This is a genomic window from Flammeovirga pacifica, from assembly GCF_000807855.2.
GTDB lineage: Bacteria > Bacteroidota > Bacteroidia > Cytophagales > Flammeovirgaceae > Flammeovirga > Flammeovirga pacifica.
In genome coordinates, this window is record NZ_JRYR02000001.1 from 2,943,642 (window position 1) to 3,001,312 (window position 57,671).

At 32.6% G+C, this 57,671-nt stretch carries 45 protein-coding genes, 3 tRNA genes, 1 other RNA gene and 1 riboswitch (2 of these 50 cut by a window edge); of the genes, 28 read left to right on the forward strand and 21 right to left on the reverse strand.

The window, feature by feature from the left end; all coding sequences use genetic code 11:
* The 3 genes from NH26_RS11480 to NH26_RS11490 form a co-directional block, all read right to left on the reverse strand.
* Nucleotides 1–672 carry the 5' portion of a TolC family protein gene (locus tag NH26_RS11480; RefSeq protein WP_044224234.1) on the reverse strand. The gene continues 750 nt to the left of window position 1, outside the view, so the window shows 672 of its 1,422 coding nt (coding positions 1–672); the start codon lies at nucleotides 670–672; the stop codon falls past the left edge of the window.
* Nucleotides 669–1,313 carry a TetR/AcrR family transcriptional regulator gene (locus tag NH26_RS11485; RefSeq protein WP_044224232.1) on the reverse strand — a complete coding sequence of 215 codons (645 nt, stop codon included), beginning with the start codon at nucleotides 1,311–1,313 and terminating at the stop codon, nucleotides 669–671. Before NH26_RS11485 ends, NH26_RS11480 begins: the two co-directional genes overlap by 4 nt.
* A 299-nt stretch (nucleotides 1,314–1,612) precedes the next feature.
* Nucleotides 1,613–2,563 carry a peptidylprolyl isomerase gene (locus tag NH26_RS11490; protein WP_084812146.1) on the reverse strand — a complete coding sequence of 317 codons (951 nt, stop codon included), beginning with the start codon at nucleotides 2,561–2,563 and terminating at the stop codon, nucleotides 1,613–1,615.
* Between the two features lie 77 nt (nucleotides 2,564–2,640).
* Here NH26_RS11490 and NH26_RS11495 point away from each other — a divergent pair, with 77 nt between their 5' ends.
* Nucleotides 2,641–3,036 (forward strand): response regulator, encoded by a 396-nt coding sequence (locus NH26_RS11495; protein ID WP_158021932.1) that lies wholly within the window; start codon nucleotides 2,641–2,643, stop codon nucleotides 3,034–3,036.
* A gap of 66 nt (nucleotides 3,037–3,102) precedes the next feature.
* On the opposite strand, the gene fabD is transcribed toward NH26_RS11495, so the two are convergent.
* Nucleotides 3,103–3,972: an ACP S-malonyltransferase gene (fabD, locus tag NH26_RS11500; RefSeq protein WP_044224227.1), complete on the reverse strand. Its 870-nt coding sequence runs from the start codon at nucleotides 3,970–3,972 to the stop codon at nucleotides 3,103–3,105.
* 286 nt (nucleotides 3,973–4,258) lie between these two features.
* Here fabD and yihA point away from each other — a divergent pair, with 286 nt between their 5' ends.
* From yihA to NH26_RS11530, 6 genes are all read left to right on the forward strand, one after another.
* On the forward strand, nucleotides 4,259–4,864 hold the full coding sequence (yihA, locus tag NH26_RS11505; protein WP_044224226.1) for a ribosome biogenesis GTP-binding protein YihA/YsxC: 606 nt from the start codon (nucleotides 4,259–4,261) through the stop codon (nucleotides 4,862–4,864).
* A gap of 148 nt (nucleotides 4,865–5,012) precedes the next feature.
* A tRNA-Asn gene (locus NH26_RS11510) sits at nucleotides 5,013–5,086 on the forward strand.
* Nucleotides 5,087–5,109: 23 nt separating this feature from the next.
* Nucleotides 5,110–5,183 (forward strand) — tRNA-Asn (locus NH26_RS11515).
* Nucleotides 5,184–5,214: 31 nt separating this feature from the next.
* Nucleotides 5,215–5,288: transfer RNA gene (locus NH26_RS11520), tRNA-Asn, on the forward strand.
* A gap of 298 nt (nucleotides 5,289–5,586) precedes the next feature.
* Nucleotides 5,587–5,979, forward strand: an RNA gene (rnpB, locus tag NH26_RS11525) — RNase P RNA component class A.
* A gap of 38 nt (nucleotides 5,980–6,017) precedes the next feature.
* Nucleotides 6,018–6,881 carry a glycerophosphodiester phosphodiesterase family protein gene (locus tag NH26_RS11530; protein ID WP_139263018.1) on the forward strand — a complete coding sequence of 288 codons (864 nt, stop codon included), beginning with the start codon at nucleotides 6,018–6,020 and terminating at the stop codon, nucleotides 6,879–6,881.
* 150 nt (nucleotides 6,882–7,031) lie between these two features.
* Here NH26_RS11530 and NH26_RS11535 read toward each other — a convergent pair whose 3' ends face one another.
* Nucleotides 7,032–9,083, reverse strand: coding sequence for a T9SS type A sorting domain-containing protein (locus NH26_RS11535; RefSeq protein WP_052432051.1), 2,052 nt, complete (start codon nucleotides 9,081–9,083; stop codon nucleotides 7,032–7,034).
* A 521-nt stretch (nucleotides 9,084–9,604) separates the two neighbouring features.
* Between NH26_RS11535 and NH26_RS11540 the strand changes: the two genes are divergently transcribed.
* Nucleotides 9,605–11,908, forward strand: coding sequence for a hypothetical protein (locus tag NH26_RS11540; protein WP_052432050.1), 2,304 nt, complete (start codon nucleotides 9,605–9,607; stop codon nucleotides 11,906–11,908).
* Nucleotides 11,909–12,094: 186 nt separating this feature from the next.
* Here the strand turns inward: NH26_RS11540 and NH26_RS11545 are convergent, their stop codons facing one another.
* From NH26_RS11545 to NH26_RS11570, 6 genes are all read right to left on the reverse strand, one after another.
* On the reverse strand, nucleotides 12,095–13,267 hold the full coding sequence (locus NH26_RS11545) for a T9SS type A sorting domain-containing protein (protein ID WP_044224221.1): 1,173 nt from the start codon (nucleotides 13,265–13,267) through the stop codon (nucleotides 12,095–12,097).
* 272 nt (nucleotides 13,268–13,539) lie between these two features.
* Nucleotides 13,540–14,940 carry a T9SS type A sorting domain-containing protein gene (locus tag NH26_RS11550; RefSeq protein WP_084812147.1) on the reverse strand — a complete coding sequence of 467 codons (1,401 nt, stop codon included), beginning with the start codon at nucleotides 14,938–14,940 and terminating at the stop codon, nucleotides 13,540–13,542.
* 216 nt (nucleotides 14,941–15,156) lie between these two features.
* Nucleotides 15,157–16,392: a T9SS type A sorting domain-containing protein gene (locus NH26_RS11555; RefSeq protein ID WP_084812148.1), complete on the reverse strand. Its 1,236-nt coding sequence runs from the start codon at nucleotides 16,390–16,392 to the stop codon at nucleotides 15,157–15,159.
* A 183-nt stretch (nucleotides 16,393–16,575) separates the two neighbouring features.
* A complete protein-coding gene (locus NH26_RS11560; RefSeq protein WP_139263020.1) occupies nucleotides 16,576–16,956 on the reverse strand; it encodes a hypothetical protein in 381 nt (126 codons plus the stop codon).
* A 157-nt stretch (nucleotides 16,957–17,113) separates the two neighbouring features.
* On the reverse strand, nucleotides 17,114–18,148 hold the full coding sequence (locus NH26_RS11565) for a threonine aldolase family protein (protein WP_044224303.1): 1,035 nt from the start codon (nucleotides 18,146–18,148) through the stop codon (nucleotides 17,114–17,116).
* A gap of 133 nt (nucleotides 18,149–18,281) precedes the next feature.
* Nucleotides 18,282–21,407, reverse strand: a complete 3,126-nt coding sequence (locus tag NH26_RS11570; RefSeq protein WP_044224217.1) for a PAS domain S-box protein — start codon at nucleotides 21,405–21,407, stop codon at nucleotides 18,282–18,284.
* A 174-nt stretch (nucleotides 21,408–21,581) separates the two neighbouring features.
* Here NH26_RS11570 and NH26_RS11575 point away from each other — a divergent pair, with 174 nt between their 5' ends.
* Complete coding sequence (locus tag NH26_RS11575; protein ID WP_044224215.1) at nucleotides 21,582–23,387, forward strand: SLC13 family permease; 1,806 nt, start codon at nucleotides 21,582–21,584, stop codon at nucleotides 23,385–23,387.
* Between the two features lie 6 nt (nucleotides 23,388–23,393).
* Nucleotides 23,394–24,164 carry a sulfite exporter TauE/SafE family protein gene (locus NH26_RS11580; RefSeq protein WP_044224213.1) on the forward strand — a complete coding sequence of 257 codons (771 nt, stop codon included), beginning with the start codon at nucleotides 23,394–23,396 and terminating at the stop codon, nucleotides 24,162–24,164.
* Here the strand turns inward: NH26_RS11580 and NH26_RS11585 are convergent.
* The 6 genes from NH26_RS11585 to miaE form a co-directional block, all read right to left on the reverse strand.
* Entirely contained in the window at nucleotides 24,161–24,943 is a 783-nt protein-coding gene (locus NH26_RS11585) for a hypothetical protein (protein ID WP_139263022.1), read from the reverse strand. The genes NH26_RS11580 and NH26_RS11585 overlap by 4 nt on opposite strands.
* Before the next feature lie 281 nt (nucleotides 24,944–25,224).
* Entirely contained in the window at nucleotides 25,225–26,247 is a 1,023-nt protein-coding gene (locus tag NH26_RS11590) for a hypothetical protein (protein WP_044224209.1), read from the reverse strand.
* 153 nt (nucleotides 26,248–26,400) lie between these two features.
* Nucleotides 26,401–27,837: a T9SS type A sorting domain-containing protein gene (locus tag NH26_RS11595; RefSeq protein ID WP_084812150.1), complete on the reverse strand. Its 1,437-nt coding sequence runs from the start codon at nucleotides 27,835–27,837 to the stop codon at nucleotides 26,401–26,403.
* Between the two features lie 154 nt (nucleotides 27,838–27,991).
* Nucleotides 27,992–29,656, reverse strand: a complete 1,665-nt coding sequence (locus tag NH26_RS11600) for a hypothetical protein (RefSeq protein ID WP_044224205.1) — start codon at nucleotides 29,654–29,656, stop codon at nucleotides 27,992–27,994.
* Nucleotides 29,657–29,735: 79 nt separating this feature from the next.
* A complete protein-coding gene (locus NH26_RS11605; RefSeq protein WP_044224203.1) occupies nucleotides 29,736–31,052 on the reverse strand; it encodes an anthranilate synthase component I family protein in 1,317 nt (438 codons plus the stop codon).
* A 29-nt stretch (nucleotides 31,053–31,081) separates the two neighbouring features.
* Nucleotides 31,082–31,696 carry a tRNA-(ms[2]io[6]A)-hydroxylase gene (gene miaE / locus NH26_RS11610; protein WP_242427322.1) on the reverse strand — a complete coding sequence of 205 codons (615 nt, stop codon included), beginning with the start codon at nucleotides 31,694–31,696 and terminating at the stop codon, nucleotides 31,082–31,084.
* Between the two features lie 286 nt (nucleotides 31,697–31,982).
* On the opposite strand from miaE, the gene NH26_RS11615 reads away from it, so the two are divergent.
* On the forward strand, nucleotides 31,983–35,546 hold the full coding sequence (locus NH26_RS11615; RefSeq protein WP_044224201.1) for an FG-GAP-like repeat-containing protein: 3,564 nt from the start codon (nucleotides 31,983–31,985) through the stop codon (nucleotides 35,544–35,546).
* An 80-nt stretch (nucleotides 35,547–35,626) separates the two neighbouring features.
* Complete coding sequence (locus tag NH26_RS11620) at nucleotides 35,627–36,700, forward strand: TIGR03032 family protein (protein WP_044224199.1); 1,074 nt, start codon at nucleotides 35,627–35,629, stop codon at nucleotides 36,698–36,700.
* On the opposite strand, the gene NH26_RS11625 is transcribed toward NH26_RS11620, so the two are convergent.
* Complete coding sequence (locus NH26_RS11625; RefSeq protein ID WP_044224197.1) at nucleotides 36,684–37,736, reverse strand: LuxR C-terminal-related transcriptional regulator; 1,053 nt, start codon at nucleotides 37,734–37,736, stop codon at nucleotides 36,684–36,686. The two genes, NH26_RS11620 and NH26_RS11625, sit on opposite strands and share 17 nt — an antisense overlap.
* A gap of 143 nt (nucleotides 37,737–37,879) precedes the next feature.
* Nucleotides 37,880–37,974: riboswitch (TPP riboswitch) on the forward strand.
* 101 nt (nucleotides 37,975–38,075) lie between these two features.
* Here NH26_RS11625 and thiS point away from each other — a divergent pair.
* From thiS to NH26_RS11700, 15 genes are all read left to right on the forward strand, one after another.
* On the forward strand, nucleotides 38,076–38,282 hold the full coding sequence (gene thiS / locus NH26_RS11630; RefSeq protein ID WP_044224195.1) for a sulfur carrier protein ThiS: 207 nt from the start codon (nucleotides 38,076–38,078) through the stop codon (nucleotides 38,280–38,282).
* 304 nt (nucleotides 38,283–38,586) lie between these two features.
* Nucleotides 38,587–40,431: a phosphomethylpyrimidine synthase ThiC gene (thiC, locus tag NH26_RS11635; RefSeq protein WP_044224193.1), complete on the forward strand. Its 1,845-nt coding sequence runs from the start codon at nucleotides 38,587–38,589 to the stop codon at nucleotides 40,429–40,431.
* 8 nt (nucleotides 40,432–40,439) lie between these two features.
* On the forward strand, nucleotides 40,440–41,057 hold the full coding sequence (locus NH26_RS11640) for a thiamine phosphate synthase (protein WP_044224192.1): 618 nt from the start codon (nucleotides 40,440–40,442) through the stop codon (nucleotides 41,055–41,057).
* Entirely contained in the window at nucleotides 41,030–41,797 is a 768-nt protein-coding gene (locus tag NH26_RS11645) for a hydroxymethylpyrimidine/phosphomethylpyrimidine kinase (protein ID WP_044224190.1), read from the forward strand. Before NH26_RS11640 ends, NH26_RS11645 begins: the two co-directional genes overlap by 28 nt.
* On the forward strand, nucleotides 41,790–42,416 hold the full coding sequence (locus NH26_RS11650; RefSeq protein WP_044224188.1) for a thiamine phosphate synthase: 627 nt from the start codon (nucleotides 41,790–41,792) through the stop codon (nucleotides 42,414–42,416). Before NH26_RS11645 ends, NH26_RS11650 begins: the two co-directional genes overlap by 8 nt.
* 11 nt (nucleotides 42,417–42,427) lie before the next feature.
* On the forward strand, nucleotides 42,428–43,201 hold the full coding sequence (locus NH26_RS11655) for a thiazole synthase (protein ID WP_044224186.1): 774 nt from the start codon (nucleotides 42,428–42,430) through the stop codon (nucleotides 43,199–43,201).
* Between the two features lie 192 nt (nucleotides 43,202–43,393).
* Entirely contained in the window at nucleotides 43,394–44,503 is a 1,110-nt protein-coding gene (gene thiH / locus NH26_RS11660; RefSeq protein ID WP_044224184.1) for a 2-iminoacetate synthase ThiH, read from the forward strand.
* A gap of 34 nt (nucleotides 44,504–44,537) precedes the next feature.
* Nucleotides 44,538–45,608, forward strand: a complete 1,071-nt coding sequence (moeB, locus tag NH26_RS11665; protein WP_044224182.1) for a HesA/MoeB/ThiF family protein — start codon at nucleotides 44,538–44,540, stop codon at nucleotides 45,606–45,608.
* Between the two features lie 52 nt (nucleotides 45,609–45,660).
* Nucleotides 45,661–46,665, forward strand: a complete 1,005-nt coding sequence (locus tag NH26_RS11670; protein ID WP_052432047.1) for a glycosyl transferase family 90 — start codon at nucleotides 45,661–45,663, stop codon at nucleotides 46,663–46,665.
* A gap of 2 nt (nucleotides 46,666–46,667) precedes the next feature.
* Nucleotides 46,668–47,528: a glycosyltransferase family protein gene (locus tag NH26_RS11675; protein ID WP_044224180.1), complete on the forward strand. Its 861-nt coding sequence runs from the start codon at nucleotides 46,668–46,670 to the stop codon at nucleotides 47,526–47,528.
* A gap of 60 nt (nucleotides 47,529–47,588) precedes the next feature.
* Nucleotides 47,589–48,323 (forward strand): polyprenol monophosphomannose synthase, encoded by a 735-nt coding sequence (locus tag NH26_RS11680; protein ID WP_044224178.1) that lies wholly within the window; start codon nucleotides 47,589–47,591, stop codon nucleotides 48,321–48,323.
* Nucleotides 48,323–49,432 (forward strand): UDP-galactopyranose mutase, encoded by a 1,110-nt coding sequence (gene glf / locus NH26_RS11685; RefSeq protein ID WP_044224176.1) that lies wholly within the window; start codon nucleotides 48,323–48,325, stop codon nucleotides 49,430–49,432. Before NH26_RS11680 ends, glf begins: the two co-directional genes overlap by 1 nt.
* Nucleotides 49,429–50,199 carry a DUF4422 domain-containing protein gene (locus tag NH26_RS11690; protein WP_044224174.1) on the forward strand — a complete coding sequence of 257 codons (771 nt, stop codon included), beginning with the start codon at nucleotides 49,429–49,431 and terminating at the stop codon, nucleotides 50,197–50,199. Before glf ends, NH26_RS11690 begins: the two co-directional genes overlap by 4 nt.
* Nucleotides 50,199–51,248, forward strand: coding sequence for a glycosyltransferase family 4 protein (locus NH26_RS11695; RefSeq protein ID WP_044224173.1), 1,050 nt, complete (start codon nucleotides 50,199–50,201; stop codon nucleotides 51,246–51,248). The genes NH26_RS11690 and NH26_RS11695 overlap by 1 nt, the downstream gene beginning before the upstream one ends.
* A 26-nt stretch (nucleotides 51,249–51,274) precedes the next feature.
* The gene (locus NH26_RS11700) at nucleotides 51,275–52,066 is read left to right on the forward strand and encodes a DUF5672 family protein (protein ID WP_044224170.1); all 792 of its coding nucleotides are present in this window, start codon (nucleotides 51,275–51,277) and stop codon (nucleotides 52,064–52,066) included.
* Here the strand turns inward: NH26_RS11700 and NH26_RS11705 are convergent.
* Genes NH26_RS11705 through NH26_RS11715 form a run of 3 tightly spaced genes read right to left on the reverse strand, consistent with a single transcriptional unit; the run spans nucleotide 52,063 to nucleotide 56,833 of the window.
* Nucleotides 52,063–53,142: a glycosyltransferase family 4 protein gene (locus NH26_RS11705; RefSeq protein ID WP_044224168.1), complete on the reverse strand. Its 1,080-nt coding sequence runs from the start codon at nucleotides 53,140–53,142 to the stop codon at nucleotides 52,063–52,065. The genes NH26_RS11700 and NH26_RS11705 overlap by 4 nt on opposite strands.
* A gap of 1 nt (nucleotide 53,143) precedes the next feature.
* The gene (locus tag NH26_RS25050) at nucleotides 53,144–54,994 is read right to left on the reverse strand and encodes a glycosyltransferase (RefSeq protein ID WP_052432046.1); all 1,851 of its coding nucleotides are present in this window, start codon (nucleotides 54,992–54,994) and stop codon (nucleotides 53,144–53,146) included.
* The gene (locus tag NH26_RS11715) at nucleotides 54,995–56,833 is read right to left on the reverse strand and encodes an ABC transporter ATP-binding protein (protein WP_044224166.1); all 1,839 of its coding nucleotides are present in this window, start codon (nucleotides 56,831–56,833) and stop codon (nucleotides 54,995–54,997) included.
* A 199-nt stretch (nucleotides 56,834–57,032) separates the two neighbouring features.
* Between NH26_RS11715 and NH26_RS11720 the strand changes: the two genes are divergently transcribed.
* A protein-coding gene (locus NH26_RS11720; protein ID WP_044224164.1) for a Rossmann-fold NAD(P)-binding domain-containing protein crosses the window boundary here: on the forward strand, nucleotides 57,033–57,671 show its 5' portion. Its footprint extends 15 nt past the window's final position; the window shows 639 of its 654 coding nt (coding positions 1–639); it begins with the start codon at nucleotides 57,033–57,035; its stop codon lies off the right edge, out of view.

Here is a 57,671-nt window from a genome sequence, read left to right on the forward strand (position 1 = left end):
CTGCTCTAGTTGCGTCTGTTGAATTAGTATACTATTGTAGGTTACTTCAATTCTATTGAATTCAATTTCTTCTACCATACCAGCTTCATAAGTCGCTTTAGTTTCATTGTATAAGCTCTCAAGAATTTCTTTATTTCTATTGATTAATTCTAGATATTCTTTTTGAACAAGTACATAATAATACGCTTGAGTTACCGCTTCAACTACATCAATTTTAGAACGAATTAATTCTTTTGCAGATAGTTCGTTGTACACTTTTGCTGCTTTCACTCCAATAAAGAATGTTCCATCAAAAATTAACTGAGAAGCTGCTGCTTGAATATTACCGTTGAACTGAGTACCAAATGCAACTGGAACTACCTCATTCGGATTAGGATTGTCTCCAAAAATGTTAGGTAAATAAGCTTGTTGGATTTTTAAATTATCAATAAATTGACCTTCAATATCAATTTGAGGAAGACCCATTGAGATAATTTCTCCCACTTTAGCTTGTGAAATTCCTTGCTCGATAACAGCATTCTTGATGGTTCCTGTATTGGCAAAAGCATAGTCAATACAATCTTGCAGATCCATCACATCTCCTCCCTCTGAAGAGTTTGTTTGTGCAAATATTTGAGATGTACTTAAGAACAGACTTAGTACAGTGACCCATTTTAAGGCCGTTGTTTTCATATTTTAGTTGATTGAGATTCTTTAATGAAATTTTTTAGGTATTTATCCAATAAAACAATTCCTTCTGCTGTGGCTATACCCCGTATAAAGTGCTTAAACATTTCCAATTGGATCGTTTCTATACTGTATTTAGAATGGTCATATACATTTGTATCTAGAGCCGATTCCAATTGCCACATTCTCATTGAGACCAGAAGAGGAACATTAATGTCATCAAGAAAAAGCTTTTCTTTAATGCCTTGACTCACAATTTTTTCCATCGAATTAAAGAAACATCCCTTTTTGTGACACTCAAATTTGTTATACATTTTCGGGTAAAACTTTTTGAGGTCCATAAATGTCAGTGGATTGATATCTTTGATTCTGGTAAAGAAGAAAAAGAATATACTAGCTAGCTTAAAAACTCCATCCAACTTATCGTCGTCGGTAACTTCATCTACATATTCAATATCCTCATTGATATGGTGTTCTATAGAAGAACTTATCATTTCAGCTTTGTCTTTGAATACGTTGTAAAGTGTTTTTTTCGAGACTCCCAATTCATTAGAAATCTCAGCCATAGTTACTCTTTTTATCCCGTAGGCTTTAAACTGTTTTCGTGCTTCTTCAATGATCCTGATTTTAAGTTGATCAGTGCTCATTGTATTTTAATTATGAATTTGAAGTTATAGTGAAAAATTGAGATAATGTAATAGAAATAAAGTATTCCTTTCAAATGAATAAAAAAGATAGATAAATAGGAAGGGTGTTTTTATTTCAGTGCAAATGTATGGAAACCAAAAATAATAAAAAAGTTTCCATAGTTTAATTTGTAATATTTTATCCAATAAACTGAAAAATTGATCTTATGTTTTTATCAACAAAAAAAAAGAATCATTTGTTATTCCATTTAACCTGAGTTTAAGGAAAATAGTACTCAGGTTAAATGAGATTTTTTTGATTATTTTAAATTATTATGCTCTAAGTATTCTTGAATTTTAGCGTTGGGTATTTCTTCTATTTTAATAGACATTCTGATATTATCCAAAGGTCTATTTCTTCTATTTACTTTTTCTTTAGCAATGGCATCAATCACTTCTAATCCTTCTACTACTTGTCCGAAAACGGTATATTTTTGATCTAAAAAAGGGGCTCCTCCAATGGTTGTATAAGCTTCTAATTGATTGGGAGACAAACGACTCATTAGCGTGACATCATATTTCTTCTCTACCATTGGAATACATTTCCTCATCAATCTTTTCTGTCCTTGTTGGTCTCCATCATTTCCCATGGTATAATATGCAGTGGCTATTTTTTTATATTCTGATTCTTTGACCATCATCTCAAAATATTTGTACAACTTAATATGATCTATTCTTGAATCGATAAGATCTGATTTATTCCAAGTTCTACCATCAACAATATAAAATTGGCAACCACTTGAATTTCTTTCTGGATTTGTATCATCTCCTTTTCTAGCCATGGCTAATGCTCCTTTTCGATGATCATGCGATTTCGTGATTTCAGAAGGTAAAGTATAACCAATTTCCCCTCTCCCTAAATCATCATCATCGTCTGCAAATCTTGATTCTGGGTCTCCACCTTGGATCATAAAGTTTTTCATCACTCGATGAAACATTAAACTATCGTAATAATGTTGTTTGACTAATTTCACGAAATTCTCACGATGAAGGGGAGTATCTTTGTATAAAATAGCTTTCATATCGCCAAAATCCGTAGAGATTGTCACTAGAAAATCATGGTCTATTTGGCTTACTTTTACATCGACTTCTTTGTCTTTTTCCCAAAGGCCATTCGAGCTATTTCTACAACCACTCATCAATACCGTTAATGTGCTTATTATCAATAAATAGCTTATATATTTTTTATTTGATTTTTTTATGTTTTTCATATACCAAAAAGTATTATTTGTCGTTATAATTTTGAAGCATTGATTTTTTTTAAAACCAAGATAAATAATTTATGACAATGGCGTTAGCAAACGGCCTCAATAAACCAACTACTCTTAAAGCAATTGTGGTCGATGATAATATCATCAATGCACATTACTTAAAAAAAATGTTAGTTGATGAGGGAATGAATATTACTGTTGTATCAGATGTTACAAATCTAATTCAATTGATTTCAGAAAATGAGATTAAGATGATTTTTCTTAATTCTGAAACTTTAGGTCCTAAATTTCAAGAGATCATCAGTACAATTAGAGTATCGGTTAATCACGCATTAGTGATTATTGGAACGACTCCTTATAGTTTGGAAGGAGCAAGAAAAAGATTGATAGGTATGGGAGCTGAGTATGCACTTAGTACACCAATCTATAAAAATCACTTACATGATATTTTAAAAACTGTGACTATAGCATAAATCCTCATCACTTAAAGATACAAGTGATAAGGATTTATATATATTATTCTACCGTTAAATCATTTCTTATAAAGATGATACAGGCATTTTACGGTCTACTTTTTTCACTAAGCCTGATAATACTTTACCTGGCCCACATTCGATAAATTCAGCAGCTCCATCAGTAATCATTGCTTGAACCGTTTGCGTCCATTTTACAGGAGCTGTTAATTGAGCAATCAAATTCTCTTTAATAACCGAAGGATCAGTTTGAGGCTGAGCATTTACATTTTGATAAATTGGACACTTTGGTGTATTCAATGTAGTCTCTACAATTGCTTTTTGTAATTCTTCTCTTGCTGGTTCCATTAATGGAGAATGGAAAGCACCACCTACTGGCAATGGTAAAGCACGTTTTGCTCCAGCTTCTTTTGCTGCTTCACACGCCGCTTCAATACCTTCTTTAGAACCTGAAATTACTAATTGACCAGGGCAGTTATAATTTGCTGCAACTACTCCTTCAACACCTTCACATACTTTTTCTACGTCTTCGTCAGAAAGACCTAAAATAGCAGCCATTGTTGATGGATTCATTTCACATGCCTTTTGCATTGCTGCAGCTCTTTTAGCCACTAAGTTAAGAGCGTCTTCAAAATTTAATGCTCCACAAGCAACTAATGCAGAAAACTCTCCTAATGAGTGACCTGCAACCATATCAGGTGTAAATTCTTCAGCACACAACGCTGTAACTACTGAATGTAAGAATACAGCCGGTTGCGTTACGTTTGTTTGCTTAAGTTCATCAGCAGTACCTTCGAACATTACATCTGTGATACGGAAACCTAATATTTCATTTGCTCTCTCAAAAAGCTCTTTTGCCTTAGGATTAGCATCATAAAGATCTTTACCCATACCAGTAAACTGAGCTCCCTGCCCAGGGAAAACATATGCTTTCATAATTTATATTGATAACGTTGTTGTTGTTTTTCTATTTAAATCGTCGGCAAAGATAAGTAATAAAGTAAGGAGTAAGAAGTATGCAGTAAAGAGATTTAATTTTGATTTTGTAATATTAATTAGAATCACTCTCTTTCATTATTCTTATCATTAAAATGATATATTTTGAGTCATTTTCTTAATGATTCTAAGGCATTAACGATCCTTATCTTAGGATTACCTATCAACTTATATATACTTATCAAGTACTTCATTACCTTTGTGTTTCAATTATTAAGGAATTATCATGAAAATTAAAGAAGCCGTTTTTATCATTAGTAACACTGATGTGGAGAAGTGTCCTGCACCGGATAGACCTGAATATGCATTTATTGGTCGCTCAAATGTGGGTAAATCATCTTTGATTAATGCTTTGACCAAACAGAACAAGCTAGCAAAAACCTCTTCTACACCAGGTAAAACTCAACTTATCAATCACTTTTTGATTAATGATGAGTGGTACCTTTGCGATTTACCTGGCTACGGTTATGCACAAGTGAGTAAAACTGAGCGTGAAAAGTTCATGAAAATGGTAAAAAAATACATTGCCTCTCGCGAAAACTTAATGAACACGTTCCTTTTAGTGGATATCCGTCATGAGCCTTTAAAAAATGATTTGGACTTTATGCAATGGATGGGAGAAAGAGGTCTTCCTTTCTGTATTGTCTTTACTAAATCTGATAAATTAGGTCAAGGTAAAGCCTCTAAACACATTGCACAATATAAAAGAAAGTTAAAAGAAACTTGGGAGGAGTTTCCTCCGATGATTATTACCTCTTCAGAAACTAGAGAAGGGTGTAAAGATATCTTGAATTATATCGATCAAGTCAATGAATACTTTGAAAAGCAATAGATTTTAAAACTTTTTCAATCTGATTTTCAAGGAAATTAAATTTAGTTTGCAATTTATTTTGAAAATGATTTTGCAAATTCAATTTCACACATTACTTTTGCATCGCTTTAAAGGAAAACGTTCCCGAAAAGCAGAATTTGAAAAACCTTCCTCTTTAGCTCAGTTGGTTAGAGCATCTGACTGTTAATCAGAGGGTCCTTGGTTCGAGTCCAAGAAGAGGAGCAAAATATTATTTTCAAATTCATTCTCCTTTAGCTCAGTTGGTTAGAGCATCTGACTGTTAATCAGAGGGTCCTTGGTTCGAGTCCAAGAAGGAGAGCAACAAATTTTCATTATTTGGAAGAATATCTTCCTCTTTAGCTCAGTTGGTTAGAGCATCTGACTGTTAATCAGAGGGTCCTTGGTTCGAGTCCAAGAAGAGGAGCAATAAGCCTCAGCAGAAATGTTGAGGTTTTTTTGTGTTTATACTTTTTTGGTAGTGAATACTTCTTTATATACAACGATTGAAATCGTAGGTTGGTTAATATATACCTTGCCCGAATGAATTCGAACAAGATTTTTGATGAAAATATTTTAGAACATTACTTTTTTCAACTCCTATCTCCTATCTCCTATCTCCTAATTTCTAACTCATAGTTTCTAGTTTCCTTTATTATTTTCAATAATTCCTAATTTCTTCATCGAATGGTTTTATCCTAGTACTTAATTCTTACTTTTGTGAATGCGTACGCCGCTCTGTCGCTTCAGCTAGACTGAAGAGGAAAGTCCGAGCATCAGAGAGCATCACACTTCCTAACGGGAAGGCACTTGGTAACAGGTGACAGAAAGTGCAACAGAAAGTAAACCGCCTTCGGGTAAGGGTGAAAGGGTGAGGTAAGAGCTCACCGCGTTTGTGGTGACACAAATGGCATGGTAAACCTTGTGAGATGAAAGACCAAATAGGCCTTACTTTCCTTCGGGAGTGAAGTTGCTCGCTTCACAGAGTAATCAGGTAAGGTGGGTAGGTCGATGGAACCTGTGAGCAATTGCAGGTCTAGATAAATGACAGGGGGTGGATCACTTTATTTTATAAGGCACGAACATCACAGAACTCGGCTTATAGGCGTACGCTTTTTTTAAACCTTTTGATTGATCATCAAAAACTATCATCGTTTTGAAAAACCTCATTATCCTTATCACTTTCCTTTTGAGCTGTACTCACCTTTTTGCTCAAAAGTTGAATTTTAATTCAGTTGAAGATTTTTATCACTTTATGGATTATAATGCACAACCTAAACAACTAGTGAGTGCACATCGAGGTGGTCCCTATCCTACCTATCCTGAAAATTGTATCCCTACATTTAAGCATTTAGTCAAAAACATTTATGCTCCGGTGATCGAACTGGATGTTGAAATGAGTAAAGATTCTGTCATGTTTTTAATGCATGATAATCAACTTGGACGTACTACTACTGGTGAAGGGTCTGTAAGAGATTATACTTGGAAGGAGTTACAGAAAATCCAATTAAAAGATGATGATGGGAATTTAACCAAATACAAATTCGATCGTTTTGATAAAGTATTGAAATGGACTTCTAAAGGATATGCAGTACTTACTGTTGATGTAAAAAGAGGAGTTCCATTTGAGATGATTGTAAATGCTATTCGCAAAGCGAAAGTAGAAAAATACGCCGCAGTTATTACCTACAATTGGGAGGATGCAAAGCTAGTTCACCAATTAGCTCCTGAATTAATGATCAGTGTTACGATTATGAATGATCAACATTGGGAAGAAGCCAAAGCCTCAGGAATACCATTTGATAGAATGATTGCCTTTACTGGAGTGAAACTTTGTGATGCTTCATTATTAGAAAAATTACATGCTAAAGGCATTTTCTGTATTAGTGCTACGTTCCACACTTCTGATAAAGTTAAAGACGAAAAACAACGTGCAAAAGAATATCAAGATGCTTGGGAGTTAGGAGTAGATATTATTGCTACTGATCTTCCTATTGAAGCCCATCGAGCAAAAAAATAGTCTATACTAAAACTCGAAATATCATAAATAAATTAAGATCGATGAAAACCATTTCTTCGATCTTTTTTTATAAAAAAACATCTCCACAGGAAACCTATGAAGATGTTCGATAATTAATTCACTCGTTATATACTTCTCTTACCTAAAGTCTTATTGAAGCACAAATTTGCTTCGTGATATTTTTGAACCAGAACTCACATTTAAATGATACATACCTGATGGTAAATTTCCTGGTAGATTAAATTCTTGTAATAAGGTTGTAGAATTGGTATGTTCAATGGTTTTATCAACAACCAAATTACCATGATGATCATACACCTGAATTGTGATATCCATTCCTTCTATCATACCTTCTAAGGCTAGTTTTGTTGATTGATTCCTGAACAATATGTTAGGATGCAATTCAGCATAAAAATCATTTCCAAAGGTGGTTTTATCAATATGTATTGGACCGAAGATCTCTGAACCTCCATCAAAATCATATTGAACTAATCTATAGTAAGCATTGAGCAATGGATTATCATCTTCAAAAGTATAATCAATTTTATAACTTGAGTTACCTCCTTTTGCTTCAATTTCTCCGATAGAATTCCAATTATTTTGATCGGTTGATCTTTCGATTTCAAAATGTGAATTATTAATTTCTGTAGCTGTAGACCATGATAATTCTACAACTTCATTTTTAATTTCAGCATCAAATTTTGTTAGGGTTACTGGGAGATCGTGGTCATCACCACCCCCAAATGTGAACGGGCTGAAAGAGGTTGCTGATGCCGCTATATAACCAGTACCTCCTTTGAACTCAACTTCTATATCTGAATGGTCTACTGCATCAAAATAAGCTTCAGATCCCCATTCACTTAAAGAATAATGCATAAGATGTAAGGTACCAGGTTTGGTTTCATCAATTCCTGAATTTGCATTATAAGATAATACGGTTTTAAAGGTATTGGTAGACAAGTCTGTACTTACAACACTAATATCCCAATACTCTACATTACTTACTGTAACATCACCACTTAATGCAGAGTCTACATCTTCTCTACTAGAGTGAGCAGAATTATTGTATATAATAGTTAATGTATGAGGATTAGCAGCTGTTCTATTTTTCACTCCAGCTTCTCTTAGACTAGTACCATCTCCTACTGGTAACAATGTGAAATTTCCTGTTGTAGCAAAGGTCATCGACATCTGCCCATTAATATGAGATTCATCAGAACCCCCTGAACTAATGCCACTTAAATTTGTGCTATAATTTGCTCCATTTATACTACCACCAGAATTAATCACAAATCGATTACTATTTCCACTAATAATACCGTCAGTTAAAGTTAATTCACCACCCATATAAAAATCACCACCTAAAGTGATAGTATTACTAGTATTTACAGTAATATCATTGAAAGGATTTGTATTTGAGTTAACTGTTTTAAACGTTCCTGATGCATTTGTTGAAAAAACAATTGATCCATTATTACTTGCTGTTGTTAAATATCCAGCTGAAAAAACTAAATCAGAAGGTAAAGTTTGATCAATGGTTAGTGTATGGTCTTTATTTAATTGAATTGTAGCTTCTTCAGACAAAAAAGCGGTTGGAAAATCACTAAGATTAGAAGAAACTACTTGATCATTAGAATAAACTATTCCTTTATCACTAATAATTGAAACTAATGGATTCACAAACTCATCAAATCGTCCATTTCCAGATATTTTATTCTCTGCACTATTGTTATATGAAAAAGAGGATGTTGTCCCAATGTAAAAGTATCCACTTACATTGTAATTCATCGTACTATTTGAAAAAGTAACAGATGATCCATCTAATGCAAAATAGTTGACCACATTAAAATTACCATCGATACCATTCTCTGCGAAATTAATCGTTCCTTCAACAATTAAATTATTTATATTGATATCATTTAAGGAAACTATGAACTCTGTTAGAGTCCCTTTAATAGTTAAATCTCCAATGTCTAATTCAGTTGACGGACAACTCACTGAATGACCTGATAAAATTGTAAAATTATTGGATAAAGTAAATATACCTGTCGTATCAACTAAAGTTCCAGAACCATCACTTGATAAAGTCCAAATTTCATCATGAAAATTCCCTCCACCTTTACTATTCGCAGAGTAATATTCAGTAGCCCAACTCACCACAGGTAACAAAAAGGTAAATAATAATAGGTATAAGCGTTTCATGATAATAAGTATAAGAGTGTATAAAAAAAACTTTAAGTATTCACTTTATTTAGGTTTCCCTTCCATAACGCTAGAAAAATAAATTCGTTTCTTCGTTAAAAATTTGTCATGTGAAGGAATCGTATTTCTTAAAGGATTTTGTTTTTTTTATTGATTTATTGATGAAGAATACACTATGACTTATTGAATAAAAATTTGACTTTGGGAGTAGATTAAAGGAGATATTGGTATTAAATATTCACTATTATCAAATAGTCTTACATCAATGTAAAATCCTTATACTATTGATTCTTTTAAGGTATTTAGAGTAAACATATAAACACTAAAATTGTACTATATGAATAAATAATTTGGTTCTTAAGGTAGATATTCAATTCTATCCCTTTCAATTACAGTTACTTCTATTTAATGTTTAAATTGATGTTAATTAAATTTATTAAGCACAAACATTTTCATTTTTACCCTTTACCGACAGAAAGTGTGCTTCGACAATATCATTGATACTAAACCCTTAAATTTTGATGAAAAAGCTATTCTCTCGAATTACTATTATAGTATTCGCTTCCCTATTTATTGTTTCATGCCACAAACACGAAGAAGAATTAATACAGGATCAAGATGCTTCTAGCCTTAGAATGCCATTTAATCAGAATGTCTACTTACTAAACTCTACTTCCGAAGGCTCAAAAATCTATGAAGTAGAATATGATTTCCAAGGATTGGAAGAAGAGGCATTTCTTTCTGAACTGAAACTTACTAAAAATGGAAAATCATTTGTTATCCCTCGAGGTGGACACATGTGTATTAGTCCTAACAACGATTATATTACCGTTGTAGTGAGTCGAAAGAAAAAAATCTACCTAGTTAGTCTTGCTTCAAAAGAAGTAAGAGAAATACATTTATTTGGCTATAATCCTACGATCACTGTAGCTCAAATGAAAAAGAACATCAATACATACCGTTTCAAAGGTAAAATTACCCAGGTAGATGTCGATCAGGATGGCTATTTATTTTTAGCCGGAAAAAGTGGTTTTTATAAAGTGGTTGCCGATTGGGGAGATGCTAAATCGGGTGGTGCTGATATTTGGAACGATGTTGATGCCTCTCTAGATGGGTCAATATATCAAGGACAAGTATGGGCACATGCTGTACAATTTCAGTTTAGTGGTAACATAGCAGTGGAGGGTGAAGAAGATGAAGCTTTCTTTGAAAAAGATGAATACTTCGAAGAAAATGAGGTGAAACAATTAAATACAGTAAAATTCCAAGGCGGGGATATTTTATTTACACAAAACTCTCAAGAAACAGACGGTTTTGAGGAACAAAGACTTATCTCATTTAGTCAATGGAAAGGAGGGACAGCAATTTACTTGAACAAAATGGATTGGGATTGGTCTGACCTGAAAGTCTCTTTTAATGCTGGATCTTTATTCGGAGGCCTAAATGCTAAAAAAGAAAATAAAGTTGGTGGTAGAGTAACAGGCGCTGCTTTAACGGGAGATAATATGGTCTTTACTTCTCATCATTTTTCTGATAAGCTTCAATTAAGAACTTTAAATGGTGCTATTATCAAAGATAATATCAAAATGACGTTGCTTGATGATAATGGAATACAAACAGATCAAACACTTTATCACAATTGGGGAGATATGGCTTCGACTCAGTTTTTTGATAAAAATAGTTATGTATCAGAAAATCAAAATTCAAGAGAAATTAGTGGAGAATATTATGATCAATGGTTTAGAGGTCATCTTGAGGGATATCAATATGCTGAAGTGAAATTATATCGTCCTGAATATTTCAATTACGAAGTAAGAGACTTAAGCCATGACAACTATAATATCTCTAAAGAATCGAGAAAAAATTCAGCTAATGCTGATTTGGCTGATTTCAGAAAAAATGCTAGCAAATTTGTTTCTCTTGGAGGAGAAAATGGCTATATGCTAATGCAATTACCCACCCCTATAAGTATTAACGAGAATACCACTTTACAGGTAGTTGAGACATCTTGGGGTAAGAAAGCTTATTACGAACAAGCGGAAGAAGCCTGGAAAGCATACAGCGAAAAAGCGAGTATCTATGTACATAAATCATACAACGGCAGGTACTATAAAGCCGGCTTAGAAGATGACGGAGAGTGGGTAAAGGTAGGTGATGCTTATATTGCTAACAATGAATTCCATTTAAGCTATATTGAAGGTTTAGATGGAGTGTCAGCAATTTCTTGGATAAAAATTGTTGATACAGGTTCCAAAACTGGAGATGGGTTTGATGTGAATTTTGTTGCTAGTTATGAAAAACCAATGACCTCTGCTTCTGATAAAGATAAAGAGATGTTGATGAAATTCTACGAAGCAACTAATGGCGATAATTGGTTAATTAAAAACAATAATGTCAATACTTCTATCCCTTCAGATCAACAATGGAACATGGAAAATGACCTTGATAATTGGTTTGGTATAACTACTGATGATAATGGTAGAGTGATTGCTATTGAGTTAGATAACAACAACTTATCTGGAACAATCCCAGAGGAAATTGGTGAACTTAGTGAGTTAAGGCATATCAATGTTATGGTAAACTATCTTACCGGAGAATTACCTTTATCATTGACGAAGCTGACAAAACTTGAATCATTATTAATAAGCGAAAATCAATTTGAAGGAAGTAACTTTAGTGATATTATTAATCAAATACCATCGATTCAAAACTTATATATTTTCTTTAATGATTTTACATGGAGTATAGATACTATATCTCCTTTATTCAATCACCCCAATTGGAACGAAGAATATTTCTGTCCTTTTATAAAAACTTTACTTTAGATCTATAACAATATATATAATCAATGATTTGACGTAAATTAGATCACAAAAAAGTCCCTCTATTTCTGATATAATCATTAAATAGAGGGACTTTTATTTCTTCATAAATTACTAAGAAAATCCATATGGGCTTTATCAAATCTAGTGTTAGTACTCTTCTCTAACAATAGATCTAGAATACCTACCTTATCTTACTACAAATTTCATGTTATTACTTTCCGATCCATTCACCACATATACAATATACATTCCTCTTGGTATTGAATTATTTGACTGAATAGTGAAGTTCATATTATATGAATCCACCTCATACTCATTGGATAGCACTAACCTACCTTTTAAATCAAATACTTTCACTTCAGTAATTAAGTTCTTACTCAAATTGTTTAATGTTAGCACAAGAGGATCACCCACAGATAGAATATTCGGATACATATTCACATTTAATGCACTCGTTTTTTCAGCAATATTTATAGGTCCATAATAGGTTCTTTTTCCATTTAGATCAATTTCTACTAACCTATAATAATTTGAAATAGAGTTATAAGAATCCATAAACGAATATTCGATATTCACTGAACTATTACCTGCAGAAAGAACATTACCTACCGTTTCCCATTGTTTTTGATCGTAAGATTTTTCTATTTCAAAATGAGAACTATTAATCTCAGAGGCAGTACCCCAGTATAACTCCACTATATTATCATTTCTTTTACCTGTAAAGTAAATGAGATCAATATATAAGTCACTATCTCCTTTTACTTGTATTACCCCTCCATTTTCATTATTTATTATAATACTTTCGCTCATTTTCTTTTCATACTCTTCTGTAGCAGCTTCCCTTGTGTCAATATCACCGCTAAAGCATTCTTGGCACAGAGCATTACTGTTTGCTAACGACATATCTCCGTCGATTTCTAAAACACCTCCGGACTCAATGGTTATTTCAGTACCATAATGTAGAATGAGATCACCTTTTATTAAGACATGAGTATTTGCTTTAATTGTCCAATGCACAGAGTATTCTGCATATTTATTGGTTCCATCATCTGTAAAATCTCCTGAAGCAGGTCCTATCTCAAACATTCCTCCCCCTTCATCTCCAAATATACTTTCAGTGTTGATTGTAAAATCAATACCGTCATCTGCAACTTCATTATCGATATGAGAGATATTTATATTTGCTCCATCCGCAATGAATTCTAAGTGTTGAGCAGAAGTTGTGTTACATGAAACTAAACCTGATGAAGTAAAATCAGTACTTCCAGATTGTTTTTCAAAATCACATTGTGCATAGTTAAATGTAGAAAGTAAGAGCAAACAAAAGATACTAATTGGAGAATAGTTATACTTTGTCATAGTAAAGATGGGTAAGAAATAGTTAACTGTTTATTTAAGCCGATAACAAATGAACAATTCAGTTAGTTAATGATAAGATTGTTGGTATTATTCTATTTAGATATTAACGAGTAAAGAATAGTTCTATTTATTATTTTTTGGGTATAACAAAGTTAATCACTTAAGTATCAGATCAAAATTATTCCACAATAATTAATTGATTTTAAATTCATTATCACTAAAAAAGGTGATCCAAATGAATCACCTTTCTTAATCTATTTTATATTAATACCTTATTTCAATATTAATCTTTTTCTCTTCAACTCAGAACCATTTTGGAAGTGCAAGTAATAAACACCTGCGTGTAATCCATCTGGAACATCTAGATCTTTCAACATCGATTCAGAATTAGCTTGATACTCATCTGAGTATAACATTCTACCGCTACCATCAAATAATTTTACTATGACATTAGTATTTGGAACTAATCCTGTAAAACTACTTCTAGTATTATTTCCGTTTTGAATGACGTTTGGCATTAAGACAACATCAAAATCACTTAAACTATTGTTTAGTTGTACTTTAATAGGACCAAACAATTCATTGGCTCCATCAAAATCAAATTGATGTAATCTGTAATAAGCAATCTTTAGTGGAGATTCGTCTACAAATTCATACTCTATAGCGTAATTTGTGTTTCCTGAGGCTTCTACTTCTCCAATTGTTTCCCAATTAGACTTATCAGTAGATCGTTGTACTAGGAAATGAGATGCGTTGATTTCTGTTGCTGTTTCCCAAGATAACTCCACTTCGTTGTTTATCACATTGGCTTCGAAATAGGTTAGTTCTACTGGCAGATCGACTGGGAGATCTACAAAATCACGTTCTCCTGAAATACCTGAAATAAAGCCTGTATTTGAATCATTAATTGGTGGAAAACTATCACTAAGTAAAAATTCTGCTATGCCCATAACAAAACCTTTAGCGAATGATGATAATCCAGCAAACCATGTTGTGTTATCAATTAAAAATTGCTCAATTAGTTCATATGTTGTATAAGAATCATCAAAAGATTTAGGAGCAGGCTCTAATGAACCAATAATATAAATTTTACTAGGTGAATTACCATTTGTATAACCCAAATCAGCATTTCCATGTATATGTACATTAGCTACATCATCAGTGTTATATATTGGCTGATCATAAGATACATCTTCAGTTTGAGGATCTAGTATATTGATTTCAGGACTAATAGCATCATCTGTATCATAATTACCTTCTATTATTAACTGACCTGTGTGTGCTACATTTATTGATGATTTATGGTTTATTGTAAGATTACCTGCATCATTTCCCTTAATATATAAGGTTGCACCAGGTTCAATAGTAATATTTATTCCATATAAATCTACATCTATAGAACCCCCTCCACCTGAAATTGTTTCTTTTTCTGATGTTAGGCTTAATGAATCCACTTCCCATATCACAGTAGTTCCTTCAGCAATAATAATATCAACATCTCCTCCTTGTGCAGAAAACTCAACATCACCTCCAGTTAACTTACAATCACTAAAAGTGTAAGTTGTTCCTGTATTCAAATTACCAAAAGATGTTCCGCAAGTTTGTGCAAAAATTCGATATGAAGTGGTTAGTATCAGCATTGATACCAAAAAGTAGTAATTTATTATTTTCATAAAAGTAGATGTTTAGCAGTAAAATCTATTAAAAAAGAATGTAAATAAAACTAGTAGCGTTTTTTATTGTATAATATCAAGTTCAAAGTTACAAAAACTCTACCATATTTATTAATATTTATAAACAACTCTTTATTTCCAACAAGTGTAAATGTTAGTTTTTGTAAACACAAAAGGCAACCATAAGGTTGCCTTTTATTAAAATAGTTTAATTTTTTATTTTAAAATTAGCTTTTCCTTAGCTATTTGAGCTCCATTTTGGAAAATAATATGATAAAGACCTTTGTTTAAATGATTTGAATAGTTCAATTCTTCTAAAATTTGTGATGTACCATTCAACTCTATTTTATTAAAAAATACCAGTTGTCCGTTAGAACTATACACCTTATAAGATAGTTCATTTGCTGGATTTACTCCCGAAATACTTACCTTTAAAGGTGCACCAACCTGAACAGGGTTAGGCATTATAATCACCTTAAACTGTTCTTCATTACCCATATTAACATACAAAGGACCAAAATATTCTGAGGCTCCATCAAAATCTACTTGATGTAAACGATAGTAACTACTTTGCCCTAAATAATTATCTGTAAATGAGTAATCTATTTTAGTATTCGAATTTCCATGAGCATCTACCTCACCAATATCTTCCCAACGAGATCTATCTGTAGACTTTTGAACTGTAAAATGAGAGGCATTTAGTTCAGAAGCAGTTGACCATGTTAGAAGTACATTATTTCTTTGCTTTTTAGCGTTGAAAGAGATAAGTTTTACTGGGAGGTCGTCGTCTTCTAATATTTCACAATAAATTGGAAAGGTTTCACATATTTTTTCTAATTCTTGATCTTCTTCAATTCCTGGAACACTAGGTGGGCCAAGAATTGATGGATTTATAATTGATCCTTTTATCAAGAAAAAATTATTCATATTTTTATCACCATTCAAATTATTAAATCGATCTAAATTTGATATTTGAACGTCATTATAGGATATAATGGCATTTATCGTTTCACTACCTTCTTTATAATTAAATGTGGTATTTTTATATAAAGCTGACTTTAAATACACATTATCAAAAGTAAAAAAATGAGATCCTTCTTCTAAATTAACACTTGCATCATATCCATTAAAAAATCCTTCCTTTCCTAATATAACTTCTCCTCTATCTTGATTTTTATTCACAATGTAAAGATTAGAAGAACTTAAATTTATTTCACGAAATATAATATCATAACCATTTAAATCAACATAAATTGTAGTATTCGTCATATCTAATACACCACTATTTCCTACTTCAATATCTCTATTTAATTTTAGGAATATATCGTCTTCTTCATTATATGTTTTATTGAAATCATTAATAGTTGCATCCTGCCATCCATAAGCACATACAGTACTCAAACAAATCCCAATTAATGTATTCAGTAGAATTGATTTTATAAAATTTTTCATAGAAGTCTGTCATAGTACTAAGCATTAGGTGCGCTTAGTATTAGGTTTATTATTAGTTTAAAGTAAGCCAGTTTGCGATGATATCTTTATTAGGTTTTATATTAGATTCTACGTTAAGCTTACGTAAAATTTAAAAGACAAAAAATAAACCACAGTTTAAAATTTTACTGTGGTTAACTATTATTAAGATCTTACTTTTATGGACTGATTTATAAGTGTATACCTCATAATGACGTAGGAAATCAAAACTCCTGAGCCTACAGCTTCAAAAACAAGGCCTATGAGTATTGTGACAGGGTTGAGATATGCACCATTTAGTGCAAATTTTTGTAGGTACAGCATAAATTCTGGTTCTATGCTCGTGAGGTATATCATCATAAATAAAGCAAATGGTAATGCTCCTGACATGGTCACTATAATCCCCTCTATAAAACCATTGATGTATCCATATTCTTTACTCTGCCTTCTTTGTAATTCATTCAATGCTAAATAAATACCGGCGGATTGAATAAGAAAGTTTAGAACTCTTAGTTCTACAATGTGATAAAGGTTTAGTACTTTCATCACATAAAATAAAATAAGGTAACCTATAAACATAAGGAGACCATATTTCAATGCTATTTTAATCATAATAAATAAGTTTGGGTCCTTCATATAAACTAAAAAAGGCAGAAAGTTGTTTGAAACTCCCTGCCTTTTTTAATTTATAAATCACTATTTATTAAACACTTACAGAAGATAATTTTTCTAAAGTGGCAATAAATTGATTGATCTCTTCTTCGGTGGTATCAAAAGAACACATTAATCTAACTTCATGAGTTTGTTCGTTCCATACATAAAACGGTGATTGCTCTTGTAAAACAGGGATAACCGATGGATCTATTATAGCAAAAACACCGTTTGCTTGTACTCTTTGAGTAATCTCAACATTGGGAACTTTGCTTAAACCATCGGCTAGCAATTGGGCCATTTTGTTAGCATGTGATGCATTTTTAGACCATAAATCACCATCAAATAATGCTAAAAACTGTGCGGAGATAAATCTCATTTTAGAAAGAAGTTGCATTCCTTGTTTCCTCACATACTTATAATTTTCAGCAAGTTTTGTATTTAGAAATATCACCGCTTCGCCAAACATGAGTCCGTTTTTTGTGCCTCCAAAAGAGATAAAATCGACCCCAGTATCAACTAGCATTTCTTTAAAAGAAACACCTAACGATACAGCTGCATTACTAATTCTAGCTCCATCTACATGTACTAATAAATTATTTTTATGAGCGAAATCTACAATTTCTTTTATTTCAGCAACAGAATATATTGTTCCATATTCAGTAGCTTGAGTGATAGAAACTACCTTAGGCTGTGACCAATGTTGCTCGCCTAAATTCACTAAAAAGGGTTGAATATCTTGTGGGGTTAATTTACCATCTTGTTTTTCAACAGTAAGTAACTTGAAACCTCCAAATTTCTCTGGTGCTCCACATTCATCTACATTAATATGGGCTGCACTCGAACAGATCACTGCTCCATAAGATGGACAAACAGTACTTAATGCAGTCACATTAGCACCAGTACCATTCATGGTAAAAAACACTTCTATATCTTCCTTCAAAAGTCTTTTAAACATCTTTGCGGCTTCTAAAGTAGCCTCATCCGCACCATAAGCACCCTGATGTCCGTTATTTACTTTTGTTATTGCCTCAATTATTTCAGGTGATGTACCTGCATAATTATCACTTGCTAATGTCTTTTTCATTGATTGATTAAATTCGATGGTCATCCTATATCATAACGCACAAAGATAACTTTTGATTGAAAAAATTAATCAATAAATGTTTTTAGAAAGCAATTATTTCTTGACTTAGAATTAAAAAAACGGGTAGTATTTACTATTCAGCAAATAAAACTAATTGTTTATGATCTGCTTCATCAAATAAAGGCACCATAACCATAGTGTAGTTCACTCCTTTTAATTTGACATTTTCCTCCATCAACTTTGCATTCTTAACGGATTCTTTGATTTGAGTGATTTGACTGTCTGATAAGTAATCAGGTACATCAACCATTCTAACTACCTGACCTACCACTTTCTCTAATGAAGTAGTTGCTTTGATAACATTCGATTGTTTATCGAGTATACAAGCAGGACAAGGAAGCTGATCTATCCAGTTATCATCCTCAAAATTGATATCATTCTTATTAAAAATTTCATCAATTAATTGGCTGGTACTTTGAGATTGTATTCTTGTTAGAGCTGTTTTAGCCTTCTGTCTTTCAAGTTCAATATTTAATACTTTTTCTTTTTCAATAGAGCTAGAAACATCAAATACAATAAAGATATATTTAATTGGTACTTCATTTTTAAGCACTACAGAAGAGGTTGTATGCCCCCAAAGAGCTTTCTTTTTAGGTGTTCTATATTCAATAGTTCTAGAACTTATACCATTTAATTCTGGATCTAATAAACCAGAAATTGCCGTTTGATATGATGTTGTTACAATATCAGCTATAGGGTGTCCGATAATTTTATCTAAACTTTGTCCCGTCCATTTTTCAACTGCTTCATTACCCGCAATTAATTTTCCATTTAGATCTACTTCTAAGATCATGGCTTGCTCATCAAGAATTTGATTTCGAGTAGTCATCTCACTTCTTAATAAAGCTAATGTTTCTGATTGAGTACTTAATTCTTTTTTGATATACTCTTGCTCCGTACGATCTTCAATAAAGAGAGTCATTTTATCAATCTCTCCATTTAGTTTTTTCAAAGAAGATAAATGGATATTACATTTCTTCGAATTCCCTTCACTATCTACAAGTACAAACATTTGAGAAGTATTTGCTCCTGCTTTAACGTCTTTCATCATGCGTTTAAACATTCTGATTTCGCTCGCATTTTCTAAGAATTCTAGGATAGGCGTATTTCTATACTCTTTTCTTTTGTAACCTAATACCTCTGTAAATTTTGTGTTGGCAGATTTGATCACTCCATCAACATCAATATCCAACACAGGGAAGTGGTGTCCAAATGATGCTAATCGTTCAACATAAGTGAGGTCTTTTGCTTTTTGTTCAGTAGTAAATTCGGCAAATTTGATGATCTTATATGGTTTACCATCTAAACCAAATATTGGATTATATGTTCCATTCATCCATTTTTCCATGCCATTTTTACTCATACGACAGTACTCACCAGAAATGAATGATCCATTAGTTAAACTATCCCAAAGTAATTTATAGCGCATTGAATTCACTTCTTCCGAAGCCACTAAAATTCTTTCATGTTTCCCTATAATCTCTTCCTGCTTGTATCCCATCACCGAAAGGTACATATCGTTAGCAGTTAAGATTTTACCTGTCATATCGAATTCGATAATTGCCATTGTTTTACCTATGGCATCGAGAATATTTTTATTAAGGTTAGATTCTTTAGATAATTCAGTCAGTTTTGTGTTCAACTGATCTTGCACCTCCTGCATTTCATCAGTTTTCTTAATCAACGACTCTTCTTTATTCTTTAAAGAATCATTCACCTCCATTGATTCCTTTAATAGCTTACGCGTATTTTCGTTCATCATGTAAACTGCAATAGCAGAAGCAAAACGTTCACAAGCCGCATTTGCATACTCTTGTTCATGAGGTAATAAAGAGTGATAGGAAGCTATTTCAACTGCTCCATAAACGTCATCATTACCATGAACTACAGGAATAATAATAATTGATCTTGGAGGTGCTTCTCCTAAACCCGAAGAAATTGCTGTGTAATGTGTTGGTAAATCTTCTACATAAACAAATTGTTTTTCCAACATCACCTGCCCAACTAACCCTTCATTAGAAGATAATTTTCTTTGAGGGAATCTTTTCTTACCGTAAGCATAACTTGCTACTTGGTGAACAGTATTCGCTTCTTCAGCATTCATTTTTAAAAACACTCCACCCTGTAATGCATTTAAGTGGCGGGTTACAAATCGAACAAATTCATACGCCATCTCTTCGATAGAGTCAAATTGTTGTCCGTTAAGTGTTTCAGTTGTTTTGGCTAATCCTTCAGTAATCCACTTACTAACAAATTCCTCTTTAGATAATTGTTCTAGAGTGTTTCTTGCTCTATGGAATGAATCAGATAGACGTGTATTTAAACCATCAGTATTTACTTCATAATCTTTATCTCCTAGGTATTCGATCATCTCAGTAATTCTATTGAAATCATCTTCTAAGGCAAATACTTTATTTTCTATAATTTGTATGTCAGGAACTTCAGAACTTTCTTTTTCTCCGGTAAACTCTTCTAAGTTTTTTCTTAAAAGATGAATATGAATAAGTATTTTGTTTCTAAAATAAGCTCCTTGTGTAAGTAATATTAGTACACCAAAAACAACTAATAACCCGTTAAAGATTAAACTTTTAGTCCTTGTTTTTTTGATATTCTCCTCTAGGTGAAACCTCGTTTCTCTGTTATGTAACAATAGGGATGAATTTCTTCGTTGAAGAAAATCTAAAGCTTTGCCAATTTTATCACTTCCTTCTTCCTCATCCAATGCACGTGCCCTACTACTTAATGAATTACTTTTAGATTTTGCCTGAAGATTTACTGATGAATTGGATTCTATACTAGCATCCCACATCAGATCAATTTTAGTATAATAATCTTCAAACCTTTTTCTATATAATTCTAAAGAATGTGATAATTCATCATCTCCTAATTTAGTGATGATCAATATATTTTGTTTGTCAGTAGAGTTGGAAGAAGTTCCTTTTTCCATAGCTAAGATCTGAGAGTAAATCTTATCCGCTTCTTGTTTTAATTGAAGTAAGGTCTTTCTATCTTCTGATCGATAGTATTCTTTCGCATGATATGGAATATTGGCAATCTTATATTCTTGATTTAGTAGTACCTCAGAAACCTCTCTTTTTTCTGCCTGTGAAGACCTTAAAAAAGACACGAAACTGGTCAGTAATAATAAACTAAGAATAATTATTGTGGCAATTCCTCTAAACTCTGCACTAACTTTCATCTGTGATATATTAAATAGGATTTTTTCCTAGATCAATTTAAAATTTCAAACTAAGTGACCAACTATTTGATAAAAATATCAGTTTGTTATAATATAAGTATGTTATTTGTGATATCATTATCCTAACTAAACTATTATTTACTTAAAGTAATACCTGATATTTAACCTAAAATTATGCCTTACCCATTGTTACTAGCTCAAAACCATATACAATTAATACCGAAAGAATTCGATAAATGGATTGTTTTGGTCACCGTAATAACTGTCGTTATCGCATTACTTAAAGAATGGGAGAAACCTTCTACTATTTTTTTCTTAGGAGTAGTCGCTTTAATGATTACTGGTATCATACAAGTGGACAATGTCTTAAGTTCTTTAAGTAACTCTTCCATAGCTACAATCATTGTGCTAGTTATTGTGACTACTCATCTTTATCATACATTCAATGTTTCTGAGATATTAAGTCACTTAGTGGGTAAATCAAAAAAGCCTAGATTGTTTCTTACAAAAATCATAACCTTCTCTGCTTTACTTTCTTCTTTTACCAATAATACACCTGTGGTTGCTGGCCTTACTCCTTTTGTTTACGATTGGTGTAAAAAAATGGGAGCTCACCCTTCAAAGCTTTTAATACCTTTAAGTTTCAGTACCATACTCGGTGGTATGATCACAGTTATTGGTACTTCAACCAATTTAGTATTGGTTGGCTTTATAGAAACGAACAACTTACCTCCTTTAGCCTATACCGACTTCCTTTATTTGGGACTTTTGGTTACTTTTTTCGGAATTTTGTATTTAGTGACGATTGGTTATCACCTTTTACCAGAAAATAAAGAAGTTTTTGATGACGCTAAAGCGATAGCTCCCGAATATCTAATGGGATTACAAATTCGTAGAGGTTCCAAATTAATCTCCAAAACAGTTGCCGCTTCTAAAATTAAATCTTTTGATGGTGCTTATTTAATTGAAGTACACAGAAAAAATAAAGTGATAACACCAATTCCTGATGACTTTATTTTTGAAGAAAGAGATACCCTAATGTTTATGGGACAAACCGAAAACATTATGATTATTCTCAATTCTGATGTCGGTTTAGCTGTTCCTAACCATGATGATGAAGCTGAAATAGTAGAGGCCGTTATCCCAGCAAATTCTGCTTTATCTAAGAAAAAATTATCAAAAATAAATTTTAGAGAAACCTATGATGTCGAATTAGTAGCTATACATCGTAATGGTCAAAAAATCACAGGAGAATTAGACAATGTCTATCTTCAAGCAGGTGATATGCTTTTATTGTCTGCAGGAGATACCTTCTTCTCCAATATTAAGCTGTATAAAGAATTTTACGTTTTAAGTACGATAGAAAATAATAAAAACACGATTTCTACTACTAAAAAATGGGGTTACTTTAGTCTATTAGCCACACTTATTGCTTTAGTTGCATTAGATGTTATTCCATTATTAATGGCTGCTATTTTTGCCTTTTCTGGATTATTACTCATCAAAGCGACCAATTTTAATATTGTGAATAAAGAATTGGATATGGACTTATTGGTATTACTCACCTCTGCACTAACTCTTGGAGAAGCTTTTATTTCCTCAGGGGCAAGTGAAATTGTTAGTAATGTTTTTATCAAAATATTTCTTCCTTTTGGTGTGTATGGCGTATTAATCGGTTTGTTCTTATTTACTGTTATGCTTACCTCTTTCGTTACCAACGTAGCTGCAATTTCTATTGCATTCCCTATTGCCTATTCTTTAAGTCAGATGTTAGAAGTACAAAGTACTCCTTTCTTTGTTGCCATAGCCTTTGCCGCTTCAGCAGCATTTTTAACTCCTGTTAGTTACCAAACCAATTGGATAGTATATGGACCCGGTGGTTATAAACCAAAAGACTTTATGAAAGTTGGTTTACCATTGATGGGCATTTATACGGTAGTATGTATTACATTTATATTTACTTATTACCAATTTCATTAATCTATGATGGATGATACGATCGTCAACTATTTTATTTGGTTTATAGGATGTATATTCTCTTCTGTCATTACTGCCATTTCAGGTGGCGGAGGTATGATATCAATTCCATTATTAATTTACCTAGGATTACCCTCACATTTTATATTAGGAATCAACAAAGTAATTTTAACAACAGCTTCTGTAACCGCTACTTGGCGTTACTATAAGAATGGACTACTTCAATTAAATCAAGAATTACTTTTATCTTTTGTTTTATGTATTGGCATGGCCGTTTTTGGGGCTGAAATGAGTGATGTACTCTCCACTTATTATATGCTGATATTGTTATTAGTCATGATCATTTTACTCTTTTTGATGGATTGGTTGACTAAAAAAAGAAATCAGGATAACGAAAAAAACAAAGCTCATCTCCGACCTAAAATAATTTATCCTACAGCTATTGTTATTGGTTTTTACAGCGGTTTCTTTGGTCCGGGTACAAGTGTAATTTCATTTTTTATTATTTCATTCTTTGCCTCCGTACCTACAATGATCAACGTTGCCTTCTCCAAAAGTTTAGCCATGATCTCTTCTTTGGCTGCCCTTATTACTTTTGCGGTTGAAGGAAAAGTATTATGGGATTACGGGTTAATCGGTTTAGTAGGAGCATTTAAAGGGTCATGGATTGGAGCTGGATTGGCCATGAAAGTTGATCCAAAAAAAGTAAAACTTTTCTTTAATGTAATGTTGGTTGTTTTCTTAATGAAAACACTTTATGATTTATTCATAGAGTCTTAAAAATCAACATCTAATTGAGGCAAAATTAGATTGATTTGTTTTTCTTGCATCATGGTACCTTTAAAGACTCTAATTTTATCCTCCATTTGGCTACATCTTAGAACGCATTTTTCATCTTCACTTTCATAAATAGTTTGCAGTAATTCCTCATGAAGATGTTTTCCATCCATAGATATTTCACCTTTATTCACTTCTAAAAGATAATAATTCTGTCCCTCAAAACTTAATACTTTAGGTTGTTCATTTAATGAATCTACATATCTATCAAAACCATCTATATTGGCTTTTAGGGCTTTACTTTCTAAAAATAATAATCGGTTATTTATCATAGGGTGATAAAAGAGAGATTGATCTTCATGAATTAGAAAACGATAAGAAACCATTCCATTATCCCACTCTATTTGTTGTGTTTTCTCTACCAAATAATCTTCACCTGATAAAGTAAATACACCTTTCGTTCTTATATCTTCGATATCTTGATCAAACAGCTTAAAGAAATTTCTTTTTTGTTTAGGAATAAAGTTTGTCTTTTTATCATAATTATACTCGTCTTCAATTTTCTTAGGAGTGATACCATAAAACTGATGCATATAATCCAGGATATCTGTAATTTCAGCTATTCTTTTATGTCCAAAACTAAGTAAATCAGATTCATGATTTACTTCCATTTTTTTATAAATGATCATCAAGTTAAATTGGTCTTCCCCGACTTTTTTGATATAGAACTGCTCTATGCTATCTGCATTAAATTGCTCTCGATGATCTAAGTCTTTATTCATAGAAATAAAATATAATATATTATCTCTAAGGAGGAATTTGAAGTAAGTTTCTTTATTTACCTGGCCTATTGTATTAGCGAATAAACTAAAAAAAACACAAAAAAAACAAAGCCCAAAAAACCAATGCATTAGAAAAAATGAACCGGAAATAAATAGTCCAATAGCATACATCAATATTTTATCAGTACTAAAGTGAGATTTGTTTATTTTGGATTTTAATCTTTTAGATACTAAAGCTTTAAATGTAATTACCGCTACTCCATCATTTACTTCTACTAGATTCATGATATTTCCTCTACTTTACTAACTTCAAAATTGACTCCTAAAAATTGACGAATAATTATTCTATTATTATCACTTTTATAAACCTTTTGATTTACATGAATTGATTTGCTTATAGAATAGTCTGGAAATAACTTTCCTTCTACTTCTTCTTCGAGCGTATAGCTATTACTTTGATATTTAAAGTCTGTTGTTAATTCACTCCATTTTATCGTTTCTTTAAAAAAAGTATTTATAAAGAATTTTGTAGGATTAATAGGTTGCTCTAAATAATATTTCGAATGTTTTAAATAGATAATCTTTTCTTCAATACCATTATTAGCCCAAAGAATATTATCCACTCTCTGATTATCCCACTCTAATTGGTAATTTTTCTCCAAAAGATGGTGTTCCTGATTCACATCAATTACTTTCCCTACAGAAAGATTTTCGTTATATGTACTTGCTAATTGATGTTCATTTTTCTGATGGCCTATCATATGATATTCCCCTTCAATTGCATAATCATCCAAACCAAGAAATTGTTCTATTGCCTCTTCTATAGTTCTACCTTTTTCGGCACTAAAAGTACGATCTTCGAATAAGTAAATATCTTCATTCTCTTTTGTTCTTAGAATAAGATGTACTACCACTTTATTTTTTTTCTGTGTATGTGATGTATTGTTGATAAGATACAATTGAGCAATCTGATTTACAGGAATCTGTACTTCTTTATTTCGAGGATTTTTATAGACTAATTTTTCAGCATCACATTTTATATATGATGAACCAAAATATAAATTGGTAGATATTAGACCGATTAAATAACATATTCCTCCCGTAGTCAAAACTTCAAAAAGGTGTAAATCAACCTCATCTTTTTTTTGAATATTTGGATCAGATAAAAGAAGAGAAAAGAAGGCTATTAGGCACACTAAAAAAAAGAAAAAGAAGGGCAACGTTTTTAGTAAGTTCTCTACTAGATCTTGTCGAAACCAGGTAATAGAAATACCTAAATCTAAATTTGTTCTTTTCAGTTTCATGTTTGCTTTGGAAAAGTTGTTTAGAGATTAACTCACGTAGGAATAGAGATAATTGAATATCTAAATATGCATTTATTTTTTTTACAAAAAAAGAGTGCAAATCCATTTTCTAGATCCACACTCTCCTTCATTATCTCTAAATAGAAGATTTGCCTAATGCATTATTACTACTTCTTTGTACTCTCTATTAATACCACTTTTTGCGTTCATTAAATAAATACCATTTGAAAATGATGAGGTATTTAAATCTAAAGACGTCTGGTGATGTAACGTCTTTTCGTACACTACTCGACCCGTTTCTATGTCTATTAATGATAAATAAATATCGTTATCATCATTATTATTAAAATCTACATGCAATTGATTTGCTACCGGGTTTGGATAAATATGTTGATATGAAAACAGATCCTTTAATGAAGTTGAGCGTATTTCTTCTATCCATGATTGATTAGCCCCATCAAAATCATACTCAGTTAATCTCACATAGCCCGTTGGAGTATTATGAAATAAGTTATTGACTTCATATTTTCTTTCTACATTCGAATTCCCATAAGCTGGAATATTATCATCCAACATTTCAAAATCAATAGTATTAGGAGAATATTCTAAAGTGAAATGATCCGCATTTATTTCTGTTTGTGTCGTCCAATTTACACTAAAAGTATCGTTGGGTTGTACAGTTACATTAAAGGATGAAAGTTCAATCGGCAGCTGTAATTCAGCATACTTATGTTCTAAGTCAAAATATAATCGAGACATATTTGTTAATGGTCCCATTCCTAAGAACCTAACTTGATTATCAAAAGTATGCAATAGGTATCCGTAAAATTCTTTTACTTGGTCTAAAGACATTGCATTGGGATGATTTAGGCTATCTACATCAATGATAAAATTTCTTTGTACAATTGGATTTCTATTATTCGTAATAAACCTATCTATTCCTTCATTTATAGACTGTCTATCGGAAATGTCTACTCTTGGATCAATTAATAAAAATTTCCCTATTGTTATTAGAAAATCTAGATCTGAACGATGTAGGTTATTGACCAAATCAGTGTATTCAGAAGGGTTTAATCTAATATTAGTACGGCCTTGAACTATTATTTGAGATCCACTGCCAAAGGATATAATATGATTTGGATTTTCTGCTGCTAACTTAAAAGTAAATAAATCTTCAACGATAATTTGTGAATGATCTTTCAAAATAATACTCAGTTGTGTAGCCAAATCATGAAGTCTACCATTTACTTCTAAATGAGAATGAGGTTCTAAAATAATAACACAACCCATTCCAATATGATGATATCCCGTTATTGTAGTTGTATCAGAAATAACAGGAGTTCCGTAGCTTAAGGGCAATTTACTATCTGGTAATCTGTCTGAGAGAAAAAGTTCTCCATCAATAATTAGTCTCGTATTTGATTTTACTCTTATGAATTTATAAAACCCTTGTTGAATGTGAATTTGAGTTTCTCCATGAAAATTAACTATAGAATCAGGTTGTATTATTTGCACATTTGACTGTCCGAAACAACTATTTCCAATAGTTAAAATTAAGAACATATATAAAAAGAGAATTGCATTTTTCATTACTTAATTATTTAAATCACATCTTTCAACACCGTTTCAAAATGCAAGTATTTATACTATTTTAACAACAATAACAACGTGTAAAAAAAAATATGCGTAATAATTTTTAACAATTATTACGCTTATAGTTCATATAAAAAAATGATTTAATTTTTTATTTCAATGGTACTTTTAAAATGTTTACCGACCTCTCTTTAAATGAAATAGCTATTCTACCCGAGTTTGATTTTTCTATTTTAATAGTTGAACAAGCAAAATGTGAAGGGTTGCATTTTTCACTATTTAGAAACTCTCCGGATACTGAATATACATTGATATCAGTGTTTTTAGGATTCCAATCCGAAACATCAAAACTCGTTTTGATTGGTTTATTAAATGATCTATTAATAACATGAATATATAAATATTCATCATCTACAGATGATACCACATCTAGTACGGCTACACTATCTGCTGAAGCAATACTATTCACCTTATAAGGCTGATGATATTTTGCTACTTTGTTCTGATCAACCTTCAGCATTTTATCGCCATGGTGCTCCGCATATAAACCAGTAATTTGTCCTGAAGGCAAAGAATAAGGAGAGAACTCTTCCTCTTCTGAAACTCTAATTGCAGTTATACCCCAAGATTGCCCTACTAACATCGATTGTATACCTATTTTTATCTTATCAGCATCTCTCATCATGGCATGTAAATAGCCTGCTGCACCAAAACTCTTCGCTAAATTAGATCCTACAACATCCTTATTTTTGGCTGATTTCACTTTCCACCAACCGTTCCAATTCCACTCTGTAACAGCAATTGGGTACCCTGCCTTGTAAGTATTTTTTACTTGTGCATCACCTAAATAAGTTACGCCTTGTTCATTAATTTCAGGCATTGCAATCCATGCATTCCAAATTTCCTCATTAGACAAACTGTCTCTCTTAACAAAAGATTCCCCTTTTTTAAAGGCTCCTACTCCCCATGGTTTATATTGATGAAGGGCCACATAATCAACCTTATTGCCATAACGAGGTTTAATTAAAGGACTTATTGACATACAATTAGCATCTACAATAATTTCCATATTTGGAAAGATCGCATTGATTTTATCAACAAAAGCATCTAAGCATAAAAAATAATTATCAAGTGTTTCTTGAGACATTGAATCCGTCAGGTGGATATTTTTTTTATCTAAAACCCAAGGTTCATTCGCTATCTGAATGTATTTAACTTTATAAGGGGATGTGTGACCATTTCTTGCTCTTAATTGCGGCCATTTTGATAACTCTTCTGGTAACTTCTCATCCAATGTAGAACTCATATAGGCTATCATACCCATTTCATGCATTACTGTTTCCTCTAAAGGCTTCCTCTTATAATAAGCATCTCCAAAATTTACCACTAACATTAAAGAAGATCCCAAAGTATCTGATAACGCACCTGCTTCATCATAACCAAAGTTGCTTCCTACTTGAGTATTTCTATTTCCAGTCAATATAGGTCTTGACGCTCTATTAGGTAAATCAATTAAATCCGTCCATTCTGTAAAATCAACATCTGTACCTCCAGGAAAACGTAAAACAGGAATATGCATTTCAGCCATTAAGTCCACTACTCCCTCTTGTAATTGATGTGTACCTTTTTTTATTGCTGCTTCAGGACCTGACTCACCGTCCCAACTAGGTCTTTCTAAGAATTGGCCAAAAAGATCATCCTCTAAAGAGGAAGTTACTTGATTTGTAATTTTAAAATCTGCTTTTGGTTCGCTATTCTTGGCACAACCAAAAAAGGTGATGCCTATAGCTACCAAGATATTGAAGTTTACTTTCATACTTGTATAGTTTATGCATCACCAATTTATAAGTGATATAGCCTTTTAAGCTATTGTAATATTTTTGATCTATTCTGATTTACGAATCTAAAGTAATCTCTGCATTAAGTGCTGCTAACATGCCTTTTGCTTTTAACAAACACTCTTCATATTCGGCTTTAGCATCAGAGTCTATAGTAATTGCAGAACCTATTTGAAAGGAGAGATATTGAGATGCTGCATTATACAATGCCGAGCGAATGACCACATTAAAATCAAAATCTCCTTCTGGAGAAATGTAACCGATAGAACCTGAATATACCCCTCTTTTGGTACGTTCGTAAGTCTCTATAAGTGCCATTGCCATCACTTTTGGAGCACCGGTCATACTACCCATTGGAAATGCTTTTTTGATCACTTCAGAAAAAGGCTGAAAATCTTTCATTTCGCCTTCAATGGTAGATATCATTTGATGCACCGTTTTAAAGCTATAAATACCAAAAATTTCTGGTACTTTGATAGATCCTGCTTTACAAGTTCTTGCTAAGTCATTTCTTACCAAGTCCACGATCATCATGTTCTCCGCAATTTCTTTTTCTGAGTTTCTCAACTCTTCTTTTAACTGTGCATCCTCCGTTTCATTTGCCCCTCTCCGAATCGTCCCTTTGATGGGTTGAGATACAATTCTTCTTCCTTCTTTTTTCATGAATCTTTCAGGAGAAGAACATACCACAAATTTATCATCAACTCTATGAAAAGCAGAAAATGGAGCAGGAGATAAAGATGATAATCTTAAGTAAACATCAAAAGGGTCTAAATCTGCTTCTTTAGATAAAAACTCCATACAGATGTTTACTTCATACACATCCCCCTCAACAATATGATCCTGAATTTTATGAACCGTATCTAGATAAATCTCTTTGGATATTTTTGGAGTCACTTTTCCTCCCCATCCTTCTGTTATAGAAGGTACAGTGGTAGACATCACTTCATCAAATATCTTCTGATGATCTCCGTCTGAAACTATCTCTACACTCTCTTTATCAAATACAAAAACTGTCTTTGGGATATAAAAGAAAGCATTAGGTAATTCAATCCCATCATAATGATCAGAGCAAAGTAATTCTACTTCATTTTTTAAATCATACCCCATATGTCCAAACATCCATGTTTTGTGCTCACGATGGAACATCTCCACACTATCAAAACTATGGTTATCCTTCATCGGACAAATGTGTTTTGCTCCTACGCCCAAAAGATGTTTAAAACCGCCTTCAGGGTAAGCAATATTGTGGTCATACAAATAAGTACAATGACTCTCTGATTTCCCCCAATACCACGCCTTTAAGCGAAATGATTCTAAATTTTCAATTTGAAAATGCATTGATTTATCTACTGATTCTAAAAGCTCTATCATTATAATCACAAAACTACACAATAGTTTAGTTAATGCATCCTATCCGAACGCACTTCTAATGACTTTAACAACTCTGCCTCATTCTTAAGCATCTCTTGCCAACGTTCATCTACTTTTTCTCGATCTTGATATTTTCTAGCTAAATCAATAAAAGTAACATAATGTCCTGCTTCTGAGACCATCAATTCATAATAAAATGCTTTCAGTTCTTCATCGTCTAATCCTTTCCAAAGTAATTTGAAACGTTCACAAGACCTAGCTTCTATTAAAGCACTTACTAAAAGCTTATCTACTAATTGATCTGTTCTTGACCCTCCTTTTTTAACAAACTTGATAATGCCGTTCACGTAATCGTCTTTTCTCATTCTACCTAAAGACAAACCACGTTTACGTAATTGTTGTAATACTCTTTCAAAATGTTCCCACTCTTCTGCAACAATAGGTGTAAGTGTATCTACTAACTCATCTAATTCCGGATAATTGACAATTAAAGACATACTTGCTGAAGCTGCTTTTTGTTCGCAATAAGCATGATCTACAAGGATGTTTTCTATATTATTTTCAGCTACCATAGCTACCCATCTTGGATCTGTAGGGAGTTTAAGATGCAGCATATGTCCTTGTCCTTTGAATTCTTCTTTCATGGGGTAATAAAAATGTTTAAAGTGAGAATATAGTGCGAAATTAATTATTTTTTTGGGTTCATTCATTAAGCTTCTGCTTTCTTTATCAGAATTATCGGGTGTTTTTGATTTTGAATAGCATTACACTCCAAAAACATCACCCATGTAATCAAAAACAAAGATTATTATCAATTTTACTGCTCTTTTGTAATGCCAAAAAAATAAAATGTAATGCTTTGTAACGCCTAAAAAACATTCAATAATAGTAATCTTCCCGTATTTGCAGAGACATTCAAAAAACACTATTATGAAATCTATTCACTGTAAAAACTCTCGATTAAAAAGACAGTTGAAACAGAAAATTACGCGACTATCTACTTTATCTCATTGCTCTACCATTTCTGAAAAAGAACAAAAAAAGACCGAAAGAGGAATAAAGGAACTTGCTACTAAAATTTTCAATATTAAACCGTCGATTTCTTTAAAAAAATGTATCACGCTTCTTGCGTGTTATGTGGGACTAAATAACGCTTTTGCTCAAAGTTTTGAGGCTCCTCAAACTTTTCAAGAGTATACTGGTGTAACTATTTTTGATGCCGGTACACCTTCTATGTATAAACCTGCATTAGTTGATATTGATAATGATGGAGACTTAGACCTTTTCTTAGGTACAAACCCTGATTTATATTTTATTGAAAATACTGGTGATAAATATTTATCTGATTTTTCTACACCTCCAGAAGCCTCTCCATTTGGTTTTAAAGTACCAGTAGAAAAACCTGCTTTAGAACCCTCTTTTGTTGATATTGATGATGATGGTGATTATGACCTATTCGTATCTATTTATGAATATGGGGATATGTACTATTATGAAAACACAGGTACTCCAGAACAGCCTCAATTTGCCGAAAAAGTACAAAATGCGTTTGAATTTGAAGTAACCGGAGAAGCTGGAGAATACTCTACTAATGCTAGTGATTTTGTTGATCTTGATAACGATGGCGATTACGACCTATTGGTAATCGATTATTATGGAGATAGTTTTTATTACGAAAATGTAGGTGATAAAAATACTCCTCAGTTCGATTCACCAGAAAAATCTGCTTTTGGTTTACCCGTATTTGAAATTGATGAAGATGGAATAATTCATTCTCCTATTTATGAAGGCACTCCGGTTTTTAATGATATTGATAATGATGGAGATCAGGACTTAATTGTAGGATCATGGAATAACGACATTCAGTACTTTGAAAATACAGGCAGTCATTGCTCTCCTCAGTTTGCAGCTCCAATAACAAATCCTTTTGGGTTGACTGATCTTGACAATATTCGTCGTGAATCTTTATCGTTTGGTGACTTAGATGGTGATGGAGAACAGGAATTAGTTCTTTGTGGAACACAACATCCTCAAGTTTACTTCTATGAATTTAATGGAATTGAAGCCTCTACTGGTGGAATAGGAAATTGTATTTCTGATAGTGGGAACGAAAGTATCAAAAAGGAGGTACAAAGAACCGAAGGACAAACGCTCAATGGGGATCATTTCCAATTTCATGCAGAATATATTACAGATGATGCCTCACGTTATAACAGTTACAATGACAGGTTTGGGTGGGAAGTAGCTACACATAAAAATACTATGGCTGTAGGTGCTGTATTGGATCATTTTGAAAAAGAGGACGAAACCATAAGACAAGTCGGATCTGTTTCTATTTATAACAAAGACGAAAATGGAAAATGGGATTTTCATCAAAAACTCTATGCTTTTGACCATCTTAACCCAGCAAGTGAATTTGGATATAGAATTGAAATCACTGATAACTTCCTATTTATAAATGCCAACAAAGGATATATTGATAATCCAGGAGTCTCTGACGGAACAAGAGGTTTTGTGTATGTGTATAAAAAAGGCGAAGATGGTTTTTGGCATGAACATCAGTTAATATCATCGTCACAAAATAGGTCAATTTACTTTGGTAGTAAAATGGGGGTATCCGATAATCATATGGTGATTGCCAGTGCTTATCACTTATTCTATTATGAATTAAATGAGGCAACTCAGCTTTGGGAAGAAGCCAAAGTAACAGAAATAGACCATTTACCTAGGTTTATTGAGATGAATGAAGAGAACTTCTTTATTGGTAATATTGATGGACTTGCTATTTATCAATGGGATAAAGATGATTGGAACAATACTTATCAGTTACCAATTTACAATGCGACTCATGTTGATGGCGACCTGGATAACAATCAATTTATTTTAGGTCAGTATAGAAATGTGGCCAATGCAGACTCTATCAAAATTTTATCAAAAAATGAAGATGGACATTGGAACATTGATACCCACATTCAATTACCCGATAATTTAACGCATAGTAATTATGGTAGAATGGTGAATATTAAAGACAATAAATTAATCATTGCTTCCAGTTCAGAATATCAAAACCTACTCAATGGATACAGAGTACAAGCAATTGATATTTTAGTCTATCAGAAGGAGAATAATCAATGGAATCCTCTTCAAGCTTTAGTTCATGAACAAGCAGAAGGTATTTCTCCAAGATTAAAAATTGTTTTAAATGATTCATCTATCTTTTTGGGATCATCAGGAGATACTAGAGTGACACAGTACAAAATAAAAGAAGCCGATACATGGGAATATAAAGCATTAAGCTGTGAGGAAATCGTATGGAAAGATTCTGTTGTGACTACTCCACAAACATTATTGGATACTACAGCACATGGAATTCATAAATTAATTGTTCTTGGATTACCTAAAATCACAACTGATCTTTTGATTAGTTCTGATACTGCTTATCAATACAATAATCACCTTTTGGAAGAGTCAGGGAAATATCAAATTACGTTAGAAAATCATGTAGGTTGTGATAGTATTATCAATCTCGATTTTTATCGAACAATACCTTATACTCCTGCTTCAAGTTGTAATGATGCCGTTTTTGTTGAAAAAGGATTTTACGAAGTAGAGCATCGATACTCAAATCTCTTTTTTAAATATGTTGCTCCTGCAGATGGCGAATTAATCGTGTCGACTTGTCAACTTACAGAAGAAGAAACGATGATAAATATTTACAGTGAATGTGGGGTTTTCGAAGAAGAATTTTACTACAACTGTGGTGATCAAGCCAAGATCAATAAAACACTTTTAAAGGGCGATACTCTTTTATTTAGTATGGATCAAGCCGAAGTGTATGATGATTATTTCTTTGAAGTTGATTTTATCAAAGACTGTACTCCAACTACAGATTCTATTACGGTAACTTCTTGTGATGATATCATTTTTGGTGATCAAAATATAGTTGCAACCGGAGTTTATCAGCATACATTCATTAATCAATTAGGATGTGATAGTACTGTTATCCTCACCTACACTAAAGAGTTAGCGATTACAGAAGAATTAGACATTGAAACCTGTTCAAGTTATACATTTAAAGATAGCCTAATTACCCAATCAGGTGTTTACTATGATACACTTTACTCTAAAAATGGATGTGATAGTACTTATATCACATTAAACCTAATAATCCATGAAAATGGAAGTGAGTTCTGCGGAGGAAATGTGGAAGAAGATGATGATGACGATAATATTACAGATATTATTCATTCCTCTTCAATTATCGAGGTATATCCCAATCCATTTAGGGAACATACTATACTTTATTTCGATACCACTCCTCCATCACTTCTTATTGAAGTTTATGATTTACAAGGACAAAAGGTTTTGAGAAAGGAATATCTGCATCAAAATGAAATAAAAATTAATATTCCTGGACCTTCAGGGGTTTATCTAATCCATATTTATTCATCGGATTTACTATCTCCTGAACTCAAAAAAGTGATTAAACTATAATCACCTCAAACAATTGATTTAAAGACTGACACAATTGCCCATGGTTTACGCCGTGGGCAATAATAAAAATTGGAATTTCGATGAAAACACCTCAACCTTTTTCTTGCACATTTACACCTCATATTCCCGAGTTACTTAATCAATTAAACTGTAGTTTAGTTTTAAGTACCTATCAAGCCGGAAAATTGGTTTTTATATCGCCAAAAGACAATGAAAGATTAATACAATTACCAAGAACGTTTCCCAAGCCGATGGGTATTGGTATTCATCCTGTCGATCAAAATAAAATAGCAGTAGCTTGTCAGGATGAGGTGATAGTCTTTAAAAACTCATCAACTTTAGCAGCTCATTATCCTAAGGCTCCACAACAATACGATGCTTTGTATTTACCAAGAGTAAGTTATAAAACCAACTTTCTCGATATCCATGATCTTGAATTTGGAAAAGATGGAATATATGCTGTCAATACCTTATTTTCTTGTTTGATGAAGCTTTCGGAAGATTTCAGTTTTGAGCCTATTTGGCAACCTCAATTTATTAGTCAGTTGGTATCAGAAGATCGTTGTCATTTAAACGGTATGCTGATGAAAGATGGATTACCTAAATATGTCACTACTTTTAACCAAGGAGATCAGAAACAAAGCTGGAGGAAAAATGTCACTAAAGGCGGTTGTTTGATTGATGTTGATAATCAGACAATAATTACCAATCAATTAAGTATGCCACACTCTCCTAAATGGATTAATAATAAAATATATTGTTTAGAGTCGGCTAAAGGAAGACTTGTCGAAATCGATCAAGAAAGTGGAACTATCACAGAAATTGTAAGATTAGATGCCTTTGTTAGAGGGATGGACCAAATAGGTGATTATTTACTTATTGGAATGTCGAAATTGAGAGAAAACTCTTCATCATTTCATCAACTGATTCCTCATATTAAAAATAATAGAGCTGGAGTAGCCTTTATTCATCTTCCTACAAAATCTTATCAAGGAGAAATTACTTACCAAAGTTCTGTTGATGAAATTTACGATGTTAAAGTGATGCACAATTGTTTGAGACCTAATATACTTCACCCAAATCACCCAGAAAGTAAGATGGCGGTAGATACTCCAGAGCAATCGTACTGGCAACGACCTACAAACGCTGTATAAAACTTTCTAAATCCACCTCTTCATTCAGCCCCAATTTTTTCCGAATTCTATGTTTAGTTACTCGAATAGTATTGGGTGATGTTGTTCTAATATCAGCAATTTCTTTTGTTGATAATTTTAATTTAATGTAAGAGCAAATTTCTCGTTCTGTTTTAGTAAGATCAGGACACACATCTGCTAACCTAGCTTCAAATTGATGATTGATTTCTTCTACATTATCATGCATCATTTGGATTTTCTGCTGTGTAGCATTATTTCGTTTTAACTCAGATATAATCTGCTTCAAATCTCTTTTAATATCATCTGATTTTAAAACTTGGGCTAATGCTTTAATCGCCTTCTCTTGTAACTGGAATTTTAACTGATTATTGGCGTTAAGCTTTTCCATGTCTTTTTTCTTAGCATCAAGAACCAATTCATGATTTTTCTTTTGCTCTTCCAAAATCATTTCTGCCTGTAAAGTAATCTCTTCTTTTTTGTCCTCTAACTCAATATTTTTTTCTTTGAGTGCTTTCACATAACGATCCATGTTTCTTTGAAAATGAAATAGAATCAAAAAAGAGACAATAAAAATAGTGGCAATATTATGATGATAGACGATGTCTTGCATCTTTTGGGTATAAACAACCACAGGAGTCCAATGCATTTTATGTTCCTCTATAAAAATATAGGTACCAAAAATGAGTAAGAACATGATAATTGAGTGTCGTTTATCTGCAAAAATAGCGACCAATACCACACCAATAGGAATCAATAATAATTCTGTAGCAACATTGGGCGTAACATAGGCTGCATACGCAATAGATAGGGTTAAAACACCACTTAATGTATATCCGGACAAGACAAACCATTGTCTTTTAAGCATCAAGAAAATACTTCCTATTAAAGCAGCTGTTCCTATTTGAATTGGTATGTAAAAATAGTTGCCCGTAAAATAATATAACGGTATGTAGATTAAAGTCGTCACAAAAGCTAAATGAGTCAGCCTATATAAGATTTTGTTAAGACGAACTTCATCATCAATAATATCAATCATAAAGTAGTAGCGAGTGAAAAGTAAATGCTAAAAATTACTTTTTATAAAAAGCTAGATTGTAATAATATGTAAATTTTTAATCTTCTCGACCCATTATAAAATAAAAGTTTAGTTATTAATTAATTTTTATTAATTTTGGGCATCATACACTTTAGGGGTGTTCGTTAAATCGAACTGAGAAATACCCTTTGAACCTGATGCGGTTAGTACCGACGAAGGGAAAAGTCATTTCTACTCTTGCACGAATCTCGTGCATCCTCTCCTAAGGTTTATTGGTTGTATTGATTTTGAGTTATTATTACTCATGGTAGCTCCTACATTTCAAATTTCATAAAAGAAATGAATATCACTGTAAACAATAAGTCTATCTCTATTGAAAGTGCTTTTTCTATAGCACAATTACTCGAACAGATGAATATTTCTGTGGCTCGCGGTACTGTTGCCGTTGCCATAAACGATGAGATCATTTCCAAAGATCTATGGGAACAGCATGCCCTTTCTGAAAATGATCATGTCACCATTGTTGCTCCTGCACAAGGAGGATAATTAAATTATAATATAATACTGAAGAACAAAGAACAACTTAAAAGGTATATCAATTATCTTAAAGTTTAATTTAGATGGAATATCACACTAGTTATCCCAAAACCTAAAAAGACTTCAGTCTTGAAGGTTTCTAACTTAACAACCCATGATTTCAATCATGGGAACAAGGATCTAAGGCATTGGAAATATCCACCGAAGATCAAAGAAAAAAATCATGGGAACCAAAGTCTAAATCCAACTAAATAAAGTAACCAAGAAAAACACTTAATTCTTAGTTCTTCACTCGAATAAACACTTACAAAGAATGAAAAAGCAAGACAAAATCCCTAGTCAGGACGTCATCAGCCGTGAGCCATTCACTGGATCAAAAAAGATCTATGTTGACGGTACGATTCACAACATCAAAGTAGCGATGCGTGAAATCGAGCAAGCTGATACCAACCACAAATTCTTAAATAAAGTAGAAAAGAACCCTTCTATTACAGTATATGATACTTCTGGACCTTTCACAGATCCTGATATCGAAATTGATGTAAGAAAAGGTTTGAACAAACTTCGTAGAGATTGGATTCTTGATAGAGGTGACGTTGAAGAGCTTCCTAAACTTTCATCTGATTATGGAATCGAACGTTTAGAAAAGTCTGAGCTGGATCACTTACGTTTCGAGCATATCAAAAAACCTTTGAAAGCAAAAGAGGGACAAAATGTATCTCAAATGCATTATGCTCGTAAAGGTATCATCACTCCAGAAATGGAATACATTGCCATTCGTGAGAACCAAAGAATTGAAGAGCAAGAAGGTAAATTCGGAACACAACACCCTGGTAATAGCTACGGAGCCAACACTCCTGTAGGTAAAATTACTCCAGAGTTTGTTCGTGATGAAGTTGCTGCAGGTCGTGCGGTAATTCCTAATAATATCAACCACCCAGAATCTGAGCCAATGATTATTGGTCGTAACTTCTTGGTGAAAATCAACGCTAACATTGGTAACTCTGCTGTAACCTCTTCTATTGAAGAAGAAGTAGAAAAAACAGTTTGGGCTTGTCGTTGGGGTGCTGATACAATCATGGACCTTTCTACAGGTAAAAATATCCACGAAACTCGTGAGTGGGTTATCCGTAACTCTCCAGTGCCAATTGGTACTGTGCCAATTTACCAAGCTTTAGAAAAAGTAAACGGTAAAGCTGAGGACTTAACATGGGAGATCTTCCGTGATACATTAATCGAACAAGCAGAGCAAGGTGTAGATTACTTTACAATTCACGCTGGTGTGCTTCTTCGCTATGTACCAATGACTGCTAAACGTGTTACTGGTATTGTATCTCGTGGTGGTTCAATCATGGCTAAATGGTGTTTATCACATCATAAAGAAAACTTCTTGTACACTCACTTCGAAGAAATTTGTGAGATCATGAAAGCGTATGATGTAGCCTTCTCTTTAGGTGATGGTCTTCGTCCTGGTTCTATTGCTGACGCAAATGATGAGCCTCAACTTTCAGAATTGAGAACACTAGGTGAGTTAACTAAAATTGCTTGGAAACATGATGTTCAGACTATCATTGAAGGTCCTGGTCACGTTCCAATGCATATGATTAAAGAAAACATGGATGCTCAGTTGCAAGATTGTTACGAAGCTCCTTTCTATACATTAGGTCCATTAACTACGGATATCGCTCCTGGTTATGATCACATTACTTCGGCAATTGGTGCAGCTCAAATTGGTTGGTACGGTACAGCAATGCTTTGCTATGTAACACCAAAAGAGCACTTAGGCTTACCAAACAAAGCGGATGTAAAAGAAGGTGTAATCACTTATAAAATTGCAGCTCACGCGGCAGATTTAGCAAAAGGTCACCCTGGTGCTCAATACCGTGACAATGCAATGTCTAAAGCTCGTTTTGAATTCCGTTGGGAAGATCAATTCAACTTAGCATTAGATCCTGATACAGCTCGTGAATACCACGATGAAACACTTCCTGCTGAAGGTGCTAAAGTAGCTCACTTCTGTTCGATGTGTGGACCTAACTTCTGTTCGATGAAAATCACTCAAGATGTACGTGATTTTGCAGCGAAGCAAGAACAAGAAGAGGGCTTGAAACAGAAGTCTGATGAATTTAAGGAATTAGGTGGTGAAATCTATCACTAAAAAATAAAATGCTAGTAGGAATCACTAAACCGACTTTCTTTTCGAATGAAGCTGAGCAAATTTGCTTTTGGCTCTCTCATGGTATCGATGTGATGCACTTGAGAAAGCCTAATGCTTCTATAGATGAGATAGAAGATTTAATTAAAGTGATTCCTACAAAGTACTTTCCTCAAATCACTCTTCATCAATATCATGAATTGGTAGAGAAATATAATTTAGGAGGTATTCATCTTAGAGAAGCTGAAAGAATTAAGATTTCTGAAGAACAGTTAATTATTTGGAAAAATAAAGGTAAAAGATTGAGTTCTTCTGTTCATCAGGTAGAAAAGATTGTCTTAGTCAATGAACTTTTTGATTATCTTTTTTTGAGTCCTGTTTTTGATAGCATCTCCAAAGAAGGGTATACATCTAACAAAGCGATTCTTGAAACAATGAAAACTAATTCGTTTTCACGTCATTTAATCGCTTTAGGAGGTATATCTCCGTTAACTATTCCAAACCTTAAAGATACTTCTTTTAAAGGTGCTGCATTATTGGGATATTTATGGGAAGAGTCACCTACTAAATTACTTTCAAAATCAACTGAATTATTAACATCATGGAAAACTTTAGACCTTTCGCTTTAAGCCTTGCTGGTTTTGATCCTTCTGGAGGAGCAGGTGTATTGTCGGATATCAAAACTTTCGAAGCACACGATGCGCAAGGTTTTGGCGTCACAACTGCAATTACCTATCAAACAGCCGAGGACTTTATAGGTATGAATTGGATGAGTGCCGATGTTGTTACAGCTCAGTTATTACCATTGATAGAAAAATATCCTTTATCAGCAATGAAAATTGGCATTGTGGAAGACTTCCACTTGATGTCTAATTGGATTGGTCTTATAAAAGGTTTTTTCCCTACTTGTAAAATCGTACTTGACCCTGTTTTAAGAGCAAGTGCTGGTTATGACTTTCATGATGAAAAGACCATCAAATGGTTAGATAAAGTATTAAATTCTATCGATTTGATTACTCCCAATTGGAAAGAAATGGAAATTTTAGCCAAGGGTGGAGATGTCTTAGAAAAAGCAAGAGAATTAAGTTTTAAAACTCATGTTTTACTTAAAGGAGGTCATCATCCTACAGAAAAAGGAAATGATATTCTGATCTACAAAGGTAAGGAAGTAATGATTGAAGGAAAGGACATAAACGCATACGAAAAACATGGATCTGGTTGTGTGTTATCATCAGCGATAGCGGCTCAACTAGCTCATGGTAAATCTATTGAAGAGGCGTGCCGAAGAGGAAAGGACTACATTGAAAACTTTTTAGAAAGTGATCCTAGCCGACTTGGGCAACATACCGTTTTAGTCCAACATGATTAGTAAACTGCATTATATATCCACAGAAAAAAAAGACAAAAACCACCTTCAGCATATTAAAGAAGCTTGTGAGGCAGGGTGTCGATGGATACAATTAAGGGCAAAAGAAGTTACCGTAGAAGAATATATTGCCTTAGGAATTGAGGCAAAAAAAATTACCGATCAGTTTAATGCTGTATTGTTGATCAATGATCAACCTAAAGTAGCCAAAGCCATTGGTGCGGATGGTGTACATGTAGGTAAAGAGGATATATCGCCTGCAAAGGCAAAAGAAATTCTAGGTAAAGGTAAAATTGTTGGAGGCACAGCCAATACGATCGAAGATATTCAGCGATTGTATGATTTTGGTGTTGACTACATCGGTCTTGGTCCTTTTAGATTTACACAAACAAAGAAAAAGTTAAGCCCAATTTTAGGACTTGAAGGTTACCAAAACCTTTTAGATGAATGTAAAAACAGAAGTATTGATACTCCTATTATCGCTATTGGAGGTATTGAAACAACCGATGTTAAGAGCATTTTATCTACGGGAATATACGGAATAGCCATTTCTGGATTAATAGCAAATGCTGTTCAACCAGAAAAAGTAGTTTCCGAATTGGAAGTAGAATTGGCATTGTAAACTTTAGAAAAATGGATCAATTAGTAATTGCAGATAAAACTTTTAACTCAAGACTTTTTACTGGTACAGGTAAATTTATGTCGAATGAGTTGATGGAGAAATCTCTTTTAGCATCAGGATCAGAGTTGGTTACTGTTGCATTAAAAAGAGTAAATGTTGACAACCCTGAAGATGATGTGTTAGCTCATCTTAAACATGATCAGTTCAACCTATTACCGAATACTTCTGGAGCTAGAACAGCTAAAGAAGCTGTATTTGCAGCGCAGTTAGCAAGAGAAGCACTAGGTACTAACTGGGTGAAATTAGAAATTCACCCCGACCCAAAATACTTGATGCCAGACCCTATCGAAACGCTTCTTGCTGCCGAGGAAATGGTAAAACAAGGTTTTGTGGTATTACCTTACATACATGCAGACCCTGTTTTATGTAAACGTTTAGAAGATGTTGGATGTGCAGCAGTGATGCCACTAGGTGCTCCTATTGGTAGTAACAAAGGGTTAAAAACATTGGATTTCCTAGAAATTATTATCGAACAAAGTAATGTTCCGGTAGTTGTAGATGCTGGTATCGGTGCTCCTTCTCACGCGGCTCATGCCATGGAATTAGGTGCAGATGCAGTTCTAGTAAATACTGCTATTGCAGTAGCAGGTGATCCTGTAGCAATGGGTGAAGCATTTGGACAAGCGGTAGCAGCTGGTCGTGCAGCACATTTAGCACAAGTAGCACAACCGAGGGTTACTGCCGAGGCAAGTTCGCCGTTGACGGGATTCTTAAATCAACTGTAAGTTAGGTAGGAATTAGGAGTTTGAAGTTTGAAGTTTCTCATACCACAAAACTTGTCAAACCCTTATATGTATTTTAATGAATCTATAAAAGATTTATACATTACTTCCTTCTTCTCGTTTTACTCAAAAAATAGTTTTCATTTAAAAACTATTAGTTCCTAACTCCTAGTTTCTAATTACTAGTTTATAAATATGTACCAAGATTTATTCTATCAGCATAATTGGGATGATGTTAAAGCTAGCATCTATTCTAAAACTGCTCACGATGTAGAAAGAGCATTAGGGAAAGAAAGAAGAACTTTGGAAGATTTCAAAGCTTTAATCTCCCCTGCCGCTGAACCTTATTTGGAACAGATGGCACAATTGAGTCATCAACTCACAAAAAAGAGATTTGGTAGCACTATTCAAATGTATACTCCCATGTATCTTTCGAATGAGTGCCAGAATATATGTACTTACTGTGGTTTCTCTTTAGACAATAAAGTAAGAAGAAGAACTTTATCTGACGAAGAAATTATTTGTGAAGCAGAAGCCATCAGAGCAATGGGCTTTGAACATATTCTTTTGGTAACTGGTGAAGCCAATAGAACAGTAGGTGTTCAATACATCAAAAAAGCGATTCAATTAGTTAAACCTTATTTCTCTCATATTGCCATGGAAGTTCAACCAATGGATCAGCATGAGTATGAAGAATTAATTGATGCCGGATTGAATACTGTCTTAGTATATCAAGAAACCTATCACAAAGAAGATTATAAAAAGCATCACCCAAAAGGGAAAAAATCTAATTTTGATTATAGAGTAGATACCCCTGATCGTTTAGGTAAAGCAGGTATTCATAAAATTGGATTAGGTGTTTTGATTGGTTTAGAAGACTGGAGAACTGATTCTTTCTTTACAGCACAGCATTTAGACTATCTCGAAAGAACCTACTGGCAAACAAAATATTCCATATCATTTCCAAGACTAAGACCTTTTTCTGGTGGCTTAGAACCTAAAGTGGAAATGAATGATAGAGAATTAGTACAACTTATTTGCGCCTATAGACTTCTTGATGAAGAAGTGGAATTATCTCTTTCAACAAGGGAGCATCCTATTTTTAGAGACAACATTATTAAGTTGGGAATTACATCAGCAAGTGCGGGATCAAAAACAAATCCTGGCGGTTATGTAGTAGAGCCTGAATCTTTAGAACAATTTGAGATTTCTGATGAAAGATCTGCCGAAGAATTTGCTGCTATGGTAAAAAGCCAAGGGTATGAAGTTGTTTGGAAAGATTGGGATATGGCACTACAGTCGTAGAGAAAAGTTATAAAATCTATATCAGTTGAATAGTATGTTGACGAAAGAGGAATATAAGAGATACGATAGACACATCCGTTTAAAAGAAATGGGTGTTGAAGGACAACAAAAACTTAAAAATGCCACTGTTTTAATTATTGGAGCAGGCGGCTTAGGTTGTCCTGTCTCACAATATCTTGCAGCTGCAGGTGTGGGTCATCTCATTATTGTAGATCATGATGTCGTATCCATTTCCAATCTTCAACGTCAAATAATGTTTACTACAGAAGATGTAGGTAAACCCAAAGCAGAGGTCATTCAAAAGAGGTTAAATGCCATGAATCCTCATGTGAAGGTGACAACAATATTACAGCAATTTAATACCAAAAATGCTTTAGATATCATCGCTCAAGCGGATGTAATTGTAGACGGCACAGATAACTTTTCTTCTCGTTATTTAATTAATGACGCCTGTGTCATTCAAAACAAACCTTTAGTTTCTGCCTCTATACAAGGGTTTGATGGTCAACTTTCTGTATTTAATTATAACGAAGGTCCCACCTATCGCTGTATTTTTCCCAATCCTCCATCAGCAGAAGAAGCACCAAATTGCAATGAAATTGGAGTAGTTGGAGCTATGGTTGGTGTGTTAGGTACGATGCAGGCAACAGAAGTGATCAAACTCATTACAAATGTTGGTAAGTGCTTAAGTGGCGAGCTTTTGTTGATAAGTGGCCTAGATATGAGTTTTCAAACACTTAAATTTAAGAAAAACACAAAAGTTGCCAACATAACCACTTTGGGTGAGTATAATTTTGACTTTTGTGCAGTGCCTGATGAAGAAATTGAGATTACTTATTCACAATTAGAAGAGTTACTCACACAAGAGGGCACAGTGTTAGTAGACGTAAGAGAAGCCTACGAAAGAGAAATTGACGACATTGGAGGTATACATATCCCATTGCCTGAACTAGAAGACAGTATAGAGGAAATCCCATCATCAAAAAATTTAATTTTTTATTGTCAGTCAGGAAAGAGAAGTTTAGCTGCAGTTGACTTGTATAAAAAAAACTCAAAAAAATCTTTAAATATTTTAAGTTTAAAGGGTGGATTAGAATTATTGTAAGGGGTAAAAACCTATATTTGTGGACTAAATATGATGTGTCCCTCCCTTATCAATGAAAATTCTAAATAAAATATCTAACCTATTATCGTTTCGTCATAATCCGATCAAAGCGATATATTATTTACAATATGGTTTTGAGGAATTCATGATTCCCCATAAACTATATAAATACAATAAAACTATACTTCTAAGAAATTTAGAAGACAAACAGTACATCAGAAAAAGAGTAGATTATTATAATAAATTGAATACTAAATATAATATTCCTACTAATTCTATTCGGCTTTCTGACCTCAAATTGACAGGTCATTCTAGCACCTATTATTTTGACCTCACATTAATATCAGACTTGTTTAGTAAGCATAAGAAAATCAATTTCTTATTTGGTGATATAACACATGTTCCTGATGAACCTACTATTGTAAAAAGTAGACCTATTTCAGACAATAATCAAAATAGTATTCTATTAAAACTCAATAAAATAAGACATTTTAATTTTATTGATGATTGGAAAAAATTTGACGATAAAAAAAATATGCTTGTTACCCGAGGACAAGTATTTATCAATCATAAAAACAGAATAGATCTTCTTGAAAAATATTTTGACCACCCCCTTTGTAACATAGGAAATACTAGAAAAGATCTAGAAGCAGAAGCAACTCCCTCAGGCAGAACATTTAATATGAATACAATGTCTATTGAAGAACAATTAGATTATAAATTCATTTTTGCTTGGGAAGGTAATGATGTAGCAACTAATTTAAAATGGATTATGTCCTCCAATTCAATTGCCGTTATGCCTACACCTAAAAACGAAACATGGTTTATGGAAGGATCTTTAACACCTGATTATCACTACATTCATGTCAAAGATGATTATTCTGATTTAATTGAAAAGATAAAGTATTACTCTGATAATTCTAGTGAGGCAAAAAATATTATTCAGAATGCTCATGATTTTGTAAATCAATTTAATGATATTAGGAGGGAACTTCAGATACAAACTTTAGTTCTTGATAAATACTTTAAGAATTCAGATCAATATCCTATTAAATAAACATGAAAATTTCAGGTTTTAGTTTTATCAAAAACGCAATTAAGTACGATTACCCAGTTGTAGAAGCAATTACATCAATTTTACCACTTTGTGACGAATTTGTTGTTGCTGTTGGAAACTGTGATGACGGTACAAGAGAACTTATAGAAAATATCGATCCTAAAATCAGAATTATTGATACAATTTGGGACGAAACTTTAAAAACTGGTGGTAGTGTTTTAGCCGACGAAACCAATAAAGCATTTAAAGAGATTGCTAAAGATTCTAATTGGTGTTTCTACATTCAAGGAGATGAAGCATTACACGAGGATTATATTCCTACAGTAAAACAAGCAATGCTTAAATACAAAGACGACAATCAAGTCGACGGATTACTATTCAATTATAAACACTTCTATGGATCTTATGATTATGTTGGTGCCTCAACTAAATGGTATAGACATGAAATAAGGGTGATTAAAAATAATCCTGAGATTTATTCTTATAGAGATGCTCAAGGCTTTAGAAAAGGTGATAATCAGAAGTTAAAAGTTAAAGCTGTAGATGCATTTATTTATCATTATGGATGGGTACGTCCTCCTGAAAAAATGATGGCAAAACAAAGTAGTTTTAGTACTTTATATAATAACGGTACTCCTACTATTGAAGGTGCAAAATTTGACTATTCAGAAATTGATTCCTTAAGTCTTTTTGAAGGGACACATCCAAAAGTAATACATTCGAGAATAGCTGGAAAAAACTGGAGCTTTGACCAAGATATTAGTATTACAAACTATTCATTTAAAGAAAAGGTGAAACAATTTGTAATGAAATTAACTGGCGGATATATTATTGGAGAATACAAAAACTATATCAAAATTTAATTATTATTTGATATCTAAATTCTTCTTTAATACTAACAAACAAAAGTATATCTTTGCATCGTGAAAGAAAATCTAGTAATAACACCAACCTATAATGAAATCGAGAACATTGAACTGATCATAAGAGCAGTAATGAATCTCGATACTCCTTTTGACATGCTAATTGTCGATGATGGATCTCCTGATGGTACAGGATCCAAAGTTAAGGAGTTGATGCAAGAATTTGAAGGCCGTCTATTTTTAGAAGAAAGAACTGAAAAAAATGGTTTAGGCACTGCATATATTCATGGCTTTAAATGGGCTTTAGAAAGAGAATATCAATATGTCTATGAGATGGATGCTGATTTCTCTCACAACCCTAACGATCTACCCAAATTATATAGTGCATGTAAAGAAGACGGGTATGACATGGCTGTAGGATCAAGATATAAATCTGGTGTGAATGTAGTGAATTGGCCAATGGGAAGAGTATTGATGTCTTATTTTGCCAGTAAGTATGTTCAGTTTATTACAGGTTTACCTATTAACGATACTACTGCAGGTTTTAAATGCTATACCAACAGAGTCTTACAAACATTGCTCAATAACGATAAAATTCACTTTGTAGGTTATGCTTTCCAAATTGAAATGAAATTCAAAACTTGGAAATACGGTTATAAAATTCAAGAAGTTCCTATCATCTTTACAGACAGAACAAGAGGAGAATCAAAAATGTCAACTAAAATTTTTAAAGAGGCATTCTTTGGGGTTATCTTCTTAAAAGTAAGAAGCTACTTTAGAAAATTTCATAAATAATGACAAAAAACTATGACTATGTCATTGTAGGATCAGGGCTTTTTGGTGCTGTTTTCGCCTACAAGATGAAACAAGCAGGACTAAAATGTTTAGTAATAGACAAAAGAGAACACCTTGGAGGCAATATATATTGTGAGAATGTAGAAGGAATTAATGTTCATAAATATGGCCCTCATATTTTTCATACCAATAGTAAAGAAATATGGGGTTTTGTGAATCAGTTTGTTGAATTCAATCATTTTAGATACTCCCCACTAGCAAACTACAAAGGTACATTATACAACTTGCCTTTCAATATGCACACTTTCTACCAATTTTGGGGAACACAAACTCCAGAAGAAGCAAAGCAAAAAATTGAAGAACAAAAAGCTAAATTAAACATCAAGAAGCCTCAGAATTTAGAAGAACAAGCTATTTCTTTAGTAGGAAATGATGTTTATGAACGCTTAATCAAAGGATATACCGAAAAACAATGGGGAAGAAATGCAAAAGATCTTCCATCATTTATTATTAAAAGATTACCCGTAAGATATACTTACGACAACAATTACTTTAACGATAAATATCAAGGGATTCCAATTGGTGGATATAATAAATTAATTGATGGTTTATTAGAAGATATCGATGTTCTATTGAAGACGGATTACTTCGAGAACAAATCATCTTTTGATGAAATGGGTACTAAAGTAGTCTATACTGGTAAGATTGATGAGTTCTTCGATTATCAATTGGGCTATTTAAACTACAGAAGCCTACGCTTTGAATCTGAAACTTTAGACAAAACAAACCATCAAGGTATAGCAGCAATTAACTATACTGAAAGAGAAATTCCATACACTCGTATTATTGAGCACAAGCATTTTGAGTATGGTACTCAAGATAAAACGGTAGTAACTAAGGAATATCCACAAGAGTGGGATAAAGACAAAGAGCCTTATTACCCTGTTAACGACGAAACAAATTCTTCATTATACAACCGCTACAAAAAACTAGCAGAAGCTGAAAAAAATGTGATTTTTGGTGGCCGTCTGGCCGAATATAAATATTACGATATGCATCAAGTGATTGCCTCTGCATTAAAACGAGCTGAAAAAGAATTAGGTCTATGATTTTTGTAATCCATCATAAAGAATATCCTTACGTAGTAAATAGTTTATTTCAACCTATTCAAGTAGGTGCTGAGAATGCTACAGTTAATCTGCCATTTCTAAAAGATAATACTGGTGATCATATTTCGGAGAAGAATCCATACTATGCAGAATTAACTGCCTTGTATTGGATATGGAAAAATTTTGATTTTAGTACATCAGATTTTGTTGGCTTATCTCATTATAGACGTTTTTTTGATTTTAGTTATAAAAAGATTTTTACTAAAAAGTCTCGAAAAATTGAAGAAGCTGATTTCGTAAAAAAACTATGTAAAGAGAAATACAATAAACGTATAAAATCTGCCTTAAAGGATAATGATATATTAATTTCAAGGCATGAAAAATGGCTCGATTTCTCTATAAAACAACAATACTTAGATTGGCACATTCAAAGTGACTGGGAAGCTCTAGAAAATACTGTTCTTGATCTATATCCGGAGTATAAATCATCGATTTCTAAATATTGGAATACGCACCCATGTTACGTTCATTTATACAATATGTTCGTAATGAAAGTAGACGATTTTAAAATCTATGTAGAATGGCTTTTCTCTATATTATTTGAACTAGAGACACGAATTGATGTAACCGACGAGAACTATAAAAGTGACCCTTATCAAACTAGAGTTTTTGGTTTTATGGCAGAACGTTTACTAAACTTATACATCAATCATAATAACTTTAATAAAAAGGAGTATCAGAATGTACTTCTTAATGATCCTAAGTAGTGAAAAAAATTAATTTTACTCTTCCGTTCCCTCCTGATCATCCAGGTGGAGGTACCAAAATGGTATTCGAAAATGCTAATTATTTAGCCAAAAAAGGATATGATGTAGCCATCTACAGTAATTCTCTAACCAAAGGAATGCATAAAGGGAATAAGTGGGTAAAATATTTTAAAAATAGGTTATCAAAAAAATACATTCCGAAGTGGTTTGATTTAGATAAGAGTATTCAACACTTTACAGTACCTGAATTTAAAGATCGTTTTATTCGTGATGCTGATGTAATTATCTCAACATGGCATCAAACAGCCATAGATTGTAGTAAGCTATCTGATAAAAAGGGTAAAAAGATTAACTACGTTCAAGATTATGAAATATGGGATAACCGCGAAGAAACAGTACATCAATCCTATCAATTAAATAATGTCGAGTTCGTAGTTATCTCAAAATATTTAGAAAAAATACTAACTAAATTCTCTAGTAATGTACACTTTATTCCATATGGAATTGATACGTTTAATTTTCAAATCAAAACACCAATAAACGAAAGAAATCCTTATAGTATTTCTATGTTATATTCTGAGGAAGCAAGAAAAAATGTTCATGTAGCCATTGAAGCACTTAAAATATTAAAAAAAGAATTTCCTCAGTTAGAAGCACATTTTTTTGGTGTAAAAGAACGATCTGAAAAAATACCACAAGATTGGATCAATTATTACCAACAACCTAAAAGTGTTTCTGATATTTATAATAATTCAGCCATCTTTCTTCAAGCTTCCTACCAGGAAGGGTTATCTTTAAACCCAATGGAAGCAAAGGCATCAGGTTGTGCTAGTATTTATACCAATATTGATGGGCACATTGATCATTCAAAAGATAATGAAAATTGTCTTTTGGTTCCGATTAATGATGTTCAAGCATTTGTAAATAAAATAAGACTATTAATAAATGACCAAGCGCTAAGAATCAACATTGCTCAGAAAGGTCATGATCATATAGTTTCTAATTATTCTTGGGAAAAATCAATCAATAAATTAGAAACCCTTTTCTAGTTTCATATAAATTTAACACTGATATAATGGCAAATAATTGTGTAGTTGTTATTCCTGTTTATAAGGAGACACTTACAGATTACGAAAAAATTTCTTTACAACAGGGATTGAAAGTATTACATCAAAGAGATATAATATTTATTGCTCCTGTTGGGCTTGATTTGTCGTATTATCAATCTTTATCAGAAACTCCAATAGGTACCCAATTCTTTGATAAAGACTACTTCAAGGATATCAAAGGCTATAACCGTCTGATGGTTTCTAAGGAGTTTTATAGTGCTTTTGATACTTATAAATTCATGCTTATTTATCAAACAGACTGCTTTATTTTTAGAGATGAACTAGACGATTGGTGTCGACGAAATTACTCTTACGTTGGTGCTCCTTGGCCAGAAAATGATGGTTCTGGGAATGTATGGTTTAAATATGTAGGTAATGGTGGTTTTTCTTTAAGAAAGATATCAGATCATCTTAAAGTATTAGAGGATACAGCGTCAGTAACTAAAACACTCTTTTCTTTTAATGGTTCTCGTTTTTCAAGTTGGTATGCATTATTTCGTTTACGTAAGAATGATTGGTCAGTTTATAAAGAAAGTGATAAAAATGAAGATATGTTTTTTGGTAAAAATTCAACTAAATCTTTCAACTATTTCACTACCCCACCGGCAGATGAAGCCTTAGATTTTGGTATGGAATTAAGAGCAAAAGAAGTTTTTAAATACCATAATGAAAGACTTCCAATGGGTATTCATGCTTGGTGGAAAGACGATTTCGATTTATGGAAACCATTTATTGAAAAAGAAGGATATACGCTTTAGTCGATAAGAAGATCTTTATATAACTTAAAATAAGTCATCGCATTTTTTTCCCAATTAAATTGAGAAGCATACTCCTTTAATGTTTCTTCATTTTCGTTCTGATTCAAATAGTGTTGTGCCACTTTATTTTTAACTACTTCTGCCATTTTCTTAGGATCAAAGTCTTCCCAGTAAGCAGCACTTTCTCCTCCTACTTCTGGCAAACTAGTTAAATTAGAACACACAACAGGTTTCCCACAATACATTGCTTCAATAATAGGTAACCCGAATCCTTCATATAAAGAAGGAAATAAAAAGGCATTACACTCATTATATAAGTAGTTTTTTTCCTCTGTTGTTACCTCTCCTATCATTTTCACTCTATCCGTCAATTGATGTTCTTCTATCAAATCAGAAATCTGCTGTACATAATCTTCTTTTGACGGAGAACCAGCAATGTATAAATGATACTCTTCATCTGTATATTTCATCATTTCCACAAGTATGTGAAAATTTTTCTTGGGCATCACTGTTCCAATTGTAAAAAAGAACTTATTCGTTGAGGTAATAGAAGCTGGTTTTGACGTTGGTTGATTGTAAGGAGATTCTACACCATTGGAAACTACTTTAATATTCAGTCCTTCAGGTACCTTCAAGTATTGCTTTACAATATCTTTCGTAAACTGAGAAATTGTAGTGATAAGAGTAGCATTATTTACATGTTTTTGAAGCTTTTGTAGTTTCTTTTTCCACACTTCTTCTTTTTCTTCAAAAACATAATTCAAATCATGAATCGTAAGTATATTCTTCTTCCCTTTTGACACATAATATTTTGTCATTTGATTTGTTATATGAACTAAATCAACATCACTATCAAAAGGAATAATATTCTTCTTTTTAAGTATTGATAATTTTTGAATAGAATAATTACGAGTATCTAAATGGGATACTGATTGAGTATCTGATACTAAAACCTCCCAGTTAAATTGATCTTGTTCTATCGTAAATAATGCATTCCCAAAATTAATAGACACATTACCAAGACCACAATAAGGTATTTTTAGCTTATCTAAATCAATAAGTATCTTTTGCTTCATATTATAATTCTAACAAATCCTTATACAACTGATGATATTCTTCTGCATTTTTCTCCCAAGTAAATTGAGAAGCATACTCAAATATTTCTTTTTCTTTATTCTCTTTATCCTTATTAAAATCCTCCAAACCTTCTTTTAATACTTTTGCCATATATTTTGGATCAAAAGTCTCCCAATAATAGACATGGTTTTTCCCTATCTCGGGTAATGACGTTTTATTAGAAGAAAAAGTAGGTTTTTTAGCATACATCGACTCTATTATCGGTAAACCAAAACCTTCTAACAAGGATGGAAATAAAAATGCCTCGCAATTTTTAAACAAATATGACTTTTCTTCATCTTTAATTGGACCCAAAAGGATAATTTTATTTTCTAATCCTTTCTCCACAATTAAATCCAATATCTGTTGTACATATTTGGGTTTTTCTAAATTACCTGCGATATAAAGCTTATGATTTGATGTCACATGTTCCATCATTTCCACAAGAGTATGGAAATTTTTCTTAGGCATAATTGTACCTATAGTAAAAAAGAAAGGGGATTCATCAACCATATCTGGTCGAATAGAACTATCTAATATTGGAGATTTAACTCCATTATAGATTACTTTGACAGGCTTTTCTTTAGGTATTGATATATTCTGAAGCACAACATTTTTAGTGAATTCAGATATTACAGTAACAACATCAGATCGATCTACTGCCTCTTGAATTTTTTTTAATGTTTTTTGAGAATGACTTTCTCCTTTTTCATTCAAAAAATTCAAATCATGTATAGTGTAAATATTCTTCTTTGCATTTACTGCTTTATAATTTGTCACCTGATGGGTTAGATGAAACAAATCAATATCTGAATCAATGGATTTTACACCATTTTTGGTCATGAAATCATGATACCTAAATAAAATATCTCTACTATTACCAATGTATTTCTTTCTATCTTTTGACGATAATAAAAACTCCCACTGAATTGCTTCGTCTTGAATTTTAGCCAATTGATTAGAAAAATTAATACTCACTTGACCCAATCCACAATTAGGATATTTCAATCGTTCAAAATCTACTAATACCTTTTTCTTGTTTGAGTAATACTTGTTTTTATAATTTAATTCAAACAGTTTGAAATATTTAAAAAACACATCAATTCCTATATAAGAAGATATTAGTAAACCTCTCCAACCAAACTTAAAACCACTTTTCAGAAAATAACTTCTAAAAAAAGCAAAGATTGATTTAATGATAATCATAAATGGACTAACCTTCTTCTCACCACAGTTTTGCTTTGCATACAACCCTGTATACAATTGCATTTTAGTGATGATCTCATCTATTGAGGTATAAGACTCATGAAGTAAGTTTCCTTTAAGATTAACTTTCTTAAGATGATCAGTTTCCACAGTTTCATGTACTTCGGCATTAGTAAACTGTGTTGATTTTCTATTGAATAATCTAGTAACAAATTCATTTCCCCAATCTGTACCGGAAATTACTTTACCTAAATATTCATTAGATCGGTGCATCAGACCAACATTGTCTAACTTAGTAAGGTCAAAACTCTTAATTTCATTTAGTAATTGCTCATCGGGTACCTCGTCAGAATCAATAGAAAACACCCAATCATTTGTTGCATGTGAAGCAGCTAAGTTCTTTAATGGACCAAAACCAATAAATTCAGAATGATAAACTTTCACATTGTCATACATTGCTGCAATGTCTAAAGATTTATCAGTTGAACCATTATCAAGAATGACTACTTCTTCAAAGTTTTCAAGAGAGTTAAGCGTAGTGATTAAAGAATTTTCAGCATTCTTTAAAATCATTATCGCCGATATATTTTTAATTTTCTGCTCCATCTATTGCGTATATTCCTGCATTTCCTGAAGTTTCTTATAAATGCCGTTCTCTTTACTCATTAAATCAACATGAGTACCTTGTTCAACAACCTCTCCTTCTTTAATTACTAAAATTTTATCTGCTTCTTGAATTGTAGATAAACGATGGGCAATCACAAGAACAGTTCTTCCTTTCATTAAATGTTGAATGGCATCTTGAACTAATTTTTCTGATTCTGTATCCAAAGCAGAAGTCGCTTCATCTAAAATTAAAATTTCAGGATTCTTTAAAATGGCACGAGCAATACTTAACCTTTGCCTTTGACCTCCAGATAATTTAGATCCTCTATCTCCAATTACAGTTTCATACCCATCATCAGTTTTTTCAATGAACTCGTGGGCATTTGCAATTTTTGCTGCTTTTTTAACTTCTTCTAAAGTAGTTTTAGCACCAAAAGCTATATTGTTATAGATCGTATCATTAAATAGAATAGATTCTTGAGTAACAATACCCATATGTTCTCTTAAACTATTTAAAGTATAATCTTTGATATCGTGACCATCAATTTTCACTGATCCCTGACGTGGATCATAAAAACGTGGAATCAAATCTGCAATAGTAGATTTACCTCCTCCAGAAGGACCTACTAATGCTAACATCTGTCCTTTTTTAAGGTTAAAATCTATGCCTTTTAAAACATCATTATCTTCATATGCAAAACGTACATCTTCGAAAGTGATACCTTCTTGGAAAGAATCTAAAGATTTTGCATTTTCTTTATCTTTTATTTTTGTGTCAGCATCTAATAATTCAAAGATTCTCTCTGTAGCTGCAATCCCTCTTTGAATACTACTAATATTCCCTGATATCGCTTTTACAGGATTTAATACTTGAGTAAAAAGTACTAAATATGCCATAAATTCTGCTGCTGATAAAGAAGGGTCTTCCGATAAAACTATTGTTCCTCCTAAGTATAAAAGAATACCTACAAATAATACCCCCATTGCTTCTGATAATGGTGAAGCCAATTCTCTTTTTGAGGCATATTTCGTAAATTCTTTAACATATCCTTGATTACTTTTTTCAAAAGATTTAGATACATATTTGTCTGCATTAAACCCTTTTACTACTCTCATACCTACAATAGTTTCATCAAGCACACCAAGTATATTACCTGTAATTTCTTGTAAGTTGTGAGAAACTGATCTTAGCTTTTTTGAAATTAATCCAATAGATATACCTGATAGAGGTAAAATCAAAAATACAAACATGGTCATTGTTGGAGATAGGTAAACCAATGTTCCAAAAAAGAAAATCAACATTACAGGATCTTTAATAAAAGTGACTATTGATCCAAAAGCAGCTTCAGATTCTCCAACATCTGTTGTTGATCGTGCTATGATATCACTTTTTCTATTGTTTGTAAGGTAGCCTATATCCAAGGTTAATACCTTATCAAAAATTGATGTTCTAAGATTGGCAATAGCGTTTCTTTTATAAGATTCCGCCATTCTTCTTTCAATATACCTGAATATATTAGTAGCAAAAGAGGCAATAATAGTAAAACCACAGATTAACATTAAAGCACTTAGTTTACCATGTTCGATCATTAAAATACCAAACTCTTGGTACATATAATCTTTTATAAAAGTAATATCAAATTGAAATTGATCTAATGTAAGGCGAGTTTCAGGTATTTGGAATGAGGTATCACTATTGAATAATACATCTAAAAGAGGAATCATCATTGTGAAATTCAGAAGACTGAATACACTCATTAACAGGGTTACTCCAATGTATGGAAAAAAGAAACCAGTGAAGTTACCGGTAATCTTAACTAATCTTTGATATACTTTCATATTGCTCTTAGAGCTTTTTATTTAAAACTTTTACAAAGGTAATGATTGAATTGATAACCCTTGCATCAAAATTTATAATAACATTATAATTATTTAATGAATATACCCCTTCAAATTACCTGATAAAGACAATTGAAAAACACTTGTATACAACTTCAATATTTTTTGTATTTTTGATTGTAGCATTTTTTAATAAAGTATGAAACAAAGAATTGCCCTTATAATTGGCGGTACAGGTCTTATTGGTACTTCGCTTATTAATGAATTAATTGAATCTGACCAATACCGTAAGATCATCTCTATTGCCAGAAGACCACTTGGCCAGCCACATATTAAAGTTTCTGAGGTGATTACCAACCTTGATAATATTTCTAATCTTGAAATAAAAGAAGACATTACCGATGCTTTTTGCTGTTTAGGTACTACAATGAAAAAAGCTGGTTCAAAAGAAGCATTCTATCAAGTTGATTACAATTTTGTTATTGCTTTTGCTGAATTATCTAAAAAGATACAGGTTTCATCTTTCAATGTAGTTACTGCAATGGGTAGTAATAAAAATTCAAAAGTATATTATAACAGAGTAAAAGGGGAGGTTCAAGAAGAAGTAATAAAACTAAATTTTGATGTACTAAACATCTATCAACCTTCGTTATTGATAGGAGATAGAGATGAAACTCGATTAGGAGAAGATTTAGGTAAAATATTAAACAAAGTTCTTCGACCTATAATTCCAAAAAAATATCAAGGTATTAATGGAAAAAAAGTAGCCAAAAGCATGATTAGAACTGCTTTATCCTCTACTAAAAAGGTAAATATTCTTACTTCAGATCAACTTCAG

What these genes read in the sequence shown, in the direction of transcription:
- NH26_RS11485 (WP_044224232.1), bottom strand. Translation starts at nt 1,313, where the DNA reads ATGAGCACTGATCAACTTAAAATCAGGATCATTGAAGAAGCACGAAAA.
- NH26_RS11490 (WP_084812146.1), bottom strand. Translation starts at nt 2,563, where the DNA reads ATGAAAAACATAAAAAAATCAAATAAAAAATATATAAGCTATTTATTG.
- NH26_RS11495 (WP_158021932.1), top strand. Translation starts at nt 2,641, where the DNA reads ATGGCGTTAGCAAACGGCCTCAATAAACCAACTACTCTTAAAGCAATT.
- fabD (WP_044224227.1), bottom strand. Translation starts at nt 3,972, where the DNA reads ATGAAAGCATATGTTTTCCCTGGGCAGGGAGCTCAGTTTACTGGTATG.
- yihA (WP_044224226.1), top strand. Translation starts at nt 4,259, where the DNA reads ATGAAAATTAAAGAAGCCGTTTTTATCATTAGTAACACTGATGTGGAG.
- NH26_RS11535 (WP_052432051.1), bottom strand. Translation starts at nt 9,083, where the DNA reads ATGAAACGCTTATACCTATTATTATTTACCTTTTTGTTACCTGTGGTG.
- NH26_RS11540 (WP_052432050.1), top strand. Translation starts at nt 9,605, where the DNA reads ATGAAAAAGCTATTCTCTCGAATTACTATTATAGTATTCGCTTCCCTA.
- NH26_RS11545 (WP_044224221.1), bottom strand. Translation starts at nt 13,267, where the DNA reads ATGACAAAGTATAACTATTCTCCAATTAGTATCTTTTGTTTGCTCTTA.
- NH26_RS11550 (WP_084812147.1), bottom strand. Translation starts at nt 14,940, where the DNA reads ATGAAAATAATAAATTACTACTTTTTGGTATCAATGCTGATACTAACC.
- NH26_RS11555 (WP_084812148.1), bottom strand. Translation starts at nt 16,392, where the DNA reads ATGAAAAATTTTATAAAATCAATTCTACTGAATACATTAATTGGGATT.
- NH26_RS11560 (WP_139263020.1), bottom strand. Translation starts at nt 16,956, where the DNA reads ATGAAAGTACTAAACCTTTATCACATTGTAGAACTAAGAGTTCTAAAC.
- NH26_RS11565 (WP_044224303.1), bottom strand. Translation starts at nt 18,148, where the DNA reads ATGAAAAAGACATTAGCAAGTGATAATTATGCAGGTACATCACCTGAA.
- NH26_RS11570 (WP_044224217.1), bottom strand. Translation starts at nt 21,407, where the DNA reads ATGAAAGTTAGTGCAGAGTTTAGAGGAATTGCCACAATAATTATTCTT.
- NH26_RS11575 (WP_044224215.1), top strand. Translation starts at nt 21,582, where the DNA reads ATGCCTTACCCATTGTTACTAGCTCAAAACCATATACAATTAATACCG.
- NH26_RS11580 (WP_044224213.1), top strand. Translation starts at nt 23,394, where the DNA reads ATGGATGATACGATCGTCAACTATTTTATTTGGTTTATAGGATGTATA.
- NH26_RS11585 (WP_139263022.1), bottom strand. Translation starts at nt 24,943, where the DNA reads ATGAATAAAGACTTAGATCATCGAGAGCAATTTAATGCAGATAGCATA.
- NH26_RS11590 (WP_044224209.1), bottom strand. Translation starts at nt 26,247, where the DNA reads ATGAAACTGAAAAGAACAAATTTAGATTTAGGTATTTCTATTACCTGG.
- NH26_RS11595 (WP_084812150.1), bottom strand. Translation starts at nt 27,837, where the DNA reads ATGAAAAATGCAATTCTCTTTTTATATATGTTCTTAATTTTAACTATT.
- NH26_RS11600 (WP_044224205.1), bottom strand. Translation starts at nt 29,656, where the DNA reads ATGAAAGTAAACTTCAATATCTTGGTAGCTATAGGCATCACCTTTTTT.
- NH26_RS11605 (WP_044224203.1), bottom strand. Translation starts at nt 31,052, where the DNA reads ATGATAGAGCTTTTAGAATCAGTAGATAAATCAATGCATTTTCAAATT.
- miaE (WP_242427322.1), bottom strand. Translation starts at nt 31,696, where the DNA reads ATGAAAGAAGAATTCAAAGGACAAGGACATATGCTGCATCTTAAACTC.
- NH26_RS11615 (WP_044224201.1), top strand. Translation starts at nt 31,983, where the DNA reads ATGAAATCTATTCACTGTAAAAACTCTCGATTAAAAAGACAGTTGAAA.
- NH26_RS11620 (WP_044224199.1), top strand. Translation starts at nt 35,627, where the DNA reads ATGAAAACACCTCAACCTTTTTCTTGCACATTTACACCTCATATTCCC.
- NH26_RS11625 (WP_044224197.1), bottom strand. Translation starts at nt 37,736, where the DNA reads ATGATTGATATTATTGATGATGAAGTTCGTCTTAACAAAATCTTATAT.
- thiS (WP_044224195.1), top strand. Translation starts at nt 38,076, where the DNA reads ATGAATATCACTGTAAACAATAAGTCTATCTCTATTGAAAGTGCTTTT.
- thiC (WP_044224193.1), top strand. Translation starts at nt 38,587, where the DNA reads ATGAAAAAGCAAGACAAAATCCCTAGTCAGGACGTCATCAGCCGTGAG.
- NH26_RS11640 (WP_044224192.1), top strand. Translation starts at nt 40,440, where the DNA reads ATGCTAGTAGGAATCACTAAACCGACTTTCTTTTCGAATGAAGCTGAG.
- NH26_RS11645 (WP_044224190.1), top strand. Translation starts at nt 41,030, where the DNA reads ATGGAAAACTTTAGACCTTTCGCTTTAAGCCTTGCTGGTTTTGATCCT.
- NH26_RS11650 (WP_044224188.1), top strand. Translation starts at nt 41,790, where the DNA reads ATGATTAGTAAACTGCATTATATATCCACAGAAAAAAAAGACAAAAAC.
- NH26_RS11655 (WP_044224186.1), top strand. Translation starts at nt 42,428, where the DNA reads ATGGATCAATTAGTAATTGCAGATAAAACTTTTAACTCAAGACTTTTT.
- thiH (WP_044224184.1), top strand. Translation starts at nt 43,394, where the DNA reads ATGTACCAAGATTTATTCTATCAGCATAATTGGGATGATGTTAAAGCT.
- moeB (WP_044224182.1), top strand. Translation starts at nt 44,538, where the DNA reads ATGTTGACGAAAGAGGAATATAAGAGATACGATAGACACATCCGTTTA.
- NH26_RS11670 (WP_052432047.1), top strand. Translation starts at nt 45,661, where the DNA reads ATGAAAATTCTAAATAAAATATCTAACCTATTATCGTTTCGTCATAAT.
- NH26_RS11675 (WP_044224180.1), top strand. Translation starts at nt 46,668, where the DNA reads ATGAAAATTTCAGGTTTTAGTTTTATCAAAAACGCAATTAAGTACGAT.
- glf (WP_044224176.1), top strand. Translation starts at nt 48,323, where the DNA reads ATGACAAAAAACTATGACTATGTCATTGTAGGATCAGGGCTTTTTGGT.
- NH26_RS11690 (WP_044224174.1), top strand. Translation starts at nt 49,429, where the DNA reads ATGATTTTTGTAATCCATCATAAAGAATATCCTTACGTAGTAAATAGT.
- NH26_RS11700 (WP_044224170.1), top strand. Translation starts at nt 51,275, where the DNA reads ATGGCAAATAATTGTGTAGTTGTTATTCCTGTTTATAAGGAGACACTT.
- NH26_RS11705 (WP_044224168.1), bottom strand. Translation starts at nt 53,142, where the DNA reads ATGAAGCAAAAGATACTTATTGATTTAGATAAGCTAAAAATACCTTAT.
- NH26_RS25050 (WP_052432046.1), bottom strand. Translation starts at nt 54,994, where the DNA reads ATGGAGCAGAAAATTAAAAATATATCGGCGATAATGATTTTAAAGAAT.
- NH26_RS11715 (WP_044224166.1), bottom strand. Translation starts at nt 56,833, where the DNA reads ATGAAAGTATATCAAAGATTAGTTAAGATTACCGGTAACTTCACTGGT.